Raw genomic sequence first — 57,671 nt, 5'->3', positions numbered from 1 at the left:
ACCTGACTTTCTGCTCATTGTAATCGCCCTTTCCGGTTCGAAACTGGCCCAACCGCGCAAATAAAACTGGCACAAATTTTCTGAAAATCCCGATTCATGCACATGAATAAAATAACCACAGTGGCCTGTCCACAATGTAAAAAAGAAACAATATGGAATCATTCGAACTGCTATCGCCCATTTTGCAGCGAACGCTGCAAAATGATCGATTTGGGACAATGGTTCTCGGAAGATTATTGCATCTCCCATACCGACAGCAATCCGGAAGAAGATCCGGCTCACCAGGCATGACGCAGCATTGCAATACCATGTGCCCCATGCTGCCAAGCTATTTTCATATCCTCAGAATATAATCCGCCAAGCGCATATACCGGGATGGCGGAACTTTCTGCCATCTGCGCAAATCTATTCCATCCCAAATGAGCTGCGCCTGGATGGCTTCGAGTAGGCAATACAGGACTCAGCACCACAAAATCCAGCCCCAGCCTGCTGGCCCGCCGTATATCTTCAATACTATGACAAGATACAGCACACAAGGGAAAATCCGGGCGCGATTGACATGCATCAAGCTGCGAACCAGTCATATGTACACCGTCAGCCTGCACTTCCTTAGCCAATTCTGAATCAGAATTTATCAGCACTTGTGCACCATATCTGTGTGCCATTTTCACCACATCCATGGACAACTGCCGCATTGCCTCCCGGGAATAGCCTGGTTCCCGTACCTGAACCAGCTTCAAGCCATTTCCCAGTGCATCTTGCAAACGCTCCAGGAATAATTCGCTTCCCAGTTCGGCAGCATTACTGATCGCGTACAAAGAAGGCAATTGTAACGCGCGAAAAATAAATTCATTGGCTGGAAGCACAGGGGACACCGTCAAACCATAGGTAGTCTGCCAACTCAACGATTGATTTTCTTTTCCGTGCAGCCAACCCTGCCATGAAGTAACGCGAAAGAAATTCAGCCGCACTTTACCATGCGCATAATTATAACTACGCGCCAGCCACGGATAAGCAGTCACAATTTCAATGCCTAACTCTTCGCAGAGCTCTCGTTGTAAAGCTTGCAGCAGGGTTTCCCCCTGTTCAACCTTCCCTCCCGGAAATTCCCAGTAACCTGCATACGACTTCCCATCCGGCCGCTGCGCCAGTAGAAAACTTCCGCCCCCATTTCCACTATGAAGCACAGGCAGACCATTTTCCTGGTTACCTCCTTGCAGCAATATACCAACGACAACATCAATCACATTCAGACCCATAACTATAGATGCATCCGGCAATTTACCGCATTTCGTCTAATCAGCAATCTCCCGGCCATTCTATTCCCTGTCCAATGTCAAATTCAGCATCGGACGATTCCGTTCGCCAGGAGCTACCGACCCCTAACCCATTCTGCACAGACGAGCAAACTCATTTCCATATGATTTCGATCCGAATTTCATGCACCCCAAACAAAATATTCACTGTTCCGAAACATGCTTTTTTTGTAATATCCTGTATGCTGTGCATTCTAGGTACCCTGTCCTCTTATCATACACAGGCTGAACGAAAATATTATGATGGTAGCGCATCGCATTCTAATTTTTTTGCAGTAACAACAGCAAACCATGCCTCTTCTCCCCGATCTGCCCGGCAGCCATCCGCCAATCCGAATATTTAGGTAACGTATGACGACCGATGCCGAAATACTCCTGCAGGAGGTTTCCGCTTACTTAAAACCCAAGGATGTGGAGCACATCCGGCAGGCACTTGAATTCAGTGACCATGCACACAAAGGCCAGCTGCGCAAATCAGGTGAACCTTATATTTCCCACCCTATCGCTGTCGCCCGGATTCTTACCCCGCTGCATCTGGATGCACAGGCCATCATGGCAGCACTACTGCATGATGTAGTGGAAGACACGGACATCCGCAATGAAGAATTGGCCAGCACATTCGGAAACCCTGTAGCTGGACTGGTAGAAGGTCTGAGCAAGCTGGATAAAATTGAATTTCAGACCAAGGAAGATGCACAGGCAGAAAACTTCCGGAAAATGCTGCTGGCAATGGCACAAGATGTACGCGTCATTTTAATCAAGCTGGCTGACCGCCTTCACAACATGCGCACGTTAAAATCAATGGCGCGTGAAAAATGTGAACGTATTGCGCGCGAAACCATGGAAATATACGCCCCAATCGCCAACCGTCTAGGCCTCAACAGCATCTACCAGGAGTTAGAAGACCTCAGCTTCAAGCACCTCTATCCCAAACGCTATGAAGTCCTGGTCAAGGCTCTGAAAGTAGCCCGCGGCAACCGCCGTGAGGTGGTGAAAAAAATCCAGGAAGCCATACAGGAACGCCTGGAAGAACATCATATAACTGCCCAGGTGCAAGGGCGGGAAAAACATCTATATGGCATTTACAAAAAAATGCAAGCCAAATCACTGGCCTTCTCCCAAGTACAGGACATTTATGGATTCCGTGTGCTGGTGGAAGATGTCGCTTCCTGTTACCTGGCACTGGGGTTGCTTCATGGCTTGTACAAACCCATTCCTGGAAAATTCAAGGATTACATCGCCATCCCCAAGGCAAACGCTTATCAATCACTACACACTACGCTGTTCGGCCCATACGGCACCCCCATTGAAATACAGATCCGCACTCAAGAAATGCACAAGATTGCTGAAACCGGCGTTGCCTCTCACTGGCTATACAAGACCGGACATTCATCCTTTACTGCCCTCCACAAAAAAACTCACCAATGGCTCCAAAGCCTGCTGGAAAGCTTAAGCCAGAGTGGCGATTCCATAGAATTTCTAGAACACCTGAAAGTGGATCTATTCCCGGATGAAGTATACGTTTTTACCCCCAAGGGCAAAATACTTGCTCTTCCACGAGGCGCAACTGCTGTGGATTTCGCCTATAGCGTGCACACCGATATCGGCAACCGGTGCGTAGCTGCCAAGGTAAATTTTGAACTGGCTCCATTACGCGTGGAAATGAAAAATGGCGATTGTGTGGAAATCATTACCGCACCGCATGCCCATCCCAATCCTGCATGGCTTAGCTATGTCGTAACCAGCAAAGCGCGCAGCCAGATTCGCCATGCGCTCAAAACCATGCATTTCGAGGAATCAGCCGCGCTCGGTGAACGCCTGCTCAGCCAGTCGCTTGCCTCACTTGGGCTCAAGATTCAAGACATTGACATGTTGAATTGGGAAAAACTACTCAAGGAAACGGGCGTCAAATCTCGCCAGGAAATTTTTGCCGACATCGCACTGGGGCGCCGTCTGAACATGGTTATTGCCCGCCAGCTTATACGAATCGCAGAAACCGGGGGTATGCAGGAACATCCTGCGACAAGCAGCGTAGTCACCATTCTGGGCACCGAAGGCATGGCAGTGCAATTTGCAAAATGCTGCCGCCCCATTCCAGGGGACCCGATCGTCGGCATCATCAAAAAAGGGCAGGGCTTGATCGTGCATACACATGACTGCCCTGCACTCCGCAAAGGCCGCGGCGGGATGGACAAATGGCTGGACGTAGTATGGGACAAGCACATCAACCGGCCTTTTGAAGTAAGCATCAAGTTAATCGTAGCCAATCAACGCGGAGTTCTCGCCAAGGTTGCTGCGGCCATTGCCGATGCCGAATCCAATATTGAGAACGTTCATTTCACCAACGAGGGCAATTACACCACCCTGTATTTCACCTTACAGGTGGGCAATCGCATACACTTGGCCAGGGTGATACGCGGGCTGCGCGGAATTACCGAGGTAGTACGCATTACCCGCATCAAAAGCATGCCTACCTGATGAACAAATATTACCGGGCTGGCTTGAAATGTTTTTCTGCAAAATTCCTTAGCATCTCCAATCTTGAAACATGAAGTCATTGCATCCGTCACCCCTCACACCATGCTGCACAGCAAGCCGTATTTCCTGCACTGCAGGAATCCTAAAACAAAACCAGAATCAACCCATACTCCAACGGGCTAACCGTTTACCGAGGCTTCAGTGAAAGTGCATGCTGATATAGCATATTGCGCCCTACGCCAGTAATACGTGCTGCAAGCTGGACTGCCTGCTTAAGTGGCAAGTCATGCAATAGCTCCGCCAATACACGTTCCGATTCTGCATCCAACCCCTGTTTCTGTTCCACTGCTCCAGAAACCAGCACTACAAACTCCCCCCGTTGCCGGTTGGAATCCTCATTCAGCCAGTCCAGCGCCTCTGCAAGGGAACATCGCTGGATACTTTCGAAAAACTTGGTGATTTCCCGCGCAAATACAATTTCCCTGTCATGGCCGAAGACAGCCTGAAGATCAGCCACACATTCCAGTATACGGTGTGGCGCTTCATAAAAAACCAGGGTACAGCGCAAGGCGGCCAGATTTTCCAACTCCCTGCGACGGGCAGACGCTCTGTTCGGCAGAAACCCATAAAAAAGAAAATGTGGCGAGACCAGTCCGGAAACAGATAAAGCTGCCAGTGCCGCATTGGCTCCTGGAACAGGGATCACCTTGTGGCCGGCAGCACGTACCCCGGCCACAAGGAGCGAACCGGGATCACTAATCGTCGGAGTACCTGCATCCGATACCAGCGCAACTGACTCCCCCCTTGCCAGCAAAGCAATCACCTTTTCTGCGGCTCCACGCTCATTATGCTGATGTAGCGACACCAGATTTTTTGCCGAAATGGAATAGTGCATCAACAGATTTGCTGTATTTCTCGTATCTTCAGCGGCAATGGTATCTGACAACGCCAGGATATCGAGTGCGCGCAAACTGATATCCCGTAAATTCCCAATTGGAGTGGCAACCACATATAATGCACATTCTAATTTTTGACTTTGCGTGCCATGCATCACCATTCCTTTCATTTATTTCGGTCAGCTGCCACACTATACTTGAGCAACGGAGCCGGTGCCACTGCGAGGAATTCCCGCTGCAGCACCCGAAACCTGCGTCACACCGGTAAGGTGATCTATCCTCCCTATATTCAGGCTGAAAAGGACGGACTCTCTGCACGCACCTGCCTAAATCCCCTGTTCATGCTTCAATCCGCAGCAGAGCAGACATGAGCACACGCGGCGAAACCGCGGAACTTTTGGCGGCCCAGTATTTGTCCAACCAGGGCCTTAAACTCTTGAAGCGGAATTACCGTTGCAGGCACGGCGAAATTGACCTGATTCTGCAAGACGGAGACACACTGGTTTTTGCAGAAGTGCGTTTGCGTAGCCACAACCATTATGGTGGAGCAGCTGCCAGTATCAATGCAGCCAAACAAAAGCGTCTGATCCGCACCGCCCAGCATTATCTCGCTACGCTCGGCTACACCCCGCCCTGTCGTTTTGATGCATTATTATTTCACAATCTCGATAACGGTTGGCCAGAATGGATCAGAAATGCCTTTACCACCTGAATTCGGGTAAAATCGGCAATCCACACCTGAAGGTGTGGGCAACATGAATGGAATCAGATTTCACTCGTTCCATGAATACACAATTTAAATCGAGGAAACAATGCATTATTTCAATTTCCTATTTCTGACCATCGTGCTGGTTGTAACACAAGGATGCGTTCCGGTAGTGGGTGCAGGCGTCGCCGCAGGGGCTCTGCTCTCTTCCGACCGTCGTACTGCCGGTATCATTCTCGAAGATGAAAATATTGAAAACAAGGCACTGAAACAAATCAGCGCCCAATACCGGGACACGGTACATGTGAACGTGACCAGCTTCAATCGTCGCGTGCTCGTTACCGGACAGGTACCGAATGAAAAAATAAAAGCAGACATTGAACAAATTGTTTCCAGCCTCACCAATGTAAAGGCTATCAATAATGAGCTGCAGGTATCCTCATCTCTCGCTGACCTGTCATGGCGCAGCAACGACAGCATGATTACCGGCAATATCAAAATGCGGTTCATCAGCAGCGGCAAGGGTTTTGAGCCTGAGCATGTAAAAATCATTACCGAAAATAGCACCGTGTACCTGATGGGTCTGGTTTATCACAAGGAAGCAGAATCCGCTACCGAGATCGCCAGCAGCTCCCGTGGCGTGGAGCGAGTTGTAAAGGTTTTTGAATATCTGGACTAACGGATTGAATTTCTTTTTTTTCAGAACACACAGGAACCAGAAAATATTGCAGCTTCATCACGGAACAATACCATGGTCTGAGCGCCAGAAATGCTGAACCCTACTGAAATTACGCTGCATCAACAATCAAAATTTCTCGAAATTGCTTTTGATGACGGCTCGCGTTACCACCTGTCCTATGAGTTCCTGCGGGTACACTCACCTTCTGCTGCAGTCCGTGGTCACAGCCCCAGCGAGCAAGTTCTCCAGACTGGCAAACAGCATGTAAATGTGCTCGACCTGCAACCAGTAGGGAGCTATGCCATCAAACTGATTTTTGATGACGGCCACGATTCTGGCCTGTATTCGTGGAACTACCTGTATGATCTTGGCAAGCATCAGGATGAATTATGGCGCGAATATCTGCACAGGCTGTCAGAAACCGGCAAGAGTCGTGCCCCACATAACTCTTTGGAACAAACCAACCATCCAGAGGGAAAAAATGGATAAAACAACCTCTTTTGGCTTTGCAACGATACCGGAAACAGAAAAAGCTCATCGTGTAGCCGAAGTTTTCACTTCTGTCGCCAATAAATATGATGTGATGAACGACCTCATGTCTGCGGGTCTCCACCGGTTATGGAAACGTTTTGCTGTCCAGATCAGCGGGGTGCGCGCCGGAGAACGGGTGCTGGATGTGGCAGGAGGATCGGGTGACCTCTCGCGCCAGTTCGCCAGATGCGTTGGACCAAGCGGAGAAATCTGGCTGACGGACATTAACAATGCAATGCTGCGTGTCGGTCGGGACCGCCTGATTGATGAAGGAATCACGGTCCCCGCAGTACAGTGCGACGCAGAAAATTTGCCATTTCCATCCAATTATTTCAACTGTATCAGCATTGCTTTCGGACTGCGCAATGTCACTCACAAGGATACTGCATTACTTGAAATGCGACGTGTGCTTAAACCTGGCGGCCGCTTGCTGGTACTGGAATTTTCCAGGATCTGGAAGCCGATGCAACCTGCATACGATGCATACTCCTTTCATCTGCTTCCACGGATGGGCAAACTGATCGCCGGAGATGCGGACAGTTATCGCTATCTCGCAGAATCCATCCGCATGCACCCATCGCAGGAGGAACTGAAGCGCATGATGGAAGAAGCTGGTCTGCACCATGTTGAATACTTCAACCTGAATGCTGGCATTGTGGCTCTTCACAGAGGATACAAAATTTAACCCGGTCACTCGCTGTTTCCTGCTGAATCCAGGAACGCGCGAAAATATTCAGCCTTCTTTGCCTGGCTGGTTTTTTTGAAATTCATATATAATTTAACCGTTCCAGGCACCCGGGCATTTTCCCGATCCTCAAACCGCTTTTTGTTGTTAACTATTATTAAGAGGTAGTCCATGAAACGTTTTCTGATGTTGTTTGCTCTCGCATTGATCAGTCTTCCCATGTTAACGGTTAGCGCCGAAGCCAAGCGCATGGGAGGGGGCGGAAACATTGGCCACCAGCGTGCAGTAAGCCCGCAACAGACACCAAAATCGCCCTCCGCAGCACCCGCTCCCTCCAATCCGGCCGCACCTGCGGCAGGCAATAAATGGCTTGGCCCTTTGGCCGGTCTGGCAATCGGTGCCGGCCTGGGCGCAATGTTTGCCGGCGGTCTGGGCAGCCTGGGCGGCGCAATAGGCGGTATTCTGCTAGCGCTTCTTGCAGCAGGCCTGATCATGTTTCTGGTTTCCCGCTTCCGTAAAGCACAGCAGCCTGCAGTGCAATATGCCGGCAGCAGTGCTTCCAGCTTCCAGCGGGAATCGGCACAGCCCTCATTTTCAGGACAGGCCGCTGCACCGCAATATCATCAGACACGTACTAGCGGCAATATCCCTGCAGATTTCCCGGTAGAAGCGTTCCTGCGCAGCGCCAAAACTTCATTCATACGACTGCAGGCCGCAAATGACCGCAAGGATCTGAACGATATTCGTGAATATACCACTCCGGAAATGTTCGCAGAAATTTCCCTGCAATTACAGGAACGTGGCGATGCTCCGCAAAAAACGGATGTGCTCTCGATTGATACCCAGATTATCGAGGTCGCCAATGAAAATGGCTATGCCATCGCCAGTGTGCGCATGACCGGCCAATTGCGTGAAAACAACGGGCCATCTGAGAATTTTGATGAAATCTGGCATGTGCAGAAAAATCTGCGTGATGAAAAAGCCGTCTGGTTACTCTCCGGTATCCAGCAAGTCGCATAAACATGCTTGGCCAGCCCACCGCTTCCGTTCTCAGCCACTTGCTCGCACAAAGCGGCTGGGCAGCAAAGCGGTTGGCACCCCATGCAGGAAAAACGGTTTGCTTTCAAATCGCTCCATTTTCTTTTTCTTATACTATTCAGGATGATGGAAGCATTTCTGCTGCAGCGGAAGCAACGAACGCTGACGCAGTCTGTACCATACCTCCATCATTGCTTCCGCGCCTGGCAGTCCAGGATGAATCTGCTTACTTGCAAATTGAAAACGCTGGGGATGCCGCGCTGCTAGCTGAAATTTTTTATCTCAGCCGACATTTGCGCTGGGATGTGGCCGAAGACCTAAGCCACCTGACTGGAGATATCGCAGCAGAACACATGGTTCAATATGCGAATGCCGGCCGGCGATATATACAGCATACTGCAACCGTCCTGTCACAGGCACTGGCAGAATTCTGGACAGAAGAAGACCCGCTGCTTGCCAAATCGACCCATATCTCAAGCTTTGTGCATCAGACCGACAAGCTGCGGGACGATGTGGCACGGCTGGAACAACGCATCCACCGCTTGAACGGTTCCTGAGCAGGAACCATCGATATTTATTGCCATGACAAAATGAATGAACGCTCGCTTGCAGAGCTGCCGCAGAATTTACCATGCGCCTGATACGCCTGCTGAAAATAATTTTTGTCGTGCTGCGCTTCGGCCTGGATGAATTTCTGCTTCCCCACGCACGAACGCGCTGGCTGCCAGCCACCATCAATCTGCTGCTCTTTACGCGAAAAAATTCCTCCCCACTCGCCGAAAGACTGCGCCTTGCGCTGGAAAGCCTGGGACCTATCTTCGTCAAGTTCGGACAAATGCTTTCCACTCGTCGAGACCTGATGCCAACCGACATCGCAGACGAACTCGCAAAACTGCAAGACCAGGTTCCGCCATTTTCTTCCGCCCAGGCTATATTTCTGCTGGAATCCGCCTACAAAAAAAAACTTGGCGAAGTTTTCCGCACTTTTGAAGAAACTCCTGTTGCCAGCGCCTCCGTAGCGCAAGTGCATTTTGCCGTGCTGCATGACGGACGGGAAGTGGCGGTTAAAATCCTGCGCCCTGGAATTGCGGACATTATTTCGCATGACATCGCGCTACTGGACACCTGCGCCTATCTGCTTGAACATAGCTGGAAAGATGCAAAACGACTCAAACCGCGCCAGGTAATCGAAGAATTCAAGAAACATCTGCACAACGAACTCGACCTGATGCGTGAAGCCTCCAGTGCAAGCCAGTTGAAGCGTAATTTCAGCAACTCCAGCCTGCTGATCGTTCCGGAAATTTATTGGGACTGGTGCACAGAACAAATAATGGTCATGGAGCGCATGCATGGCCTTCCGGTCAACCGGGGGGATGTCCTGCGCACAGCCGGTATCGATCTTCCGAAACTGGCTGCCAATGGGGTTGAAATTTTCTACACCCAGGTTTTTCGCGATGGTTTTTTTCACGCGGATATGCACCCCGGCAATATCCAGATTGCAGCAGATGGACGTTACATCGCTCTGGATTTTGGAATCATGGGCACACTCACCGATCCCGACAAGCAATATCTTGCGCAAAATTTTATTGCTTTTTTTCGCCGTGATTACAAGCGTGTGGCTGAAGTCCACATAGAATCGGGATGGGCTCCTGCCAATACCCGCGTGGACGAATTGGAAGCGGCAATCCGCTCGGTATGCGAACCTATCTTCGACCGCCCCCTGCGTGAAGTTTCTTTTGGACGCGTATTGCTGCGTCTTTTCCAGACATCGCGCCAATTTGGCATTGAAGTACAGCCGCAACTTGTTCTGTTGCAAAAAACCCTGCTCAACATTGAAGGCCTGGGCCTACAACTGGATCCGGAGCTGGATCTCTGGAAAACAGCCAAACCTTGGCTGGAATGCTGGATGAGCGAGCAGGTCGGCTGGCGCGGTTTTCTGAATGCGCTGAGAACAGAAGCGCCAAACTACGCCACCCTGCTTCCGCAGTTACCGCGTTTACTGCACCAGAGCCTGAATGAAAAACCGGAATTGCAACTGACAAAAGCAATTCACGAATTGATCAACCGTCAGAACAGAATCCAGCTGCAAATCAACCTGATTGCATTCGTCGTCCTGTGCGGACTGATTGTGCTGTATTTTATTCGCGGATAACCGGATATCCGCCTGCGTCACACTGGCTGCTGGATAAAAAAAGGGCGCACCGGCATAGGCGCGCCCTACACTACAATGAAAAAAGCATCCGGTCACGCTTCTTTGTGATATCCCACCACCCGTTCTACCTCATTCCTGGAACCAAGTATCACCGGCACGCGCTGATGCAGACCTGTCGGCTTGAGCTCCATGATGCTTCCGCGACCGGTAGAACTCATCCCTCCAGCCTGTTCCACAATAAACGACATGGGATTGGCCTCATACAGCAAACGCAGCTTGCCTGCCTTACCCGCTTCCTTAGTATCGAACGGATACATGAATATGCCCCCGCGGCTGAGAATCCGGTGAACCTCTGCAACCATGGAAGCCACCCATCGCATATTGAAATTTTTTTCCCGCCCCCCCGGCGATTTCCCTTTCACACATTCATCCACGTAACGCTGCACAGGGGCTTCCCAGAAGCGCTGATTGGACATGTTAATGGCAAATTCCTGAGTATCGACAGGAATCGTCATGTTCGGATGGGTCAGAATGAATTCCCCAATGTCATTATTCAGCGTAAAGCCATTCACCCCATGCCCGGTAGTCAGCACCAGCATGGTAGATGGGCCATACAATGCATAACCGGCACACACCTGCTCAGTTCCGGGTTGCAGAAAATCCTCGGCTGTCGGATGAATACTTCCTGCCGGGCAACGCAGGATCGAAAAAATCGTGCCCACGGAAATATTCACATCGATGTTGGAAGAACCGTCCAACGGATCGAAAGTCAGCAAATACCTACCTTTCGGATACTGGGCAGGGATCGGGTAAATATCATCCATTTCTTCCGAGGCCATGGCCGCCAGATGACCTCCCCATTCATTCGCCTTAATAAACAGCTCATTCGTGATTACATCCAGCTTCTTCTGGGTTTCACCCTGCACATTTTCGCTACCTGCGCTCCCCAGAACGCCAATCAGGGCTCCCTTGTTCACACTATGGGCAATCTGTTTGCAAGCCGTAACGATATCACCGATCAACCCGGTGAGATCATCGCTTGCACCCGGTATTTGCCGTTGTTCCTCAATCATGAATTGCACCAGATTCTTGCTCATGCTGTTTCCCTTGCCTTGGTGGATAAAAATTTTTGCATTTCACCATTTTACAGGTTTTTGTATACTCCCTCCAAGTCTCCGAGGAACCAGAACCCGGATTTATTCACCACAGCCCAGACCAGAACCGATCTGCAACACAGGCCGAACGGGCGACGCTGAGTTCCCTGTTCTGCTGCCTGGCTCGCGCACTCCCAGACTGGTCACAGGAATATGGAATCCCTCCGCGGGTAGTCTCCATAGAATCATGACAACGTACTGTTTGCATGATCTGATAAAATGATAAAAACCAGAGTCTGCAAAGAAGCCTTTGCGGGACAACCCAGGCAGGCGCCACTTCGACTTTACAGGCAAGATCCGGCATGCACCTGTCCGGCGATAGAACTTTTGCTCCCGCTGCAGCACAAACAAGAAGACTACCCGTCGTGCAGATATGTGAATCCGGTCGTAAAAATAAGGGCCATGAGCATCATATAAGGGCATCATCCATGCGTTTTCCAGCATTATTGGTTTTGATCACAATGTTGAACCCTGCCCTGGCGGCAACCAACCAGGATGCAGACTTTATCGCTGCACGCGATGCATTCCGCGCGGGGGATTCGGCAAAGCTGGATCGCATGGCTAAAAAACTCAAGCATTCTCCACTGGAGCCCTACGTAGCTTATTACCAGCTGCGCATACAACTGGAAACCGTCCCCGCACACGCTATCCAGGAATTTCTGGCACGCCCGGACGACACGCCTCTGATCAACCGCTTACGCGCAGAGTGGTTACGCCTGCTCGGGAAAAGGCAGCAATGGGATGAGTTTTCAGCCCAGTTTCCGCGGCTGGTGGGCGAAGAAACCGATCTGACCTGTTATGCGCTACGTTCACGCCAGTCCCTGCAAGCAGAACAGGTACTGCATGAAGCGCGCAAACTGTGGACATCGAATAATGCCGATCTGCCGGAAAACTGTGCGCCATTGCTTGATGCAGCGATCGCCAGCGGCATTATCAGTGAAACAGACATCTGGCTGCGATTGCGTCATGCACTGGAGGAAGGCAACCTGACGCTGGCCAAGCAGCTATCGGGAAAACTGCCCGCCAACCGCGCCCTCTCCTCATCCGATCTGGATAGCGCCGCTACCGATCCGATCGCCTATCTGGGCGCGGCCCCACTGGACAACGCCCCTGAAGCGCAACGTTTCGTGGCCTTGTTCGCACTGCAACGGCTTGCCAAGCAATCACCCCAGCTTGCCTACCTGCAATGGGAAAGTAAGGCGGCCTATTTCACCAAAGAAGAACAGGGCTATTTTTATGGCTGGCTGGCCTATGAAGCTGCGCGCAAGCGGGATGCCCGCGCACTGGAGTGGTACCAGGCGGCAGGTTCAACCCCCCTGAACCCGCAGCAGCTGGCATGGCGAACCCGCACCTCCCTGCTTGCACAGAACTGGAGAGAAGTGCAGCTCAGCATTGATGCCATGACACCGCAACAGCAACGTGAAGGCGTCTGGCGCTATTGGAAAGCTCGCGCTTTGAAAGCACAGGGAAACCTTGCAACTGCAAATGAACTGTTTTCCCAGCTGAGCAGTGAGCATAACTTTTACGGCCAGCTTGCCTCAGAGGAAATCGGAACGGATACCCGTGCAGCCATACCTACCGGATACCAGCCTGGAAAGACGGAAATCAATGAAATGTTGGCCCGCCCGGCCATCCAGCGCACCCTGGCGCTCTACCGCATGAATCTGCGCACCGATGCTTTTCGGGAATGGGCCTGGGCCTCCCGCAAGCTGGACGACAAGCAACTACTGGTGGCAGCCGAAATCGCACGCCGAAACGGGATGTATGACTATGCAATCAACACTGCCGACCGCACCACCCAGGTACACGACTTCAACCTGCGCTATCTTGCTCCCTACCGGGAAACACTGCAAGACCATATCCGCCACAATGAGCTGGACGAAGCCTGGGTCTATGGGTTGATCCGGCAGGAAAGCCGCTTCGCCTACCAGGCGAAATCCCCCGTCGGAGCAACCGGCCTCATGCAGATCATGCCCGCCACGGCCAAGTGGATCGCACAGAAAATTGGCATCAAGTCATTCCGACAGTCACTGGCCAACCAGCTGGATACGCATTTCAGGCTGGGCACGTACTACATGAAAACGGTACTTTCGTCTTTCGATAACAACCCGCTGCTGGCCTCTGCCGCTTACAATGCCGGCCCATCGCGTGCCAGCAAATGGCGCGGGGACACCTTGCTGGAAGGAGCGGTTTACGCCGAAAATATCCCTTTCGATGAAACGCGCAATTATGTAAAGAAAGTCATGAGCAATACCATGTACTACTCACAGCTTTTCGGTCACCCGCCCAGCACGCTCAAGCAGCGTCTGGGCGTGATCGCAGCCAAAACCACCGTGGTGAATGCGCAAACACTCTCCGATGAAAGATAACGGCCTGAAAGTGTACAGCGTAGGCGGCGCAGTGCGTGACGAACTGCTCGGCTTACCGGTGCGGGATCATGACTGGGTGGTAATAGGCAGCACGCCGGAAGACATGCTGGCACGGGGTTTTCTAACCATTGGCAAAGATTTTCCGGTATTCCTGCACCCGGGAAGGCACGAAGAATATGCGCTGGCGCGTACTGAGCGCAAAACTGCGCCGGGCTACCGGGGATTCGCCATCCATGCCGCGCCGGACGTGACACTGGAGCAGGACCTGCTGCGCCGTGACTTTACCATTAACGCCATAGCCCGCGGCCCGGACGGCAGGCTGATTGACCCGTACCATGGCATAGCCGACTTGCGCGCAGGAATCCTGCGCCATGTCAGCCCCGCGTTCAGCGAAGACCCGGTGCGCATTCTCCGCGCGGCCCGGTTTGTGGCTCGTTTCGGTTTCAGAATCGCACCTGAAACCATGGAACTGATGCGCGAAATGGTTGCAAACGGCGAAGCGGATACCCTGGTACCGGAACGCGTATGGCAAGAAATCGCGCGCGCCCTGATGGAAGCCACCCCATCCCGCTTCTTTATCACCTTGCGCGAATGCAACGCACTGATCAAAATTCTGCCGGAAATTCACGCCCTGTTCGGCGTGCCGCAGCCCCCCAGATATCACCCGGAAATCGATTGCGGCATACACACCATGCTGGTGCTGGATGATGCCGCACAACACGGCTACCCGCTTGAAGTCCGTTTTGCCGCACTCACCCACGATCTTGGCAAGGGCAACACACCGGAAGACATCCTGCCCCGCCATATTGGACATGAAGCACACGGCGTGGAATTGCTGCACGCGCTTTGCGTCCGTCTGCGTGTACCCAACGAATGCCGCGACCTCGGGCTGCTGGTCGCACGCCATCACGGCAATGTACATCGTGCCCGCGAACTGCGTCCGGAAACCATCGTCGACCTGTTACACAACTGCGATGCATGGCGCAGGCCAGCGCGGTTCGAGAACCTGTTGCAGGCATGCGCCTCCGATGCCCGGGGGCGCACCGGGCATGAACAGGACGACTATCCGCAGGCCGGATACCTGCTGCGCATGCTTCAGGCAGCGCAGACCGTGAATGCTGGCGACATCGCACAACAGTGCAAAAACGGGCAGGCCATTGCAGAGAAAATACGGGAGGCCAGGATCATCGCCGTGGAACAGGCAACCAGGGAGATCGCCCAACCCCCTGGATAGCTGTGCTGGATTTTTTAGCCGGGTCGTGTTTCTTTATTATTTGTTGGCGAAATTCTGCAGGATAGGCCGGATTGTTTTACCCGGGCATGATCAAACTCCTGTAAATGAAACAGACAGTATCCACTAAATGGTGGGCAACCCAAGACGAAATGGCCGCTCACGAACTATAGATTAATAAAAGACACAGGCACGCTCACTTTTACAAGTGCATTGTCAGATTAGATTGAGATCTGCTTCAACTCACACCATTTTCAAGGAATGTAAATTTGTGAATTTAATAATTTCTGGATGGTGCCAAGAATTCTTAATATATTTCTGTCTGCGGCATCAAGTCCCCTTCGACCTACCGGCCTATCAATGGCTTAAACATGTCATCCAAGCCATTCTTTTGTTGAACCGATTTTGATTTCGTATCAATTCAAAGTTTCCATTATACTGATTCAGTCCCAATCGTAGTCACCCCTCCCATGGCCTCTATGGTGATGATGGTGGCCGCCCCTGTCATAACCTCTGCCATCATAGTAACCCCTATAGCCTCCCCAACCACCTCTGTAGTCGTAGTAGCCAGGAACATAAACATTGTTATACCAATTATCCTGAACAAAATAGACTGGTTGGCCACATGCACCATATCTATGGCAATGTCTACCCCAGTTACTCCGGTGGGTTGGAGGTACACGCAGATAAATCGGTTGCGGTACCATCCCCATTGGCACTGATTGAATAATAACTGGTGCAGGGTAGATTACCGCTGGTCGTGGAAAATTGCCAATATCAATTTGCCCATAAAAACCGGGCTGGCCGATATTCACTGACATTCCAACATGATCAGCAAATACCGGGACAGCAATAGTGACCAGTACAGTTGCTAATAAAAAACGCTTCATGGCGAGACCCCTTTGTTTGCTATCCGTGTTGATATAACGTATCAGCGCATTGGATAGATGACAATGATTATCAATTTCCTGCTAGATATTCAAAGTCAACCAGGAATAATTAGGGTCTGAGAATAGTGAAGTCCAATGTATTCTTAGAGTGCCCATTACAACCCACAGCGGCTGTGTTGGTTCGTCGCAACACCGCCAATTTTAAAGTTCAACGGTTATCCGTTGGCCTTTTTTCATATGCATTTCCGCGTGTTCGTGGAACTTTCCTGCTAATTCTTGCGAACTTCTTGTCAGGCTATTCAGTCAAGATTTGGGCGCTATTTTCTTCCTGTGCATTATCTCTGCGTCCCTACCTAAGCATTTATAGCTGAAATTTGTGAGACAGATATTTTATATCCCATAATTTCAATAAATTATAAGAAGGTCCGGGTGAACAACTTGATGAAAAAGCTGGCAGGCAAAGGGGCTAGGTAATTTATTGCGCCACACATGATTAATACTTTGCTCACTAATTTCTAAAATTATATCCAAGCACAGCCCCTGTCTGATCCCATGGGTTCCGCGTAGCACCATGCATTATCGAGAAATGCCACAAATCAATAAGGCACCATTGCGGAATAATATACATACATATATATTATAGTATTTGTGTATAATTTGGACGATGTTCAAGGGAATATCAGGGTTAATTCGTAAGCCATTTTAGGGTCGCCATGTCCTGATTTATCCAATTTGAACGTACAGATAGAAATGATTGACCAAACGATATTAATTTCTATTGTCATTTGATAGCATATATCATATCCGCATTGAAGTAGCGCATTCAAATGCCAGCGTATGCTTCATTCAACCTGCCAATTCTTTAGGAGAAATCACCGATGGCTTCATATACATTTAAAGTCAATAACGTTTCCAAGACGGTTACAGTCCCCGATGGAAATATGCCTTTGTTGTGGGTTCTGCGAGATATTCTTGGCCTGACGGGAACAAAATATGGCTGCGGTATAGAGAAATGCTTTGCATGCACCATTCTGATCAATGGTCAGCCTGAACATGCCTGCGTTTACAACGTTTCTTCTGCGGCAGGTAAAAATATTCTTACCATTGAAGCCCTGGAAATGGGGCTGAATGACCCCGATCTGGAGAAAGTCAAGAAAGTCTGGATTGAGCATCAGGTTCCGCAATGTGGATATTGCCAGTGCGGCATGATCATGGCTGTGACAGGAGCGATAAAAGCGGGCCATCACGGTAAGGAAATTCTTCCCGAGATTCAAAATATTTGCGTATGCGGCACGTATCAACGTATTCGTGAAGCCATCACCGACTCTACAGCCGAGCTTTAAACCCATTCACTGGAGCGCATAATGAATAACGAAACGCAAATATCGGCTGTTGAGGATAACAACTCACTTCAGCCATCACGCAGAAAATTCATAGTCAGCATGGCAGGTGGGCTGGGAGGGCTGTTTATCGGTTTTTTACTTCCAACCAACGGATTCAGGTCGGGGCTGCCAGAAGCAGAGGCTGCAACACTGGATGAACCACCAGCAGGGTCGAATAATCTAAATGCCTGGATCAAAGTCGGCCCCACTGGCTCGATTGAACTGCTGTTTGGCAGTTGCGAAATGGGACAAGGCACAATGACCGGATTAGCGCAGCTACTGGCCGAAGAATTCAAGGTTGGCTGGGATCAGATTAATATCCGGCGTCCGGATACCAGCGAGCTGCCCACAACTTCAACTTTGGCATCTTTCAATTACATCTTACCTATATCCAAGACGCCGGCTTCCACTAGTTTCTGGTATGGAACTGGAGGCAGCAGCGGGATCTCCAGGCGCTGGTACCCTCTCAGAATAGCAGCTGCCCAGGCACGTGAAGTGCTGGTAAAGCAGGCAATGAATCTGCAGGGTGACGACGTGCGAAGCCATTACAGTGTCGCGAACGGCGTGGTTAGTTACCTGGATGGAGGGGTAACCAACCAGTGGACTTATGGGCAGTTAGCACAGACCTCTCTTCCTGTTGTTGATTTTTCAAAAATCGACCCTGCTACCTATCTTACGCCAACCGATTCGTTCCATGTTATCGGGCAACCTCTTCCAAGACCAGATATTCCCCTGAAAGTGAACGGAAGCGCCAAATTTGGGATTGATATTGTACTTCCCGGCATGGTTTTTGCTGCAATCAAACATGGTCCCATTGGTGGCACGCTGGGCACTACCCCTGTAAAACCTTCAGGCGCCCTTGCCCTTGTGCCATGCAAGGCATTGGCTAATCGTGGGGCGATTGTAAAAGACACTATCAATGCAGTGGCTATCGTTGCAGGGGATACCTGGACTGCCATGAAACTGGCAAAAGGGCTGAGTGTCAGCTGGAAACTGCCCGCATCCACGATGCTAGCAACGGTTGATAGCGCGAGCATCCTTTCAAATGCGACAACATTAATGGATACTGCTACCCCCAATGGTGCGACACCACTTTGGCTCGCTGAATCAGGCGATGCCAGCGGCAATGTTGCGGGCCCGATCAGCAACTCGAATACCGCTAATATCAGTGTTATCACGAGTACTGAAACTTCAGTCAATGAAGCTATCAATGCTTCCGCAAAGTCTATACAGGCTACCTTCAGTCTGCCCTACCTGGCGCATGCCACCATGGAAGTGATGAACTGCACGGCTAGCATTATTTTTACCGGATCAACGCCCACAAAATGTGAAATCTGGGCGCCAACCCAAAATCCGGGTTCGGTTCAGACTACGGCCTTTAATTATTTCACTGCCCTGGGATTTCCTCTGACAAAAGACCAGATTGTCGTGCACACAACGTTCCTTGGGGGAGGACTTGGAAGAAAGATTGAGCAAGATTATATTTATCAGGCACTGCAGGTTGCATTTGCAGTGAAAAAACCCGTCAAATTAACCTGGTCACGGGAAGAAGACTCTGCTCATGATTTATATCGCCCGATGGCATTAATCAATGTCAAGGCGGGGCTGACGGATAGCAACCAAATTTCCGGCTGCGCTTACCGGGTGGTTACTCCCTCGATTAGTTGGCAAAGAAGCGGTATTAGAACCAGCCTGGATATGCAGGCAGTTGAAGGTGCCATAGAGCCGCTTTACCAAATGGGCGCCTACTATACGGAGTGGGTGCCGAATAACGATTCAGCACAAATCCCCATCGGTTTCTGGCGTTCAGTGGGAGCCTCTCTGAATGTGTTTGCCTATGAAAGCATGATAGACATGCTTGCTCAAACAGCAGGAATTGATCCGCTGACTTTCCGTTTAAACATTGTCACGGATGACCGGGCAAGGAAGATTCTGGAAACGGTTGACACACATGGCTGGTGGGATGGTTTCAATCCTTCCCATGCCTGGGGGATGGCGATTGCCAAATCATTTGGCACAATTGTAGCGGAGGTATTCGAGGTATCGCTGAATTCCACGGGATCATTAAAAATACATCGCGTTTTATGCGTAGTGGATTGCGGAATTGCGGTCAATCCAGATTCGGTTGAAATGCAAATGCAGGGAGGGATCATTCATGGTATGAATGCTGCATTGTATGGTCAAACCACCTTCACGAAGGGAGTAGCCAAACAACTTAATTTTGGTAGTACTTCTGCCAGCTTGCGTATGTTAAAACTGAATCAGACTCCGGACATCAGGGTTGAAATCATGAAAAATGATTACGCACCTTCAGGCACCGGTGAACCTGGAGTACCGCCCGTTGCACCTGCAATTGCCAATGCCTATGCCAGAGTTTTGGCAACGGCCACCACTCCAGCCGGCAAACGGGTTACTTCGCTACCCATAACGCCATAGCCTGGTCAGAAAACCCGGGATTCAAGCCAATTCTGGAAGTGAGGAATGGCTTGAATGGCCAAAGGCTAATAAATCTGTCGCTATAGGATTCAGGTTGCCTGTTGTGCTTTACGCCAAAATTCAAACCGGTTTTAAAGAATACATAAATCTGGCATGGTCAATCGTTACAGGAGATCATAGGACAGGTGGTTCAAAGTGATCGGTATTCTGCTAGCGGCAGGATTTTCTCGAAGATTTGGTAAAACCAATAAGCTTCTTCATCTTCTGCCCAACGGTGCTTCAATCGGTGCTACGTCAGCAATAAACCTGATTGACGTTCTCCCGGTTTCTATCGCGGTGGTTCAGCCTGACAGCCAGAAACTGGCTAAGCAATTGGAACTTGCTGGACTCCAGGTAGTGACGTGCATGAATGAACAAGGCATGGCATATAGCTTGGCCGCTGCAACGAAATACGCTGCAAAGCTTCCTGAATCCAGCGGTGGTTTTATAATTGCTTTGGCTGACATGCCATTTATCCGGCCGGATTCTATTGAAATGGTGGCCAAAAAGCTTAGTCAAGAGAATCATTCCATCGTGTTGCCAACCTATCAAGGCTCCCGGGGGCACCCTGTAGGCTTCGCGGCAAAGTTTCGAAGTGAACTTGAAAAACTACAGGGGGATGAAGGTGCACGATCGGTAATCAAAAGCCACCAGGATGAGGTACATACTTTCGAATGTGAAGATCCCGGAATATTGATGGACATTGATACCCAAGCGGATCTGGCAGGAATTTAAGGGGCAGAATCCCCAAGGATACTTTCATCCCAGGTACTATTACATGTAGTAGTCCAGACTTCAACTGCCAGACATTGTCCGTTGTTCGGCCATAGCGGCCAATTCATTTTTTTGCATTTCGTTCGCTTTTGTATCTACTGCAGAAGTTCGAATCTCTTCGGGCGCGCCCGAAGAGATGAATCTGGGCACTGAAAAACAAAACTATCAATCCATTGATTAATTTCGTTTGTTAATTAAAACCTGCTAGTCAATCGACATAATGCTTGCAAAAAGCTCTTTGGTAGACATTCGTTCTTCATCATGAAGTTTACTCGAAACCTGCTTGCTTATTTCTAAAGCCCCGCCTCTTCCACTGTAGCCCTTAAAATCACCGCTCTTAGACCAATCCCATTCCTTACCTGAAGATAAAATCTTTAACATAGACTCTTCATCAAATTTTCCTTGAATTAATGCCCTATCAATCACATGAGCACCAATGAAACAAACGGCCCAAAATCCTGCACCACGAAGCGTTATGTATTCTTTTGGATTAGACCATGATTTTGGCTGCCATGATTTAAATGCAGCAAAATAGTTTCGAATAACACGGTACTTTGCCTCCGCATCCTCCAAGCGAGGAAGCTGCGTAGACCTTGATAGCATATATTCGATACCTGTTTTTACAGATCTTAAAGGCAAATCTACGGCGCTCCCCTTTTTTCCTCCTTTGAAGACTCTGTTGTGAAAGACACTCTTATCATCATCTCCAAGTTTCTGAGCAATATATAGCTCCGGATCTCTTCTTTTTAGATACTCTTCTGGAGTTAATCGCACCTCGATACCATCAAGGTGACTAGTATTCATGGGTTTCTGATTTTTGTTGATGTCTTTAAATAATTGAATTTCATCTTCACGCGAAAGCTCATATGCAAGGCAAAACGATGCTATTTTTTCAATTTTTGAATAGCCCTTTTCTCTTCCATTGGCAAAATGCAATCTGTGATTACCATCAATCCTTGAAATCGCAATTTCAGGTGAAGTAAATATCTCCCTCACATCCAATTCTAGAATTCCAATTTCTGGATTTTCATCTGAAATTGGTGTGAACGTAATGACATTCCGTTTCCGAGCGCATAAGAATACCTCAGGCCAAAATCCAAGCTCTTTGGATTTGACATACTCATACGCATCTTTAGCATGAGAAACACTTAAATCTCTCTGTGTACCTAATGGATTTGAATTTTGGTCGTATATGTCAGCTTTTGAAATGTCAGCTAGATCGCATAACTTAGCGAAGCCTCTATAAGCATTAACCCCTAATACACGGCCCCGAATAACGGGAACGCTGAGCTTTATTAATTGTTGAGTTTCTTTTTCCATGAGCCTCAGTCAAAAACGATAGGTTTATTGTTTCGCAATGACAATTTGTCAGCCACACTTTCTATACTGGCAACTATCACACAAATTGTTAGTAATACAGATTGTAGCGATTCTACATTGGACAAATCCTCGTTCAGAAAATACTTATTTGTAGTAAGTTTGAAGGACTTTCGGCCAGCTACTCTCGAACGTAGTTCTTTGACATTTTCCCGCAATGGCGAGTCCGAAACACCAAAAACAATCCAATGGGCAGCAATATTCCGGATTTCCCTCAGCTTATTTAATAAGTCATACAGTTCATTATCAATAATGCCAACTCTTTTTGCTAGTTTGATTCGTGAACTGAACGTTCCCAAAGGGCGATCTCCATCGAGTAACTCATCCTCTTCTTTGAGTTTTGCTGACTTGGGCCATAAGTATTGCTCAAGAATACTCCTTAGTAGATAATCTATTTGAGATGAAGCCAAAATAATCAATGCTCTCGGCTGAGTCTCTACAAGTAGCTCATCTGCAAACTCATCAAAAGATAATTTCTTGGTTTCTTTTGCCATCTTAATGTTCTCTACAAATATTATTTCCCCGTTCAGGTAACACGGGGGGCTATAAAAACATCTCAATGAAATATATCACCAGATCATACAATTAACCATATGTCAAAATATATAGGCCACTTCAAATAAAGAACGGCTCGCGTGTGTATGCGTGGTAAACCAAGAGGTTGGTAGCGCCTATCGAATTAGCTTTTAAGTGACATTCGGCGACCAAGTTGTGCCCGTTATTACACTTACATGGTGTGACCGAAGAGATTCGAACTTCCGCAGTAGATACAAAAGCGGACGAAATGCAAAAAAGTGAATTGACCGCTATGGCCGAACATCAGACAGAATCTGTCAGATGAGGTCTGGATTACTACATATTACAATTAGCAGACAGACTCACAGTCTTTCTTTGCTCTGAACGGACTTGTATAAGTTCAGCCAGGATCGCTATTGCAATTTCGGGTGGAGTACGACTGGAGATATTCAATCCAACCGGACCATGCAACCTGCCAATTTCTTCTTCTGTAAGATCAAATAATGCAAGTCGCTGACGGCGTTTATCGTTATTTGATTTCGAACCAATGGCACCAACATAAAATGCTGATGATTTTAATGCCTCTAGTAGTGCCATATCGTCCAACTTAAGGTCGTGCGTGAGCGCAATGACCGCAGTGCGGCTATTAACCGGAAGCGCCAATACCGCATCATCCGGCATTTCCTTGCTCAGCATCGTGTCCGCGACATCCCATGTTTCCCTCATTTCCTCGCGCGGATCACAAACGATTACATTATAGTCCAGTGCTTGTGCCATTCTTGCCAGATAGCTGGAAACCTGGCCTGCACCAATGATGAGCATTTGCCAACGAGGACCAAAGACTGTTGCAAGTATCCCATTGTTATAGGTAACCGTATCCTCGGGGAGCCCTTCATTTAGCGTAACCTGTAACGTTTTTAAATCCAGATCCCTTCGCACCAGTTGATGCCGGGATATGCGCTCCAGGACTTTCCGAACCCAATCTGCCTGCCCAGCGGGCTCAACAACCAGACGCATTACCCCGCCGCATGGCAGCCTAAAGCGCAAAGTCTCTTCCTGGGTTAAGCCATAGGTCAGGATCTCTGCATGATCGGTTGGTAATTCGAAGCGTTGTGCACGCTTGATCAGATCATCTTCAATGCAGCCGCCAGATACAGAACCTACAGCAAGACCATCCAATCTCAAGGCGAGCATGGCACCAAGGGGGCGCGGACTGGAGCCAAAAGTTTCGACGACTGTGAACAACCATACAGGAGTATCGGTGGACTGCCAGTCATTAAGAGTTTTTAATACCGAAAGATTTACGCTATCCAATTTGCTACCCTCCAACATTTGTATAGTAAAAAGCTAAAAAACGCTATCCGTTGCTCAAAAATTTTCCAAAAACCATGCATCCGCTCTAAAACGATAACGCAACCTGCGCAATTCTTACGTCAAAAAGCGCCTTGATTGGAGGACAATTACCGTTAAATTGCCATATGTAAACCAGCGTCAACTGCTCAGAGCACTCTATTTTAGAAGATACCCATAAAATCCCCCTTACCCACATTCAGGCCATTGTGCCGCAGAATCGCGTAGGCTGAAGTCACATGGAAAAAAATTGCGGTAAGCCATAGCTGGTCAAATACGCATGTCCAAACATTTTTTAGGCGTGCCCGGACGCAATACGGTTTCTCGTGTCTCGCTGCCTTAAAATTGCGTGGGTGTCAGGCTTTCGATAAATAACAGCGTCTTTCCAATTCGTTCCTTCAGTTCGGTGAAATTTCCTTCATGGTCGCCAAACACCGGTACTTCCACACCCGCCAATCGCGGACAGAGGCACTCTTGGCAAAATCGGTGGCAATTTGCACCTGGCGAATTACGGGAAACATGTCCGGATATAACCTGGCCTCCAGGAGTACGGCTGAATCAATTTTTTCTCCGCAGCATGGTCTTCCGTCTTGATTAAAATATTGCGTGGCTGTTTAATAACTGTTTGAAAATATGGACAGATGTAAGGTACATATAGGTGATCATAAAATTTTCCGGTTCAATAATTTCATTATGATTATTTCGTTACATTCATACAGAGGATTTTTCTCACTGGAACTTTTGCCGTCCAAGCTTATTCCGCCCTTTCAAATCACAGCAAATTGAAACTGGATAGTTGGAACAATCCCATTCATCCAGTCGAGAAACCTACAACCTTTCTTGCTGCTCTATTACCCGCACCTTTGGCTAACCGCTACAGTGATGACAAATTCCAGAGAGTGAATCACACCCGGATTTGCAGAGGCTGTCTTGTAGCAACATTTCCTCCCTGATTTTCCAGTCTTTCATCGCCTCACATGGCAGACGACTTTCTTTCGAAGCCACAAGAACAGTGCGGTGAGAGTACCGCTGTAAACAATCAGCACCAAACCGTGCTTGCCAGCGTCATCGGGGGTGTAGATGAACAGAAAGTCGCCACCAACGGACACCCCCAATGGTCATCCCAGCTGCCTGTCAACGGGTGATCCAGTCATTCAGGTGAGGGCCAGCAATCAGGGAGATCGCCCAACCCCCTGGATAGCTGTGCCGGGTTTTTTACCCGGGTTGCGTCTTTCCACCTTCCGCTGGCGAAATTCTGCAGGATAGGCCGGATTGGTTTATCCGGGCATGATCAAACTCCTGTAAATGGAGCAATCAGTATCCACCAAATGGCACGCAACTCCACTCCGGTTTACATACCGGACATATTTTTCTCCCCTTCTCATGAATATCCCGCTTTTCTATTCAGCTCCAGCATGCTCAACTTCATTCTTCTATTTATTGTCAATCCCTGCATACGAGTAGAATTTTCTCTTCGCTGCTTCGACCACAAAAACATAAGCCAGGGTCAGGCCGATCATGCTCAGCAGCAACGGAGTAGGTAATGGAACGAAACCAAAAATCGGGCTGAATGGGAGATATGGCAAGATCAGGGCAATAATCACTATTATCACAGTACTGATTAACAACAGATTTCCCGGCCGGCTACGATAAAACGGACGCCGGGTACGGACAACCAGTGCAATCACCAGTTCCGTCAGCAGGGATTCGATGAACCAGCCCGTGCGGAATTCTTCCGGTGCGGCCTGGAACACCCACAGTAGCACACCAAACGTCAGGATATCGAATACCGAGCTCAGCAACCCGAACCACACCATGTAATTGCGGATAAAGACCGTGTCCCACCGGCGCGGAACCGATACCCATTCCTGGTCTACCCGGTCACCGGCAATCGCAGTGGCCGGAATATCGGACAGGAAATTGTTGAGCAGGATTTGCGAAGCAAGCAACGGCAAAAATGGCAGAAAAACCGACGCCACGGCCATACTGAACATGTTGCCGAAATTAGCACTGATCGTGGTGAGAATGTACTTTAGGGTGTTGGCGAATGTCCTGCGACCTTCGTCGATTCCCAGGCGCAAAATATCCAGATCCTTGTGTAGCAATACGAAATCCGCCGCATCCTTGGCCACATCCACCGCCGTATCCACCGAGATCCCTACATCCGCTGCATGCAGGGCTAGCGCGTCGTTGATGCCATCCCCCATATAACCGACCACATGACCCGTTTTCTGCAGTGCGAGGATAATGCGCTCCTTCTGGTTCGGGTCGACCTCCGCAAACACTGTGGTACGCCCAGCCACATGCATGAGAGCCTCGTCCCCCATGTCATTCAACTCCCTGCCGGTCAGGATCTGCGCAACCGGAAGACGGACTGCTTCAGCGACATGCCGCGCCACCTTGCGGTTATCGCCTGTGATGATCTTGACCTGCACTCCACGCTGAACCAGATCGGCAAGGGTCTGGTGTACATCCGCTTTGGGCGGATCCAGAAAGAGCAGAAAACCGGCAAAATTCAGCCCTTGTTCATCTGCGCGCGTATACGGTTCGCTGCGAAATTCAATCGCCCGCGATGCTACCCCGAGCACACGATAACCCTGGCTGCTCCATTTTTCCAGGCGTGCTTCTATGCCAGCGAGCATGGCAGCGTCAAGCGGCGCGGCATCGTCCCCTGCACTGACGCATAGCGCCAGTATCTTGTCGAGTGCGCCTTTGGTGATCAACGTACGCGCCCCGGAGGCATCCGCTGCCACTACAGACAGGCACTTGCGGACAAAGTCGTAGGGAATCTCGTCCACTTTGTGCAAGGATGAAAGATCAATCCCGGTTTTTCTTATCGCGTCCAGCAACGCTTCATCCAGCGGATTAACCAGTCCCGACTGGAATTTTGCATTGATACCGGCCAGCCGCAGCACTTCCGTACACGCTTGCCCAGCAGGATCGACCGCACCATTGAGTTCGACCACACCTGCTGTCAACGTGCCAGTCTTGTCCGTGCATAACACATCCATACTGCCGAGGTTTTCGATGGAATTCAACCGGCGCACGATGACCCCGTGCCTGGCCATGCGCTTGGCGCCATGCGAAAGCGTGATACTAACGATTGCCGGCAATAGCTCCGGGGCGAGACCCACGGCCAGCGCAAGGGCAAACAGCAGTGAGTCAATGGGTGGCTTGGCCATGAAAATGTTGATAGCGAGAACTGCCACTACCATCACCAGCATGATGCGCGTAAGCAGGTAACCAAAGCGCTGTATACCGCGCTCGAATTCGGTCATCTGGGGGCGCAGTGCAAGTTTGGCCGCGATCTGTCCGAAAACGGTCGCCTTACCAGTCTGGACGATCAGGACGCGAGCCGTACCGCTGCTCACGCTGGTGCCCATGAATACACAGTTGTTGCGTTCGGCCAGCGCCGCATCCGCAGGGACGGCTCCTGGCCTTTTTTCGACCGGAAAAGTTTCGCCCGTAAGTACTGCCTGATTGACAAAAAAATCCTTCGACTCCAGCACGACTCCATCCGCCGGGATCAGACTGCCAGCTGAAAGCTGCACTATGTCGCCCTGTACCACCCGGCTGGATGGCAGGGTATGAAGTTGCCCGTCTCGCAGGATTTTCGAATGAATGGTAATTTTTGATCGCAGTTTTTCGATTGCATTGCCGGCAATGTATTCCTGCGCAAAACCCAGAACGGTGCTACCAAAGACGATCGCGAGAATTACGCCAGCATCCATCCAGTCTGCAGCGACCATCGAGATGATCGAGGCGACGATCAGTATCAGTACCAGCGGGCTTTTGAACTGGTTCAGGAACAGCCCCAGCGCGTTTCCTCTGTTCAGCGTCCCCAGGGCATTTCGCCCGAATCGCTTCAGCCGGGCACCGGCCTGACGCGGAGACAATCCGTTGATTACATCGGATTCCAGCTCTGCAACCAGATTTTCGGTCGGCAGGCACCAGTAACCGTCCGGTGCAGCCTGTGTATCCGGGATTGGGCCAGATTTGGGCCGCAACAAGCTGGAAAAGAGAAGCACACGTTCCCCCGAAAAAGCAATCACGAGATGACTTCAAGATGACAGAAAGTCAGCGATTGCACAACCTTTCAAGCAATGAATGCGGCCATTCCATTTTCCCAATGACCGGCCTGCCTGCTATTACTGGTTACCGGGAAACCTGCCTCCCCCGGCGATTTCACGAAACCGCCCTTTGCCGCTAAGATACTGGTGTTTCTGTCCCCCTGACGGAAAAACGTACGAGGGTACTGCAACCATCTATTGCATTCGCACGATCCATTCTTTAAAAAATGGAATCACTACAATCAAAGACCAGACTACCATTCCATTCAGCAATGCGAACAATACCGCCGCGCTTCCCATATCCTTCACCATTTTTGAAAGCGGATGCTTATGTGTGGATATCCGGTCTATGGTTTTTTCGAGACCGGCATTTAACAGCTCGGTAATCAAAACCAGCAGCACGCTGCCCATCAGCAGCGCTTTTTCAATATTCATCACGGGCAGAAACATCGCGAAGATCAGTAATGGAAGGGCCAGGATACTCTCGATACGAAACGCTTCTTCCATCTTCCATGCAGCTTTAATGCCGTCAACCGAATAAAGAAAAGTATTCACAATCCTTCGTTTCAGGAAACGGATCATGTCCCACTCTTTAAACAAGGCCGCTTTCCAGCGATGCGAATTCTAACCATGTATACCAGGCTAATTGAAAGAAACCATGCCAGTATAACAGTCCAGATTGTATGCGATAAGAAATGGGCTCCCTGGACCATGCGCCCGACCCCCATCAAACCGCCCAGTACCACTGCCATTGCTAACGCTGTTTTAGCCAGCATCGGCCGCGTATGCCAGAATGCCATCGCCCACGATATCCACATAAAACCGCCTGAGGCATGACCCGCCGGGAAGCATTGTCCGCCGGGGTAGTCTTCGCTCACAAAAGCCAGCAGAGATGTATACGGTATGCTGCCGCCAAAAATATCCAATGACCAGGGACAGTGCCTGCTTGTAACGTGTTTGATGACTGTAATGGTTAACGGAATCAGAATGATGCCCATGATCGCCACCAGGCAAGATTGCCGCAAGGGCTGGCTTTGTGTTTTCCGGTAGCAATATACCGCCCAACCAATCCCAGTCAATCCTGCCGCATACATCAGGTTTTTTAAGCCGTGATGCAGATATTTCGTGAAAAAAATCTCCTCCCGGTAAGGGAAGATTTTTTCCGCTTCGTCAAAAGCCAGCCGGGCAATCTGAATGTCCAGCGTGGTCCATTCAAATACGCATATTGTCAGCACTGCAGCAAAAAATACGCACCCTGCCTGAATGGAAAGATTGATCTCCCTATCCCGCATGGCATTCCGCCAGCAAATCGTATGATCTTACATAGGTCCGGGAAGTGACATCAAACAGCCCAAGCAGGGAATGATACAGATTGTCGTGATGGGCGGGTTTTTTTGCCTTATTGGACAAACAGGCATGATTTACAGGGAAATGATCTGAATGCCAGAAAAACATCGGGGCCCTGGTCTGAAACAATGGAGCAATTACATAAGGGATGCCATGCAGGTAAAGATTGTTTTCACCTAACGATTCCCCGTGATCCGAAAGATAGATAAAAAACGTATCCCTGTCCTTCACTCCCTCCAGTTCATGGATCATTCTGGACAATACATGGTCGGTATATCCGATCGAATTGTCATAGGCATTCACAATTTCACTGTTCTTGCAGTTCCCCAGATCTGAGGACCGGCAGGCAGGTTTGAATTTCTCAAACTCTTTTGGATATCTTTCATAATATGCCGGTCCGTGGCTACCCAACTGGTGCAGGACTATAAGCTGATCTTTCTCACCCTTGCCAAAGGTTTTCATAAGCCCCTGAACGAGCACTTCATCCAGGCAATTCGCAGTATCCTTGCAAAACGACTGATCGCCCAGTGCCTTGGCTTCAATTGTTTTCAAATCCGCGCACACACCCTTGCACCCTGACTGGTTGTCAATCCAGGTTACATCCACATTCAGCCTGTGCAGCAAATGAAGAACGGACTCTGTAGACCGGATTTTATCTTCATCATATTGATTCCTGCCGTATGGCGAGAACATGCAGGGCACCGATGTTTCTGTATTGGTCCCGCAGGTGGTTACATAGGGAAAATTGATCACCGGCAACCCGGATAATTCCGGTGTGGTTTGCCGGGCGTAGCCGGATAAACCCCAGTTCGCAGCCCTCACGGTTTCGCCAACCACCACGACAACGGTTTTAGGTTTGCGGCCTGACGCAGGTTTTCTGCTGGCCCCAGGATCGATTTCCTTTCTTTCCATGATTTGGTTTTTCGTATTCCCGGCCAGCGCGGTAACTGACGATACCAGAACACTGATCGGAAGAATCTGATAGCGTATATCCTTGTGATTTCTCATGGTGGATGAGAAATTCTTGAACTGGCTGAATATCAACATCACCGCTAGCGCCAGACAAATTAATGCAATGCCCGCTTTAAAATAGAATTCCTTCCGTAAGCTGGTTTCCTGGATTTCAAAGAATAGAAGCCCAATGATCGGCAACAGACCCAGTTTTAAAGCATGCCAGCCTGCAGATACGGTCAGCAGCTCATTGGCCTCCGGTACGTTGGTTGCAAAAACATTTTGCATCATGCTTGCATCAAACTGAACCCCATAATGCCGGGAAAAATAGCTGGCGAACACGGTGCAACCGACCAGAAACACAGCGACATATCGGGATGATTTCCCCCACATCAGCAATGTGATGGTTGCGATCTGAAGGAATACCACAATCCCGCAAACCGTCCAGAAAAACAGCCCCATGTTGCCTGCCTGGCTTTTTAGCAGGCGGCTCCATAACTCATCGTTGCAAAAAAATGTAAAATACAAACTCAGGACCACGGCCAGCAATTCCGGCCTTACCTTGATTTTGGGAAGATTTGCTGATTTAGATACCCATTGTCGAATAGACATCACGCTGGAAATGACTGGATTCATCTGGAAATTCACCGGGAAATGAAAGGTTGCAAGAACGGCAAGGCAAGAGCAGCGAAGCAAGCATACGATGGCAAGCTATCCCTGCTTTTTGAACGTTCAGCCTGCTGCACCCTGAAAAGAAAAGGAAGATTCATGAAAAAACCTGCCACGACCATAGCCGGGGGCGGATCACTGATTTTTTTCAATATGCCCGGGTGGTGCGGCAAAGCGATCGGTTCAAATACCAATGGAACGAATATTGTGTGCAACATGGCTTGCCCTGCTTTAAAGTCATATCGCTAAGTAAAGCAAGAACCATGCCAAGATCTATACTGGCAAAAAATTTACTGATAATTACTTAATAATCAGCATGTTGAATATTGTTTAAATAATTTTCCATGGTGGAAACATCCCCACTGGATTTTCTGTAATTCATTTTTTGCAGGAGCATGCAGAATTGGTTGCATGGTTGATTGGAAAATCAAACGCAATACTCATCAATTCCGGCTGAATGATCAGAATACAGCCCCCTGTGCTATCCATCTGAATTCAATGAGGACTAGAAGAGAAAGCAGACCAGGCGATTGTTGGCGGAAGCAGGAACATCGGTGCAAAGATTTTCCCGTTTTTTTGTTAGATGACTGCTGTCCGATACCCCGATACCGCGAGTGTGAGCGATACCAGACCTCAATCCATGCAAAGACCACATGGCTCGCTTCCGGTTTTGGGCTTGGCAATGATTGATCACTGACCCGGAATAAACCCAAGTCAAAGAATGTCTGATTGAACTGAGTGGGGTTGAGCCGAGTGCCTGGCAGATTTTGTTTATCGGTGCAGGGGCGGCAACCCGCAACCGCCCCTCTCTGTGTAACACACACTAACCACTGATAACAGGTGAGTACGGTGGAATAATTTCCCTGCTGAATGCAGCAAACCTGGCCTGCATACCATGCATAGGGTTACATTTTGCCGCATCACCATTCCACCTGCGCGCGCGCCGTGAAGATGCCGGGATGCTGGCCTGCAGTGGCCAGGGCTGGCATTACTTTGGTAAAACCGTTATCGCTATGCTGGTTGGTAAACACATGGGCATAATCCGCCATCAGCCGGAAATAGGGATTGAGATACCAGTTCAACGCCAGCGTCCCGGTCTGCATGAAACCACCGGATACGTGCGCAGTATTCATGTCCAGGGAATCAAAGCGTATGGCCAATTCCCAGGCTCCCGGACCGCCATTTTTCAGATCAAAATTCCGGCCTGGGTTCAGGCGGCCAAATGCCCCTCTTTTCTTGTCATAACTACGCGATTCGCCTGTCAGGAAATAGCTGGCATAGGCATAGTAGCCGTCCAGATGATCCCTGGAATCATAATTCTGCCCGCCGAGCCCGGTACGCATGTATTCAGCCTGTAGCGAAAATGGCCCGTATACCCCCGCCACTTCGACCCCCAGACGGGAGAAACTCTCCAGAACCCTGCGATTGCCCGCCATGCTGGCCGGATCGGTGAGGCCACCTGTATTTGCCCAGTTGGTGCGGTCCACATTCCCTGCCCAGTTGGCAAATGACATGGCCGCAACTCCATTGCTGGTATTGTTCACATTGCGGTAAGAACCCGATGCCCCTATGTGCAGCAATCCGGTATTGCCCTCGTAAAGCGGCAGAAAGGTGGCACGCCCGGTAAAACCATAGCTTGAATTTCCACTCTGGCCATTACGGTTGGCATTGCCGTTGCTGGTCAAAGATGTATTGTTGGCAAAATTTCCGTTGCCAATGGGTTCTGCCTGAAAGGCGCCGCGAACGGTATAATTCTCTCCGGAAGTTTGCGCACTGATCCCCATTAAAAACGGATTGGCAAACTCCACAAAGGCATTATTGGGAGCAGAGCGCTCGATAAAAGTCAGGTATTTATAATTGGTCAGGGATTCCAGGCTGAACGGTTCCCGGAACTGCCCAAACGTAATGCTGGCGGGCTGCCAGCCGGAATATTCGACCCATGCGTCCGTGATTCCTGCTGCGCCGGTGCCGCTGCCACGCACAAAATCATATTCGAACCGGTAATTGAAATCCCTGCTCAGCTTCCCCTGCGTGTGAACCCGCGTCCGGCGTGCGCCCATGCCGTCATTCAGTTGCGCGCTTTGCGGAATGCCCTCACCATTGTCATTCAGCTGCGCATCCAGCTGCACATCACCGCCAATGTTCATTTTAAAATCGCCATTGCTGGATTCTATTTCCAGCCCCTGCTCTCCCAGCCTAGTCTGAACCGATTTTCCCGCCTCTACCGGACGCGCTTTCTGCGCCGCCTCAGCCGCTTGCAATGCCGGTGAATCAGACCTGCCCCCTGCTACCGGATGGGGCTGATGTTTCGATGCAGCCATTGCCTGATCAGGAGCCTCCTCAATCTTCTCGAAAGCCCCGATGAACTGCCGGCCGGGGCCGGGTTTTGCATAAATCTGGGCGGTTTTATTATCCATATACAGATTCAGGGCAAAAATTTTGCCAGGCACACCGGCGTATAAAACCACGGGAACAGCCAGTGCAAGCTTGGCGAATCGCATATATCTATTTTTTGCAGCTATTCCCTCATCCATTTTTTCTCCCCGGGTAAATGAATATCACTGAGCACCAAAACAAAACACAATCAACGCAAACTATCCACTTGTTTTTCCCAAGACTATTAATTTATGGATGCGAATATAAATTGTTACCGTTATAAAACACAAACGATTTAAATTGGACATTACTATCGAAATATCCGATAGTAATTTCAGGATGATCCAATGCGTCACCCGCTTGCACACGATCTGTTGACACAACCGAAGAGGCGGAGAAATTCGCTCCCCGATGACTATAGCGCTTCCGTGAACGCATTCCTTGCGGCGTAACGCAGGACGCACAAAACCGCATTGGGGAAAAGCATGACCATCATTGCGGAGGGCATAAAAACCAAAGGCAGCTCTCTGACAGGAATACACTGTCCACGTTGCTGAGCCGGTTTCACGGCATCCTTAATGTTAGAAGCTGTAGGTAGCGTGCGACCCTGATGATGTGTTGCCTTGACGCGAAGCTGTTGAGCGGCGGCGTGCTTTACAGAAAAGCCAGAAACCCGGCCAATACGGGCTTCTCAGGCAAAAAATCCCGACTGATCCAGGGTAAAATTCAGGCTGTTAATGGTGGATGGTTGGCTATGTACCGACTGGCCTGCCGGGCTTATGGGCGCTGGCGCGGGTTGCTATGGGTTGGTGCAAGCTCTCCGGAACTTCCGGGCAGTTGAAATGGCGTAAACAACGAGCTCCCGAAAAATTCCGTCCGTTCCCTCGCCGAAAAAATCAGTTGCTCCGCAGTCCAGCCGCCACATCCCGAAATGAGGCCAATGCCGCTTCGAGATGCTCAATGATTTCCTGTTGCAACACCTCGGGCGGCGGCAGATCGTCGAGGTTATCCAGGCTTTCGTCCTTCAGCCAGAAAATGTCGAGGCTGGCCTTGTCCCGCGCCATCAGCTCCTCGTAGCTGAAGAACCTGAAGCGGTCGGTGGCAACGCGCTCGTAGCGATTTTCCGGGTTGTAGCAGCTAATGAAGTCCTGCAGGTCGTCCAGCTTCAGTGTCCGGGTCTTCAGCGTGAAATGCCTGTTGGTACGCAGGTCATAAAACCAGATGCCCTTCGTGTGTACACGGCCATCCCCTCACGCTCCCACCATCAGTGGGCAGCATTCTTCACTCCCCCAGATGTTGGGCAACATGCCCGGCAGCGGCCCTTGTTTGGCATTCATGACAATAACGTCAATAACGCTTATCCTTTGATTTAAAATTAGTTTTAACTATTAATAGTTTAACAGAGAGCTCCCCCAACAACCAGCGCGAACAAAAACCATTGCATGAGCAACAATATGACAAAAGCCTTTTTGATGCATTATGATAGGCTATGCCAACCATGCTCAACACTACCCGCTGGAACGTTTCCAGCACGTCATTACCGTCCGTCTGAAGTGAGTCCATCCTCATGAACCATCCATTTACACCTCTGAGTGAGGACGAAATTGATGAACTCGAATGGTTCCTGTTGCATGAAGTCGAATCCGACGAAGCCATGCTGCTCGACATGCTGGATGGTTACCTGCATGCCATCGCCATTGGCCCGGTAACTCTTCAGCCCAGGCAGTGGTTACCCAAGGTCTGGGGTCTGGATAGCTTCATGCCTCGCATGAAATCCATGGATCAGTTGAACCATACCCTGGGGCTGATCCTGCGCCAGTTCAATGGCATCATCAGCGGCCTGCAAGCCGACCCTCGCGAAATCTCCCCGATCTGGTGTACCCGTACCTATCGTGGCAAGGAGTACGATGATGCAGAAGGCTGGGCATATGGCTTCGTCGAAGGCATGAAGCTATGCTGGAATGACTGGAAACCGATGCTGGACACCCCGGAAGGGCAGGCCTGGTATCGCCCGATTGGTCTTTTGGGAGAGGACGATTTTGGGCCGGACCAGGATGAGTTGACAAAAACCCCGTTGCGTCGCGACAAGCTTGCACAGCAGATCCCCGAGGCGGTTGTGGCAATTTATGAATATTGGCTCCCGTTCCGGCAGGCGGTATATGAGCGTGAAACCGCCAAATCCATGCAACCCAAGGTGGGACGCAACGACCCATGCCCGTGCGGAAGCGGCAAGAAATTCAAGAAGTGCTGCGGGCTGGCCTCCAATCTTCATTGATGGGGGCTTGAGCTGGTCAAACCGCAGCTAAGTGACCAGAATCAAAATGATTTTTGACCCCCGCCTAATTCATGCGCACAATTCAAATTACTAAAAAACAATTGGTTAGAATTTACCCCGCTGTGCCGCAGAAATATCCTGTTCATTTCATGGAACAATTTCAGCTTGTGGGTAATTTCAGGTTATGGGTAATCTGGAAAATCTTGCTGGGTGCCAGTCCGGCCGTGTTGGCAAAAAATCCCCTGATCCTTTCGAATTCATGCAATTAGTTCCATGACCCGGAGAAAAATATTCATCAGGATGCTCCTAACCATTAACCCAGCGTCCTTTGGCCAAATTTCATATAGAATGTCACAGAGGTTTTGCTCCATGGAAGCCGCATGATTCCACGGCATGCAAAATCTGGATCGGGTTCCCTTTCCGTCCCTGAAACCTGCATTGGTTCAGTTCGGCATGGATCCAGGCAAGATTCCTTCTGCTTCCTGATCACGCGAATAGACGGACGCAAGGCTGACTTGCATCTGTGTGTTTACCCAGCCAGCAGAATCCCGGTTGCCTGGGTATTCCGGGCAGGGTTGATATTGCAGCAAAATCCCCCTGCCGGGTCATCGGCATCCTCGGTTCTGGAGATAGTCGAGACGGCAGGCCTGAACCCGAATGAAGCCATACGCCACACTGCCACCATCCACCTGGTTCAAGCTGGCGTCGACCTCATCAAAGTAACCAGAATTTCTGGCCACAAGACCTTGAGCATGGCCGAACACTACTACCCCACCAGAACGGTGAACCTATCAAGTTGGCAATAAGCAAACTGGACAATAGTATTACGAAAAAAATAGCGTAAATCTTTGACGCAATTACACAGGAATTACATAAATCAAAAAGGCTTACAAGATTCCAACCTTGTAAACCTTTGTTTATTTAGTGGTGTAGAGGAGTAATCAATCGAACCATTCTTTCACTGATCAGAGCATTGTAGCAAAAGTCGTAACTGTCATGGTTGTGGCAGCAGTTGCGAACCATTACGAACTGAATCCAAAAACCAGCCGGATTGTAGACCTGCAAGCAGGTTTACTGGTTATACTGGTCGCCGAAAAGTGGCATCAAACTCACCTTCTTTCCGGGAGCAGTTCAATTCGAATCCGAGATTGAACCCGCGTCCGTCTGACGGTTCAGACAGAAGATCCTGCGTACGCGTTATTTTCGGAGGCGGGGTCGGTGAGCCGCCGAATCGTCAGGGCGCATCTCTGTTCAATCAAGACATTAATTTGCTCAACCACGGCATTGTCAACAAAAGCATATCCGGGGTCAGATTGGAGCTTGCGCGCATTAGCTGGCAATGACTTTGCCAACTCCAGAATGCGCCGTTTGGCCTGTGCCTTGGCAAGACCAACGCCTTCTGCAAACTGATCCCAGTGCCGCGCCTGGACTTCGCTGAACTTATACTTTGTACCGATCTTCATCGCCATCTTCGGCGTTAATGTCGGATACACCGCTGTCGAGAGCGTGTCATAAAGCGGCGCCAGAACGAGAGCTTTCCCTGAGTACAACAGTGAGAAATTCTTTGCGTGTGCATCATGATTGCCGATCAGCGCATTAAAGATCACGCAGTCGAACAAACGCAAGACCTGCGGAGCGCTAGGGCGCGTAGCCCGACGCACCAGATCGAAGCATTGGGTCAGATCAGGCCCGCCTTCATTTTGGTATTTCATTTCAGGCACCACACCCAGTGCCTGGCAGAAATCTTCTTGATGAAGGCGCTGCCGGTGTCCTTGAGCATCGATCAGTCTGTCATAGCGTTCAACCAGCAAAAAGGAACGGCCCGAAACCACGTGCACCTTTGTCTTTGCTGGTTTCAATTGCATGATATCAGCCAGTGCCATGCAAAATCCTTCGTTCATCACACTGTCCTGAACGGCATGGATAGCGGGCTTAAGGATGTGGGAGCTGGGCGTACCATTGAAGGGCAGCCCTATGCGGTCACCATCAAAAACCACCGGTAGTTTCTCCTGAGCGCCAGCCAGTGAAAGCCGCAAGCCGTCTTTGCCCGCCAACATGGGGCGCCGTGGCAGTTCATCCAGGATGGCAACGACTTCCTCGTCGCTCAGCCATTGAACATCATCGTTGCGGGTAGGCACGGGCAAAACCTGCCCGGGTTTAAGAAACGTCACAGCGCCGGCGCATTCGCCGCCGATGTGATCCAGCAGGGCAAAGTCGTTCTGGCCAGAAACCTGGAATTGCAGCGCAATCAGCCGACGCATCTGTCCCTCTGGCAGCAGACCGGCAAAGAAGGGCCGTGCTTTGCGATCATCGAACGGCTCCGCTTGTAGGGGCAGCGAAGTGGACAAAGCAACAGCGCCTGGTTGCGACAGCCAATCAGGCGCATAGCAAAAATTCAGTCGTCCATCGACCAACGCCAAGGTACCGACACGATCGGCAAAAAGCCAGACTTCCAGCTCATGCGCCATGAACGGAGTCCTCACTTCGATCGTCGGTTGCAATAGATGGCAATCCTCTCAACTGGATCTCCCCACCTAATGCATCAATGACCCGCAGCACGTTTTCCAGTCGTAAAGTGGGTTTGCCTGCCTCAAGGTCAACGATGAAACGCACACCAACTCCTGCCGCCAGAGCCAACTGGGGCTGTGTCAGGCCAAGCTGCTTCCGGGCGGCACGCAGAGCATCGCCAAGTTGCTGAGATGATCGTATTGATATCATGGTTTACTTCATTTCCCGTTCGGGAAATTATCAACCACAACTGACCAATATGCAAGTGATATTTCCCGATCGGGAATTTTACGTGCTCTTAGGCTGTGGAGTGACTATGTTTTTCCTGATCTGGAAATTAAAGATGAGGCTCGGAGCGTGGTTGTTCAGGCAATTGAAGGACTCCCCGCTAAGATTTATGCCAAGTGGACGGATTCCAAGTCTTGAGGGCGAACTCTACCAAATGCTTATGCCTTGCCTGGATTGATTTGAGATTCCAGACCAGAGTGTCTCGATTTTCCAAGAACCTGGTCAGTTCTTTCTGACTCAAATAAATAAAACTGGAAAGACTATCAAGCTTGTCGGAGAAATCCTTATTCCCTTTGGCTGCATTGGGGGAAATGCTATCGATCACCAAGTTACCCAATCGGTTCAAAGCAACCTCGTGGAATGGTTTTACCTGATCCCCATCATTCCATTGTACCTGAATTTCAGATACCAGAAACTAAGTGGCCATACCTGGCGAGATCGCGATCTTGCAAAGATAGACGTGTCAAAACTGTCGTCCACGTCTTCAGCCTACTCGGCGCGATTCAACCAGCTCAAGGCCCGGTGGATTCGAAGCGTCAGACTGGTCGGATGGTGGATCTGTTCGATGCGCATAGCGTCACCTTTGTATCGGTCACCCAGCAATTCAATACGACCACCAGCATGGGGAGGCTGACGCTCAACATTCTGCTGTCGTTTGCGCAGTTTGAACGTGAGGTCACCGGCGAGCGGATTCGTGACAAAATCGCCGCCAGCAAGGCCAAGGGAATGTGGATGGGCGGCACCCCACCGTTGGGGTATGACGTCCAGGATCGCAAACTGGTGATCAATCAAACCGAAGCCAATCTGGTACGCGACATTTTTGTGAGATACGCCGAGCATGGGTCAGCGGCCCTGCTGGTCCGGCAATTACAGATCGAGGGGCATACTACCAAATCCTGGGTAACCCAGGCCGGGAAGCTTCATGCCGGGCGCATCATGGATCAGCAATACCTGTTCACCCTGTTGCGCAACCGGCTATACCTGGGCGAAATGGTACACAAGGGAAATGTCTATCCAGGGCAGCACGACCCCATTATCTGCCAGTCACTTTGGGATGATGTGCATGCGATTATCGAAAAACGGAAACAGGGGCCGCGGGTGCGCCATACCGACAATCCCGCGCTGTTGTCAGGCTTGCTCTATACCGCCGATGGCGAACGCATGTTGCCAACCTTCACGCAAAAAAAGAGCGGAAAACGTTATCGATATTATGTCCCCTACCTCGACAAACGCAGAGGAGCCGGAACATCTGCAAGTACGATGGGGACAATGCCTGCCGCCGAAATCGAGGCAGCCGTGCTGGCACGAGTGCACCAAACCTTGCAATCACCCGAGATGATCATTGCCACATGGCAAGCTACATCCTCCATGCGAGACGGGGCTAACCTGGATGAACCCGTTGTTGTGCTGGCCATGAATCAGATCAGCCAAGTATGGGAACACTTGTTTCCAGTCGAGCAACATCGGATTTTACGTCTGTTGGTTGAGCGTATCCAGCTTCATTCCGATGGGTTGGAAATTTTATGGAGATACGATGGCTGGCACAGTTTCAGCCAGGAACTGGCAGAGCATCCCTTCGTAGCGGAACAACGCAATACCGAAGCAGCACTGGAATCATGAGGAGCAGCCAATGAAAAACGACAAAAGGCGTGAGCGCGTCATTCCCGGCGGCATCGAGATCAAGGAGTCTGGTACATCCCGCCAATATGAAGTCAATGGCCAGGCGGCCACCTTTGTGCCTTTGAGCATCAAGCGGCGTCATGTCAGCAAGATGCTCGTACCGCCCGTCGGAAGTGAGGTAACTACGTTCAAGCCATCACTGGATTTGCCGCTGATCCGGACGCTCGGCAAGGCATTTTACTGGCAGGCGCTACTCGATTCGGGCGAGGTGACCAATGCCAGCGATCTGGCAAAGCAGCTTAAACTTGAACCGGGCTGGGTATCCGAGGTGCTACGCATGACGCTGCTTGCCCCGGATATCGTGCAGGCAGTGCTGGAGGGCAGGCAACCTCGGAATCTCAACCTGCAAACGATGCGTGGGCGAGACAGTGACATACCACTGGTATGGGAAGATCAACGCAGGATGTTTGGGTTTTCCCTCCACCATCGGTTCGGCAAATGATCTGCTGCACCAGCCTATCCGTCAAACCATGCTGCGCAACACACGCACAACCTATTGATAATATTATAATTCCGCTTGTGCCAAATCTGAACAGTTCTCCACATTTATTCAAGAACAGAGAGCAGAAAGGAATCGAACAGGGAAGAAAAATGGCAAAACTAACCGCAAAATAGTACCAAGAGAGCACAGGCAGAATTGCGTTAAACCGCACGGTTTATAAAGAAATCGCAGAAATGAAAAAGCCAACCGAGAACGGTTGGCTTTCAAATACTGGTGGCTCGGGACGGAATCGAACCATCGACACGAGGATCTTCAATCCACTGCTCTACCAACTGAGCTACCGAGCCTGTGCTAAGTTGCCATTATAACGGCAAACAGAAAATTAAGAAACATGGAAATGATCACCACCCGGGTGATTGCCATGTTCCCGCTGTAAAACAGCCCCGCTGCATTTTTATGCCGCCCAAAAACAAACCCTGCGCATGGCAGGGTTTGTCCGATCCAGGAAAAATCCAGATGGATTACATCATGCCGCCCATGCCACCCATACCGCCCATGCCTCCCATACCGCCGCCAGCACCGCCCATTTCAGGGGCAGGCTTGTCTTCCGGATGTTCGGCAACCATGCAACCGGTTGTCAGCATCAAACCGGCAATAGAAGCCGCATTTTGCATGGCAACACGGGTAACCTTGGTCGGGTCAACCACGCCCATTGCCAGCATGTCGCCGTATTGGCCACTGGCTGCGTTATAGCCATAGTTGCCTTTCCCTTCCAGCACTTTGTTGACCACGACTGAAGGCTCGTCACCGGCGTTATCAACAATGGTACGCAGTGGCGATTCCATCGCACGCAACACAATGGTAATACCCGCGTTCTGGTCGTCATTGTCACCCTTCAGCCCGGACACAACTGCCTTGGCGCGCAGCAGCGCAACGCCACCACCAGGGACAATCCCTTCTTCCACTGCGGCACGGGTAGCATGCAAGGCATCTTCCACACGTGCTTTTTTCTCTTTCATTTCGACTTCGGTTGCAGCACCGACCTTGATGACCGCAACGCCGCCTGCCAGCTTGGCCTTGCGCTCCACCAGTTTTTCCTTGTCGTAATCACTGGTTGCTTCTTCGAATTGCTTGGAAATCTGATTGATACGACCCTGAATCGCATCTTCATTTCCTGCGCCATCAATAATAATGGTGTTTTCCTTGTTGACTTCAATGCGCTTGGCTTGTCCCAGATCTGCCAGGGTAGCCTTTTCAAGTGTCAGACCCACTTCTTCGGCAATCACCGTTCCACCGGTCAGGATGGCGATATCTTCCAGCATCGCCTGACGTCTGGTGCCAAAGCCAGGAGCCTTGACCGCGACTGTTTTCAGGATTCCGCGAATGTTGTTTACCACCAGGGTGGCCAGCGCTTCGCCATCTACATCTTCTGCAATCACTACCAGCGGACGGCCAGCCTTGGCAACTTGTTCCAGCAGTGGCAGTAACTCGCGAATGTTGGAGATTTTTTTGTCATGCAGCAGGATGAAGGGGTTCTCCATGGCTACAACCTGCTTATCCTGATCATTGATGAAGTACGGCGACAGGTAACCGCGGTCGAACTGCATCCCTTCGACCAGATCCAGTTCGTTTTCAAGGGATTTTCCATCTTCAACGGTAATTACGCCCTCTTTTCCTACCTTGTCCATCGCATCTGCAATGATTTTTCCGATGCTGGTATCGGAATTGGCTGAGATTGAACCAACCTGAGCAATTTCAGTTGAGGTAGCGCATGGTTTCGACAGCTTCTTCAGTTCATCGGCAACCGCATGAACTGCCTTGTCAATGCCGCGCTTCAGGTCCATCGGGTTCATGCCGGCAGCAACAAACTTCATGCCTTCCTGAACGATGGATTGTGCCAGAACAGTTGCAGTAGTGGTTCCATCACCGGCCACATCGGATGTCTTGGAAGCCACTTCCTTGACCATTTGCGCACCCATGTTTTCGAACTTGTCTTTCAGTTCGATTTCCTTGGCTACGGACACGCCGTCCTTGGTAATGGTGGGAGCACCATAGGAACGGTCCAGAACTACATTGCGGCCTTTAGGACCGAGGGTCACCTTGACTGCATTCGCCAGAATATTCACGCCTGCAACCATTTTGCTGCGCGCACTATCATGAAATTTCACGTCTTTTGCTGCCATATCTTTTCTCCTGAAATGTAACTATTCGGTTTCTTCACCTTGGTATTAACCAAAGCTTTTCTCTTCCTGCCCTGTGGCAGGGTCAACCAGATATATAAAATTAATTTTCGATGACGCCAATGATCTGTTCTTCGTGCATCGTAATATATTCCTGTCCATCAATCTTGAAAGACTGGGAAGCATGCTTGCCGAACAAAACCTTGTCTCCGACTTTTACAGTCATTGGAATCAGTTTCCCATCATCACTGTATTTGCCGGGGCCTACCGCAACCACTGCGCCTTGATCCGGTTTTTCGGTCGCGGCATCAGGAATGACGATACCGGACGGAGTCTTGCGCTCCTCTTCGCTGCGCTTGATAACAACACGATCATGCAAAGGACGGACCAACATGTTTTATTCTCCTTGAACAAATAATTGATAAAATAACGACATCCTAATTATTAGCACTCATATCAGCTATTAGCACTCGATGCCCTTGAGTGCTAATAATAAGGGCGCGGGAATTAAATTTCAAGAGCCCATTAAAAATATATTTTTCAATTGAAGACGGGTACGGAGAACGGAGTAGCCTGCCCTTTACCTTCACAATACATCCCGGATACGGGAGAGCACCATCCGAATGGATCCGACGCAGCCAGATTCAGAGCAGAATTTTTTACGCCGGTACAACTGGCGCGGTACAACAGGAACACCCCTGCGGGGACGTCTGGCTTGAAAATATATTCCGGGGAATCATTCATCTACCCCCAGTCATCCCGGGGCAATCCTATTCCCAAGTTAACTTTCCCTGAACGATAAAAAATGGCACTGCATCCAGAGACTGCAGTGCCATATTGAAGGGTATCGCCGGGAATTATGATGCACGGATAAACAGCTGGTATTTTCCCTAAATCGTTCTTTAAGAAAACCCGTGCATTTTTATTTTTTACGCCCCCGATGGCGTTCTGGTTTTTAAACTGTCAATAGCGTGAACCGGGGCCATATCTCCCGCCATCAGGTGGGAAATGGCACCGTACACCATCCGCTGGCTCTCCAGCATATTCTTTCCCGCAAATGCGGGGGAAGTCACATCAATGCTGAAATGCCCTCCACCACCGCTCACCTCGGCCTGCGAATCCGGGATTTTTGCTTCGACTGCCTGTTTCAGTGCATCAATAATGGATCCTTTAAAATCGGTTGGATGACAAGACATGGTTTTCTCCTTAATAAAATTTGCTGCCGAATGTTGTAATACCTGAATTACAGGATTTTTCAGATTTTTCCTGAATCGCGATAATCCGGGCTATTTTGAATGAACATGGGTTAGATGACTACTGCACTCGTCAGATCAACTCCTGGGAAAGGTGATCTACCTGAGCAGGCAACTTCTGCTTTCGCAAGCACATCCCACGATCCAACCCCGGAAAATCCGCTTGCTTCCTGACCTATTGTTATGCGCGCCGCCAGGTGGTTGTGGTCGCACCGTCTTCCAGAATAATGCCCGCCTTTGACAAATCATTGCGAATACGGTCGGACTCGGCAAAATTCCTGGCTTTTTTAGCCGCAGCTCGTTCTGCAATTAAATCCTGGACACTCTTGGTCATTCCCGGAGGAATGAATGGATGCTCGCCTGCGAAACTGCCCTGGTCTGAAGAACCTGCAGCTTCGTGCATGGAAAGATCACGATGCCTGCCCTGCAGATAGGCTTCAGGGTCTCTCTGGAGCAGACCGAGCGTCATGCCCAGTGATTTCAATATACTGGCAGCTTCTGTCGAATGACTGCGATTCACCTCGTTTGCCAGATCAAACAGGACCGCCATCGCTTCCGGGGTATTGAAATCGTCATCCATTGCATCCTTGAAGCGCCGGGAATAAGGCTCGCTCCAGTCAGGTGACCTGATTTCGACAGGCACGGTCATTTTCGCCAATGCAGTATACAGGCGATTCAATGCCTGCCGTGCATCGTTCAAATGTGCATCAGAATAATTCAACTGACTGCGATACTGTGCCCGCAAGATAAAAAAACGCACCACTTCGGCGTCATATTTGTCCAGCACCTCACGAATCGTAAAAAAATTGCCAAGACTTTTGGACATTTTTTCATTATCTACGCGCACAAACCCGTTATGCATCCAGACATTTACACTTTTGCACCGGTTCGCACCCTCGCTTTGCGCAATCTCGTTTTCATGATGCGGAAACTGCAGATCGGCTCCGCCGCCATGAATGTCGAAATGCTTGCCCAGGGTATCCATGCTCATCGCAGAACATTCAATATGCCACCCGGGCCGTCCCTTCCCCCATGGCGAATCCCATTTCACTTCTTCCGGCTCCTCCTCCCTGGCATGTTTCCAAAGTACGAAATCCAGAGGGTCCATCTTGCCATCATTCACTTCCACGCGCTCGCCTGCGCGCAGATCCTCCAGTGACTTGCCCGATAGTTTCCCGTATCCGATGAATTTCCGGACTGCATAGTTCATATCCCCATCCGCAGCCTGATAGGCTAATCCATTCTCCTCCAGCCTGGTGATCATATTCTGCATTTGTGGGATGTATTGAGTAGCCCGAGGCTCCCGATCCGGCGCCAGAACACCCAGCGCACGCTCATCCTCATGCATTGCATCTATGAAGCGCTGTGTGAGGGAATAAACAGACTCGCCATTCTCTGCCGCCCTTTTGATGATTTTGTCATCAATGTCGGTTATGTTACGCACATAGGTCACGTCCAACCCGGTCGCCTTCAGCCAGCGGTATACCATGTCGAACACCACCATCACCCGTGCATGGCCAAGATGGCAATAATCATAAACCGTCATGCCGCATACATACATTCGAACCTTCCCCGGTTCGATGGGAACAAAATCCTGCTTGTCGCGAGTCAGCGTATTGTAAATTTTAAGCATCAGAAACCTCTAGAGTATTTCTCCAACGATCTACCTGCGCACCAGTAAGACTGGTATGGTCGCCGTACGGATTACCCCTTCCGCCACGCTTCCTATCAGCAAATGCATGACCCCTTTACGGCCATGCGTACCCACGACCAGCAAATCGGCACGCCATTTCTCCGCCTCTTCCGAGATCACGCTACCGATGCGGCCACCATAGGACTCGACAAGTTTCGTTTCCACAGCTGCTCCCCGCTCTGCAAGCTGTTTCCGGTGTCTTTCCAGTAAATCTTTCCCTGCATCTGCCACGGCTTTCATGCTGTCCTGCATCAGAAGCAGGCCTGCCGGTTCCCACATTACCGGCATTTCTTCGCACACATGCAGCAGCAACACCACGGAATCCATTTCCTGGGCGAGTGTGCCTGCCTCAGACAAAGCATGATCCGAAGTCTCGCTTCCATCCACTGCCACTGCAATTCTTTTATACACCGCGATTTTCCGCCTGGCTTCGGTCTCTTGTCCACGAATCCTTAAGGGTCACTGTACGGTTGAACCTGAGCTTTCCCCCGGGCTGGTGATCATGCCGGTCAGCGCAGAAATAGCCGAGACGTTCGAACTGGTAATGAGTTTCTGGCGCAGCATCCTTCACGGCAGCCTCTACCCAGCCATGCATCACGGCCAGAGAGGCCGGGTTGATGAATTCACAAAAATCGTGCGCCTTATCGGCATCCGGCTCCGGCACGGTGAAGAGACGATCATATAAACGGATCTCCGCAGGAAGTGCATGATCCGCAGCCAGCCAATGAATCACGCCCTTTACCTTTCGGCCCGCCGGATTTTTTCCCAGCGTATCCGAATCAATCGTACAACGAAGTTCAATGATATTGCCTGCATCATCTTTTATTACCTCGTTACAGCGCATTACATAACTGTAACGCAGGCGGACTTCACCTCCGGGGGTCAGGCGCTGCCAGCCTGCAGGCGGATTTTCGGAAAAATCATCCGCCTCAACCCAGATTTCTTTGCCGAACGGCACCAGGCGGCTTCCCAATTCCGGATGTTCCGGGTGAAACCCGGCCTCGCGCGACTGGCTCCCGCCTTCCACATAATTGGTGATGACAGCCTTCAGCGGTTTGATCACAGCCATCACGCGTGGCGCACACGCTTCCAGATCCTCACGGATGCAGGCTTCCAGCACCGCCATGTCCACCATATTTTCGCTCTTCGAAATCCCGATTCTGCGGGTAAATTCACGAATACCTGACGGTGTATAACCACGCCTGCGCATGCCAATAATGGTTGGCATGCGCGGATCATCCCAGCCTGAAACATGCTTTTCATTCACCAGCTGCAGCAACTTGCGCTTGCTGGTCACGGTATAGCTCAATTCCAGACGCGAAAACTCGATCTGGCGGGGATGGGCGGACATATCCAGCCGGTCGAGAAACCAGTCATACAGGGGGCGGTGATCCTCAAATTCCAATGTGCACAGCGAGTGCGTAATCCCTTCAAGAGCATCGGAAATACAGTGTGTATAATCATACATCGGGTAAATGCACCAGGCATCGCCCGTGCGGATGTGGTGAGCGCGCCGAATACGATAAATCGTCGGATCACGCAGGTTGATATTGCCTGAGGCCATATCGATCTTGGCACGCAACACCCTTGCACCGTCAGGAAACTCACCTGCGCGCATACGCCGGAACCAATCGAGGTTTTCTTCTACGGAACGATCCCGGTACGGACTGGGTTTCCCGGGTTGAGTAAGTGTGCCGCGGTATTCACGTATTTCCTCGGCAGTCAGATCGTCCACATAGGCCTTTCCCTGCCGGATCAATTCAACCGCAAAATCATATAGCTTCTCAAAATAGTCCGAAGCCCAGCGCACCTTTCCCTGCCATTGGAAGCCCAGCCATTGCACGTCTTCCTGGATAGCACGTGCATATTCCTCACTTTCCTTTTCCGGGTTGGTATCATCAAAACGCAGATTGCAGCACCCCTGATAATCCAGGGCCAACCCGAAATTCAGACAAATCGATTTGGCATGCCCAATATGCAGATATCCATTCGGTTCTGGTGGGAAACGTGTGATAATTTCAGTATGCTTTTTATTGGCCAGGTCATCCTCGATAATATTACGGATGAAATGGGAGACCGGTACGGGTTTGTTGCTGCTCATGATTCAGAAGTTCTTCCAAGGCGAGATGGACAATTTTACCTGAAAATCCACTGACTCGAACAATCAGCTCAGAATTCCCTTGCCAGCTTGCACGTTAAGCTGTAAAAATGGTCAGGATTGATAAAATAAAACAGGTCATCTGTTTGTAACATTTTGTAACATGTGGAATAACGGATTGCATCACAGGGGTTTCAAGTCGATGGTCATTCGGATTGACGAGTAGATACGCCTTGCCAAGGCATTGGTTTAATTATTTTCAATGCGCTTTAGATCTTTTAGATTTAGATATAGTCAGCTTGAACAGCACGCCCCCATCCTGCCACCAAATATTTCAACCAACACTAATTAAATGAACAAGTTCAACCGTCTTTTACTATGCGGAGCCATGCTATCCCTATGCTTCAGCAACAGCATAGGCGCAAATGAAATCCAGGATATCAATAAGTTATTCAAGCAAAACCAGCACACACAGGCTCTAAAGAGGGTGGATGCCTATCTCGCCAGCAAACCCAAGGATGCGCAGGCACGATTCCTGAAGGGGTTGATTCTTACTGCACAGCACAAAAACAATGAGGCCACAGGGATATTCCTGTCACTAACCGAAGATTACCCGGAACTGCCCGAGCCGTATAACAACCTCGCCGTTCTATATGCAGGGCAGGGACAATATGAGAAAGCCAGGGCCGCCCTGGAAGTGGCGATCCGCAACCACCCAAATTATGCCACTGCCCAGGAAAATCTGGGGGACATTTACGCCAAAATGGCAAGTCATTCTTATGAACGTGCGGCACAACTGGACCGGAACAATACATCTGCCCAGACCAAGCTTGCACTAGTCAACGACCTGTTCCCAAAGAACAAGCCGGTTCCCCCGGTAATCAGCGCGTCCAAACCACAGGCTACTGCTCCCATAGCGTCGTCTGTTCCCGCCAAGACCCCCCTTACGGTTTCCGAACCTTCATCCCCGGCCAGAGTGCAGCCTTCAACAACAGGGGCCGTTCCTTCTCTGCCGGCTAAGGTTGCTGAGGTTACACCCAAACCTCCCTCCCCCGCCAAGCCGCAGGTTAACGCTTCAGCCACCCTTCCTGTACACTCGAAAGTAGTCTCTTTCGTTCCTGAGCCCGGCGAACCCGCCAGGAATGCAAACAACAGGGAACCCGTTGCCAACCGTGCAGACGCGAATGTGCTAAAAATCTTGCACGACTGGGTAGATGTGTGGTCATCACAGGACGTTGAAAAGTACCTGGCTTTCTATTCTGCAGATTTCAAGACTCCGAATGGCGAGAATCGCAATGACTGGGAAAACTCAAGCAGGGTACGCATCAGCATGCCTAAATATATCGAGATTCATATCGACAACGAAAAAGTCACCTTCCCGGATGAAAATCATGCTGCCGTAACCTTTCACCAGTCTTATCGGTCCGACTATATAAATTCTTCTTTCGACAAATTCATGCTTCTGGTAAAACAAAATGGTAAATGGCTCATCCAGGAAGAGCGTGCCGCCAAGTAATCTGGCTTGCTCTCCATCAACCACAACTGCAGTCACGTATCCATTCTGGCTTTGGGCTGACAGCCTGACTGCAGGCAGGCAAATGGCACTCAATCAGGGGCAGAATACAAAATAACAGCATGGAACCCTCGTCGTCCCATCACTGCTTTGATAACCTTACTATATGCAATGCTGTGCAACGCCAGCTGAAGCTTTTCTCAACCCTGAAAAACCATGGAGTATTGAATGGACAATTTTCCCATAGTTAAACTGCACACCAATTATGGAATTATCACTCTTGAACTGAATGCTGAAAAAGCTCCAATTACCGTTAAAAATTTTCTCGAGTACGTAAACAGTGGCTTTTACTACAAGACCATTTTCCATCGCGTAATTGAAGGTTTTGTCATCCAGGGAGGCGGTTATAATTATTCCCAGGGCATCGTTTCATTTAACACTCTCACCAAAATGATCCCGAAATCCACCAACCCGCCAATCAAAAATGAGGCAGCAAACGGGCTGAAAAACGATAAATATACTATTGCCATGGCACGGAAATCTGCCCCTCATTCCGCCACCTCCCAATTTTTCATCAACCTGAAGGATAATCACACCCTGAATTTCACATCACCAGATAAAGAGAATTTTGGCTACTGCGTCTTTGGAAAGGTAGTGGCAGGCACTGAAGTGGTGGATGCAATCAGCAAGGTGCAGACCAAAAGCCGCTATGGACTGGATAACGTACCCACTGAAGAAGTCGTGCTCAAGAAGGCAGAACAGGTGCTCAACTGAATTGGAACAAAATCGCTTACTTAAATTTCATTTATGAGGATTCGACAAAATGAAGGAAATATTTTCCACCCTGCTGCTTGGCTGCCTGTTATTGTGCTCAGCTCAGGCTGCCCAGATTTCTCAACAACATTCCACACAAAAAGGAAAAACTAACATGGTCAAACTGCAAACCAACCACGGCAATATCACCCTTGAACTGGATGAGGAAAGAGCCCCTGCCACTGTCAAGAATTTTCTCGACTATGTGAACAATGGTTTTTATAACAACACGGTATTCCATCGTGTTATCGACAACTTTATGATCCAGGGCGGAGGCTTCGAGCCAGGCATGCGAGAAAAACCCACCAAGGCGCCAATTCGAAATGAAGCCGCGAATGGTTTAACGAATGACAAATATACGGTCGCAATGGCGCGCACATCTGATCCGCATTCAGCCACGGCGCAGTTCTTCATTAACGTAAAGGACAATAGTTTCCTCAACTATAGCGCTCCCAACAGACACGATTATGGTTATTGTGTTTTCGGGAAAGTGGTTTCAGGTACTGAAGTAGTGGATGCCATACGCAAAGTCAAAACTGGTAATAAGACTGGTCATCAGGATGTCCCTCTGGAAGATGTCATTATTATGAAGGCCGAAGTCGTACAATAAATATGGCACGACGTTTCAGCAAGTGTATTCAATTTTCCTAGTAAAGCTGTCATAGTCAGGACAGCGCGATTTCTTTGCGCCTCTGCTGGGTAATCAGGGGCGCAGGAAAACATGCACGGCATCGAGCCGCCTGACCCTCCGATTTTCTTGTTTCATCCAAAATCAGTATATTATATGGCTCATAGTCTATTTATTTCCGATCTCCATCTATGCGTGGAGCAAACACAAAGCACAAAAGAATTTCTGCAGTTTATTCAACAGACAGCACCCAAGGCCGAGACACTCTACATCCTCGGCGATCTGTTCGAGTACTGGGCCGGGGATGATGATATCAACAACCCCTTGCATTGCCAGATTGCCGATGCCTTACATGGGCTTTCCAGCAACGGCACTGACATACATATCATGCATGGCAACCGCGATCTGCTTATCGGCCAGAAATTCGCCCAGGCCTGTGGTGCAAAACTATTGAACGACCCTGTGCTGATTAACCTGTACCATACGCCAACACTGCTCACCCACGGCGACATCCTGTGCACAGACGACATCGATTACCAGAATATGCGCAAAAAAATCCATGATCCCGTGTTTCAGCAGCATTTTCTTTCTCAGCCGCTGGCTCAGCGTAAGGAACACATTGCACAACTGCGTGAGCGCAGCAAGAATGCGCAAAAGCACAAAAGCGAAGAAATCATGGATACGAATTTAGAAGCGGTGATGGACTTGCTCCGTAGCCATCACTATCCGCGCCTGATCCATGGGCACACTCATCGGCCCAAGCGTCACCTGCATACGGTGGACGGACACGAGTGTGAACGTTGGGTGCTGGGAGACTGGCAAACTGCAGGCAATTTCTTGCGCTGCGATGAAGCGGGGTGCAGCTGGCAAACGATCACCTTTTAACAGGAAACCCGGTTATCAGGCTGTTAGATCAACCCTTTCCGTTTTCCGGAAAACATGCCGCGCAGACTTCCTGCCATAAGACGAATATTCCTTGGTTAACACTGGTGCCTTTCACGACAGAACATACCTCACCAGCGCCAGACTCAGCAAGGTATAGCCCGCAGCCAAAATATCGTCGAACATGACACCAAAGCCACCATGCCATGTCCGGTCAAAATAGCGGATCGGCGGAGGCTTGGTTATATCAAAAAAACGGAACAGAAAAAAAGCCAGCAGGTACCAGAAAAATCCTTCAGGGGTAAATAACAGCACCAGCAGAAAGGCTACAATTTCATCCCAGACCATCCCTCCATGATCTGCCACACCCAGGGCTTTCCCGGTTTTCCCGCATGCCCAAACCCCCAATATGAACGAACCTATCAAAACGAATATAAACGCCCCATCCGTCAATCGCTCGGAAAAATACAAATAAAATGGAAACGCCACTAATGTTCCTGCCGTTCCTGGCGCAACCGGAAACAGGCCACTGCCGAAACCAAAGGAAAAAAAATGTGCGGGATGGCTGAGAACAAAACGCCACGTGGGTTTTTTGCAGGAATCAACGGAAATGGTCATAGCCTGATACTCCAACATCAACTGTGCTGCCATCCTTGGCGTGTACCTCGCATCTATTTCCCTGCGTAATAGTACCTATGCACGTGATCCGCAAACCAAGAGTGACCGCAACTTTCTCGACTGCGGAGCGGAAAATTGCAGGAGCAGTAAAACAAAGTTCATAATCGTCCCCTCCGGCCAGAACGCAACGCCTGCCTAATGGTTGATCAAGAAAAGGCTGAAGCACACTGGAGACTGGAAGTGCGGAAAATGCAATCTCTGCTCCCACACCTGAGCTTTTCAATATATGGCCAATATCCGCCAGCAGGCCATCTGAAATATCTATGGCACTGTTTGCAATGCCGCGCAGTGCCAATCCAAGAGCGACCCGGGGAGCGGGCTGATGCAATGCAAGCGAGCAAGTCTCAAAATTCTGCCTAGGCAGATTGATATGCCCTTGCATATGTGCCAACGCAATCGCAGCATCCCCCAATACGCCAGAAACCCAGATATCATCGCCAACTTGTGCGCCTGAACGGCGCAGCGCCTGTCCTTCCGGCACTTCTCCCATGATCGTGATACACAAATTGAGCGGCCCGCGAGTAGTGTCACCACCAATCAGATTAATCTGATGCTCATCAGCCAGATGAAACAGACCCGCGCTGAATTTTTCCAGCCAGTCATCATCCACTGCGGGCAATGACAATGCCAGAGTAGCCCAGCGCGGCTGCGCGCCCATTGCAGCCATATCGGACAGATTGACTGCCAAGGCCTTGTGGCCAAGAAAAAAAGAGGGCGTATCTGGAAAGAAATGGGTTCCACTTACCAGCATGTCAGTCGACACAGCCAACTCCATGCCATCATTTACCCGCAAAAGTGCAGCATCGTCCCCCACACCCAGCACCGTGTCAGGAACCGGGCGGGTGAAAAAACGTTCGATCAGCTTGAACTCGGAGGCCATTGAGTAATTCTAACGTAAATCGGCTCCCGGACTCTCTGGTGATATTGCTGCACACTTTTACCAGAACCTAACCTGCAGAAACACCTTCAGGGCAAGGCATCGATAAATTTCTTCATGGATGTTTTAAGCTGCGGAAAATTCGGGTTCGCCATCAAGCGACGCAAGTTGCCTGCCTTGAGGTTGGCATCGGTTAGCTCACCCCAATATGCCTGTTCCGGGTTGCTGATACAATCGTTGTATTTTTGGGGTTGATCTGATAAATAATGCAGGCAGTTTACATATTCCCCCATGATTCCGTAATGCGGATCCTCCAAGGGAAGGGTAATCGCCGTATGGGCTGCACTGAGTATTCTCCATTCCGGAAAAACGCTGTTTACCCGCTCCAGTTTTTCTGCTGATCTACCCGGCGCAACCTGATTAACGTTGGTAGTGTAAAGTACCAGTCTGTTGGCCGGATTAGGCGCTTTTTCCATGAAATTGAGCGTAGCCGAGGTAGAAACAGTAATATCCTGCTCGCTTGCCGCAGCAAATACTGGAATTTTCATCGGGTGACCATCCAGTTTATCCTGCAGCTCCTGGGTCAGCGCATATATCTGTGCTGCCGCATTCATAGGAAAAGATTCATATTTATAAATGTCCTTATCCGGCTTGATATCAATCCATTTTTCTCTGGGAATCAGCCAGCTATATATTTTGTGGAGATTGGCCAGGGCAGCCTTGGGACTGACATTCAACGCCGGGGAAAAAAGGAACAGGCCACGTACCCGACTGTCTATCAATGACTGATAAATACTCAGCGCACCACCTGTAGAGTACCCTCCCAGAAAAATTTCTTCTACTTCCGCTGAAAGTTTATTGGTGCCATAAGCTTCCATCTCAGCCCAGTCCTGCCATGTGACATCCAGCAGATCCCCCGGTTGTGTGCCATGCCCCGGCAAAAGAATCGCCATCACTCGGAAACAGTTTTCTTGAAAAAACGATGCCAGGGAATGCATCGAATAAGGGGAATCGGTCAATCCATGGGTGAGCAGTATTCCTCGCCGATAAGGCTTATTCTGTCCTTTTGGACAGCTTTCTGCTGGCTTCAATTCAAACGGGGAATTGCCATTGATTGCCCGTTCCATGTCAACCGCACCATTCCCAGAACGCACTTTTGCAAGCGTTGCGCGGGTTTGTGCAATATATTCGGGAAACGCCAGGTTGCCATTGCTCATCTTTGTGCTGAAGCCGGAATCCTGATGCCTGGCCTCTAGTGGAGAGGCTGTCACGCATGTCTGCACGAATAACAACAATATAGACAGAACGATATTTTTATATTGACTCATCCCCCCCGTTAATATATCCATACTTTTTATTTAGTTTATTTTAAACCATTCTGATCTGGCCTGATCCACCCCGCTACAGCCGCACGGCTTACTCTGATCCTCAACGGACTTTATCTACTGGTCTTGCAGTATAATGAATCGAACGGAAATTGAAATGGATATCCACTCCACTTCCCGCATATTCCTCTTTCACTGAACCTCATCGGTACGAATTTCTGCAGCAGCCTTATCCAGTACTCCGTTAACAAATTTATACCCATCAGTACCGCCAAAAGTTTTGGCAAGTTCTACAGCTTCATTGATCACCACCCGATAGGGAATCTCTAAATGATGAAGCAGTTCATATACTCCTATCATCAGCACGGAAAATTCAATGGGACTGAGTTCGTCCAGAGAGCGATCAAGGTGCTTAGCAACTATCGCTTCCAGTACGGAATGCTGAATCAGCACCCCTTGAAGCAGCTTGCTGAAAAATGCCTTGTCGTAACGACCGGTATTTTTTTCGGCACATATCTGCTTTTCAATCTGATCTCTTTCATTGCCAGTCAGCTTCCACTGATAGATCCCCTGCAAAGTCAGTTCACGCGAACGATGGCGCGGGCTTTTGGATAGCGCCTTCGGCTTAACTGCTACGTCATTCATGCCAGTTCCCTCAGCAGATTCACCATCTCAATCGCCACAAGCGCAGCTTCCACGCCTTTTGTATTCATGCGTTCCTCTGCCTGCACTTCTGTATCTGTTGTAAGAATGGCATTAGCAATGGGCAAGCCATTTCGCAACTGCACTTCTCCAACCCCGCGCGCAGATTCATTCGCTACAATTTCAAAGTGGTATGTATCACCACGAATCACCGCACCCATAGCGATCAATGCATCAAATTTTCCGCTGCTTGCCATGAGTTGCAGCCCTAACGGGATTTCCAGTGCACCCGGGACACATGCCAGCGTAATGTCTGCATCATTTACACCTTGCTGAACAAGCTGCGTGCGGCAGGCAGCAAGCAAGCCCTCACAAACGACCAAATTAAAGCGACTTTGCACAATGCCAATGCGCATTCCTGTTCCATTCAAATTTTTTTCAATTTCTTTCATCATTTATCCTGATTGTATGCACAAACTCTATTTGCAATGAATTGCTTGACAATCTCCTGGTGCAGGACAATAGATGCCGTCCAGAATTTATTCATGTTGAACATATCCTACAATTTCCAGGCCAAATCCCGTCATGCTTGGTAATTTGCGTGGAGTGGCATATAACCGCATTTTCCCAACATTTAGATCCCGCAATATCTGCGCACCAATACCGTAGCTGCGCATATCCCACTTTGGCATCTGGTGCTCCTCATGCATGACTGAAGCGCGCTTCAAAAGGTCGCGCGAGGTTTCGTTACGATGCAGCAATACCAACACACCTGAAGATGAAAGACTGATTTTCAGCATTGCATCATGCACGCTGATGGAATTGCCGGAGCTCGCCTGCTCCAGGAAATCCAGAACTGACAATGGCTCATGAACACGCACCAATGCCTCTGTATCTGACCGGATTTCACCTCTAACCAGTGCCAGATGGGTTTGTTGCGTGGTTTTATCCACATAGCTAACCAGATCGAAAACACCATAAGCAGTTTGTACTGGGCGTCTTGCCACACGCTCAACCAGTTTTTCATGCTGGCTGCGATGCTCTATTAGTTCAGCGATGGTCCCTATTTTCAAGCCATGCTGCTTCGCAAATGGAATAAGGTCGGGCAAGCGAGCCATCTCGCCATCATCTTTCAGTATTTCACAGATAACCGCGGCAGGAGTAAGCCCGGCGAGCTGCGCCAGATCGCAGCCAGCTTCTGTATGACCAGCGCGTACCAAAACCCCGCCTTTCTGTGCCATCAGCGGGAAAATATGCCCAGGCTGAACGATATCTTCAGGCTTAGCGTGTTGGTCCACGCAAACCTGCACCGTTCTTGCCCGATCCGTGGCAGAAATCCCTGTCGTCACACCACTTGCCGCTTCAATGGAAAGCGTGAAATTGGTACCCAGAGGAGAACCGTTATCTCGCACCATTAAAGGCAAGTTCAACTGCTTACAATGCGCCTCTGTTAATGTCAGGCAAATTAATCCACGGCCATGCTTGGCCATAAAATTGATTTTCTCTGGGGTAACAAATTCAGCTGCAAATAACAGGTCCCCCTCATTTTCACGGTCTTCCTCATCCACGAGGATCACCATGCGTCCGGCACGTATTTCGGCAATTATTTCTTCTATCGGAGCGATATCTGTCATTGTTATCAACTCCGTGCCTGCAAAAGGCGCTCAACATAACGCGCAATCAGATCAGTTTCTATATTGACTCGAGCCCCGACATGCAATTCCTTCAGAGTAGTCGCCTCTAGCGTATGCGGGATCAAATTCATGCTGCACACGTTTCCTTCAACATTATTTACCGTCAGACTCACGCCATTGATTGCAATGGAACCCTTTACAACCATATATTTTGCCAATGACCGCGGAACAGCAATTCTTAATTTCCAGCTTTCCTCAAGATTTGTGAATTCAGCCACATCACCCACTCCATCAACATGACCGCTCACCAGATGCCCCCCCAACCGGTCATTGACGCAGAGAGCCTTTTCCAGATTAACACAACTCCCTTCTGCATCCAGTCCAACTGTGCAGTTTAATGTTTCGCGCGACACATGGGCGCAGAAATACCTGTCTTCCACGCATACGGCTGTCAGGCACACACCATTTACCGCAATACTATCACCGGCCTTCACATCCTCCATGCAGAGCCCTTGAGTGGATATGCGAAGGTCCAGTCCTCCATCACGATTCTCCACATGTTCAATGATACCCACGCCTGCAACAATGCCACTAAACATGTCGTACCCCAACCATCTTGTATTTATGCATTTCAGTGTTTGACAACTATTTGCTCCATTTTTTTCCTAACCAATGAATTGGATTAAAAATCCAGGGCCATCCATCTCCCATGTTCATTATTGCTTCGGCCTCATGAAGTCTCAACCGGCGGCATATTTGACCCTGGGATCCTGAAAGAAGCTCATCACCCGCTCGGGTGATTTCTCTAACATGGCCATGTGCTCGTTGGCCGCATCGCGCAGCTTGGCCT

The 57,671-nt window shown here is 49.8% G+C and carries 58 protein-coding genes and 1 tRNA gene (1 of these 59 running past the window's edge); 26 read left to right on the top strand and 33 right to left on the bottom strand.

The window, feature by feature from the left end; all coding sequences use genetic code 11:
• Both zapD and KJA68_RS07435 read left to right on the top strand, forming a co-directional pair.
• Positions 1–23 carry the 3' portion of a cell division protein ZapD gene (gene zapD / locus KJA68_RS07440; RefSeq protein WP_213036309.1) on the top strand. The gene continues 733 nt to the left of window position 1, outside the view, so only the last 23 of its 756 coding nucleotides appear in the window; its start codon lies off the left edge, out of view; the stop codon is at positions 21–23.
• A 73-nt stretch (positions 24–96) separates the two neighbouring features.
• Positions 97–291 carry a DNA gyrase inhibitor YacG gene (locus KJA68_RS07435; RefSeq protein ID WP_320412116.1) on the top strand — a complete coding sequence of 65 codons (195 nt, stop codon included), beginning with the start codon at positions 97–99 and terminating at the stop codon, positions 289–291.
• On the opposite strand, the gene KJA68_RS07430 is transcribed toward KJA68_RS07435, so the two are convergent.
• Positions 279–1,259, bottom strand: a complete 981-nt coding sequence (locus KJA68_RS07430; protein ID WP_213036307.1) for a Nudix family hydrolase — start codon at positions 1,257–1,259, stop codon at positions 279–281. The genes KJA68_RS07435 and KJA68_RS07430 overlap by 13 nt on opposite strands.
• 408 nt (positions 1,260–1,667) lie before the next feature.
• Between KJA68_RS07430 and KJA68_RS07425 the strand changes: the two genes are divergently transcribed.
• Positions 1,668–3,794, top strand: a complete 2,127-nt coding sequence (locus KJA68_RS07425) for a RelA/SpoT family protein (protein ID WP_213036306.1) — start codon at positions 1,668–1,670, stop codon at positions 3,792–3,794.
• A 187-nt stretch (positions 3,795–3,981) separates the two neighbouring features.
• On the opposite strand, the gene rsmI is transcribed toward KJA68_RS07425, so the two are convergent.
• Positions 3,982–4,845 carry a 16S rRNA (cytidine(1402)-2'-O)-methyltransferase gene (gene rsmI, locus KJA68_RS07420; protein ID WP_213036346.1) on the bottom strand — a complete coding sequence of 288 codons (864 nt, stop codon included), beginning with the start codon at positions 4,843–4,845 and terminating at the stop codon, positions 3,982–3,984.
• Positions 4,846–5,057: 212 nt separating this feature from the next.
• Here rsmI and KJA68_RS07415 point away from each other — a divergent pair, with 212 nt between their 5' ends.
• The 7 genes from KJA68_RS07415 to ubiB all read left to right on the top strand — a co-directional run bounded on the left by KJA68_RS07415 (position 5,058) and on the right by ubiB (position 10,481).
• Positions 5,058–5,402: a YraN family protein gene (locus KJA68_RS07415; protein WP_213036305.1), complete on the top strand. Its 345-nt coding sequence runs from the start codon at positions 5,058–5,060 to the stop codon at positions 5,400–5,402.
• A 100-nt stretch (positions 5,403–5,502) separates the two neighbouring features.
• Positions 5,503–6,075 carry a BON domain-containing protein gene (locus KJA68_RS07410; protein ID WP_213036304.1) on the top strand — a complete coding sequence of 191 codons (573 nt, stop codon included), beginning with the start codon at positions 5,503–5,505 and terminating at the stop codon, positions 6,073–6,075.
• Between the two features lie 90 nt (positions 6,076–6,165).
• Positions 6,166–6,564 carry a gamma-butyrobetaine hydroxylase family protein gene (locus KJA68_RS07405; RefSeq protein ID WP_213036303.1) on the top strand — a complete coding sequence of 133 codons (399 nt, stop codon included), beginning with the start codon at positions 6,166–6,168 and terminating at the stop codon, positions 6,562–6,564.
• Positions 6,557–7,291: a bifunctional demethylmenaquinone methyltransferase/2-methoxy-6-polyprenyl-1,4-benzoquinol methylase UbiE gene (gene ubiE / locus KJA68_RS07400; RefSeq protein ID WP_213036302.1), complete on the top strand. Its 735-nt coding sequence runs from the start codon at positions 6,557–6,559 to the stop codon at positions 7,289–7,291. Before KJA68_RS07405 ends, ubiE begins: the two co-directional genes overlap by 8 nt.
• 171 nt (positions 7,292–7,462) lie before the next feature.
• The gene (locus KJA68_RS07395; protein WP_213036301.1) at positions 7,463–8,311 is read left to right on the top strand and encodes a Tim44 domain-containing protein; all 849 of its coding nucleotides are present in this window, start codon (positions 7,463–7,465) and stop codon (positions 8,309–8,311) included.
• 2 nt (positions 8,312–8,313) lie between these two features.
• Positions 8,314–8,886, top strand: a complete 573-nt coding sequence (locus KJA68_RS07390) for a ubiquinone biosynthesis accessory factor UbiJ (protein WP_213036300.1) — start codon at positions 8,314–8,316, stop codon at positions 8,884–8,886.
• Between the two features lie 74 nt (positions 8,887–8,960).
• Positions 8,961–10,481 carry a ubiquinone biosynthesis regulatory protein kinase UbiB gene (gene ubiB / locus KJA68_RS07385; RefSeq protein ID WP_213036299.1) on the top strand — a complete coding sequence of 507 codons (1,521 nt, stop codon included), beginning with the start codon at positions 8,961–8,963 and terminating at the stop codon, positions 10,479–10,481.
• A gap of 92 nt (positions 10,482–10,573) precedes the next feature.
• Here ubiB and KJA68_RS07380 read toward each other — a convergent pair whose 3' ends face one another.
• Entirely contained in the window at positions 10,574–11,578 is a 1,005-nt protein-coding gene (locus KJA68_RS07380; protein WP_213036298.1) for a class 1 fructose-bisphosphatase, read from the bottom strand.
• Between the two features lie 518 nt (positions 11,579–12,096).
• Between KJA68_RS07380 and KJA68_RS07375 the strand changes: the two genes are divergently transcribed.
• Positions 12,097–14,004, top strand: coding sequence for a transglycosylase SLT domain-containing protein (locus KJA68_RS07375; protein WP_246487102.1), 1,908 nt, complete (start codon positions 12,097–12,099; stop codon positions 14,002–14,004).
• Positions 14,005–14,008: 4 nt separating this feature from the next.
• Positions 14,009–15,238 (top strand): multifunctional CCA addition/repair protein, encoded by a 1,230-nt coding sequence (locus KJA68_RS07370; RefSeq protein WP_213036345.1) that lies wholly within the window; start codon positions 14,009–14,011, stop codon positions 15,236–15,238.
• Between the two features lie 430 nt (positions 15,239–15,668).
• Here the strand turns inward: KJA68_RS07370 and KJA68_RS07365 are convergent, their stop codons facing one another.
• The gene (locus KJA68_RS07365; protein WP_213036296.1) at positions 15,669–15,818 is read right to left on the bottom strand and encodes a hypothetical protein; all 150 of its coding nucleotides are present in this window, start codon (positions 15,816–15,818) and stop codon (positions 15,669–15,671) included.
• A gap of 1,185 nt (positions 15,819–17,003) precedes the next feature.
• Here KJA68_RS07365 and KJA68_RS07360 point away from each other — a divergent pair.
• The 3 genes from KJA68_RS07360 (at position 17,004) to KJA68_RS07350 (ending at position 20,717) form a co-directional block, all read left to right on the top strand.
• On the top strand, positions 17,004–17,468 hold the full coding sequence (locus tag KJA68_RS07360) for a (2Fe-2S)-binding protein (protein ID WP_213036295.1): 465 nt from the start codon (positions 17,004–17,006) through the stop codon (positions 17,466–17,468).
• A gap of 21 nt (positions 17,469–17,489) precedes the next feature.
• Positions 17,490–19,943: a xanthine dehydrogenase family protein molybdopterin-binding subunit gene (locus tag KJA68_RS07355; protein WP_213036294.1), complete on the top strand. Its 2,454-nt coding sequence runs from the start codon at positions 17,490–17,492 to the stop codon at positions 19,941–19,943.
• A gap of 195 nt (positions 19,944–20,138) precedes the next feature.
• Positions 20,139–20,717 carry a nucleotidyltransferase family protein gene (locus KJA68_RS07350; protein ID WP_213036293.1) on the top strand — a complete coding sequence of 193 codons (579 nt, stop codon included), beginning with the start codon at positions 20,139–20,141 and terminating at the stop codon, positions 20,715–20,717.
• Between the two features lie 243 nt (positions 20,718–20,960).
• Here KJA68_RS07350 and KJA68_RS07345 read toward each other — a convergent pair whose 3' ends face one another.
• From KJA68_RS07345 to KJA68_RS11125, 5 genes are all read right to left on the bottom strand, one after another.
• A complete protein-coding gene (locus KJA68_RS07345) occupies positions 20,961–22,076 on the bottom strand; it encodes a DGQHR domain-containing protein (RefSeq protein WP_213036292.1) in 1,116 nt (371 codons plus the stop codon).
• 5 nt (positions 22,077–22,081) lie between these two features.
• Complete coding sequence (locus KJA68_RS07340) at positions 22,082–22,627, bottom strand: DUF4145 domain-containing protein (RefSeq protein ID WP_213036291.1); 546 nt, start codon at positions 22,625–22,627, stop codon at positions 22,082–22,084.
• Positions 22,628–22,985: 358 nt separating this feature from the next.
• Positions 22,986–23,963 (bottom strand): XdhC family protein, encoded by a 978-nt coding sequence (locus KJA68_RS07335; protein WP_246487101.1) that lies wholly within the window; start codon positions 23,961–23,963, stop codon positions 22,986–22,988.
• Positions 23,964–24,163: 200 nt separating this feature from the next.
• On the bottom strand, positions 24,164–24,238 hold the full coding sequence (locus KJA68_RS11130) for a DUF1993 family protein (RefSeq protein WP_420887637.1): 75 nt from the start codon (positions 24,236–24,238) through the stop codon (positions 24,164–24,166).
• A 159-nt stretch (positions 24,239–24,397) separates the two neighbouring features.
• On the bottom strand, positions 24,398–24,520 hold the full coding sequence (locus KJA68_RS11125; protein WP_420887634.1) for a hypothetical protein: 123 nt from the start codon (positions 24,518–24,520) through the stop codon (positions 24,398–24,400).
• A gap of 559 nt (positions 24,521–25,079) precedes the next feature.
• Here KJA68_RS11125 and KJA68_RS07320 point away from each other — a divergent pair.
• On the top strand, positions 25,080–25,265 hold the full coding sequence (locus KJA68_RS07320; protein WP_213036289.1) for a hypothetical protein: 186 nt from the start codon (positions 25,080–25,082) through the stop codon (positions 25,263–25,265).
• A 167-nt stretch (positions 25,266–25,432) separates the two neighbouring features.
• Here the strand turns inward: KJA68_RS07320 and mgtA are convergent, their stop codons facing one another.
• The 4 genes from mgtA to KJA68_RS07300 form a co-directional block, all read right to left on the bottom strand.
• A complete protein-coding gene (gene mgtA / locus KJA68_RS07315; protein WP_213036288.1) occupies positions 25,433–28,051 on the bottom strand; it encodes a magnesium-translocating P-type ATPase in 2,619 nt (872 codons plus the stop codon).
• Positions 28,052–28,264: 213 nt separating this feature from the next.
• Positions 28,265–28,669, bottom strand: coding sequence for a diacylglycerol kinase (locus KJA68_RS07310; protein ID WP_246487100.1), 405 nt, complete (start codon positions 28,667–28,669; stop codon positions 28,265–28,267).
• Positions 28,648–29,361: a phosphatase PAP2 family protein gene (locus tag KJA68_RS07305; protein WP_213036287.1), complete on the bottom strand. Its 714-nt coding sequence runs from the start codon at positions 29,359–29,361 to the stop codon at positions 28,648–28,650. Before KJA68_RS07305 ends, KJA68_RS07310 begins: the two co-directional genes overlap by 22 nt.
• Positions 29,351–31,003, bottom strand: a complete 1,653-nt coding sequence (locus KJA68_RS07300; protein WP_213036286.1) for a phosphoethanolamine transferase — start codon at positions 31,001–31,003, stop codon at positions 29,351–29,353. Before KJA68_RS07300 ends, KJA68_RS07305 begins: the two co-directional genes overlap by 11 nt.
• Positions 31,004–31,021: 18 nt before the next feature.
• On the opposite strand from KJA68_RS07300, the gene KJA68_RS07295 reads away from it, so the two are divergent.
• Positions 31,022–31,285: a hypothetical protein gene (locus KJA68_RS07295; protein WP_213036285.1), complete on the top strand. Its 264-nt coding sequence runs from the start codon at positions 31,022–31,024 to the stop codon at positions 31,283–31,285.
• A 671-nt stretch (positions 31,286–31,956) separates the two neighbouring features.
• On the opposite strand, the gene KJA68_RS07290 is transcribed toward KJA68_RS07295, so the two are convergent.
• On the bottom strand, positions 31,957–33,570 hold the full coding sequence (locus tag KJA68_RS07290; protein WP_213036284.1) for an OprO/OprP family phosphate-selective porin: 1,614 nt from the start codon (positions 33,568–33,570) through the stop codon (positions 31,957–31,959).
• A 452-nt stretch (positions 33,571–34,022) separates the two neighbouring features.
• Here KJA68_RS07290 and KJA68_RS07285 point away from each other — a divergent pair, with 452 nt between their 5' ends.
• On the top strand, positions 34,023–34,253 hold the full coding sequence (locus tag KJA68_RS07285; protein WP_213036283.1) for a hypothetical protein: 231 nt from the start codon (positions 34,023–34,025) through the stop codon (positions 34,251–34,253).
• A 55-nt stretch (positions 34,254–34,308) separates the two neighbouring features.
• Here the strand turns inward: KJA68_RS07285 and KJA68_RS07280 are convergent, their stop codons facing one another.
• Positions 34,309–34,476 carry a hypothetical protein gene (locus KJA68_RS07280; protein ID WP_213036282.1) on the bottom strand — a complete coding sequence of 56 codons (168 nt, stop codon included), beginning with the start codon at positions 34,474–34,476 and terminating at the stop codon, positions 34,309–34,311.
• Between the two features lie 503 nt (positions 34,477–34,979).
• On the opposite strand from KJA68_RS07280, the gene KJA68_RS07275 reads away from it, so the two are divergent.
• Both KJA68_RS07275 and KJA68_RS07270 read left to right on the top strand, forming a co-directional pair.
• A complete protein-coding gene (locus KJA68_RS07275) occupies positions 34,980–35,687 on the top strand; it encodes a UPF0149 family protein (protein ID WP_213036281.1) in 708 nt (235 codons plus the stop codon).
• 380 nt (positions 35,688–36,067) lie between these two features.
• Complete coding sequence (locus KJA68_RS07270; RefSeq protein ID WP_213036280.1) at positions 36,068–36,493, top strand: tyrosine-type recombinase/integrase; 426 nt, start codon at positions 36,068–36,070, stop codon at positions 36,491–36,493.
• Between the two features lie 366 nt (positions 36,494–36,859).
• Here the strand turns inward: KJA68_RS07270 and KJA68_RS07265 are convergent, their stop codons facing one another.
• From KJA68_RS07265 to KJA68_RS11120, 3 genes are all read right to left on the bottom strand, one after another.
• Entirely contained in the window at positions 36,860–38,155 is a 1,296-nt protein-coding gene (locus tag KJA68_RS07265; protein ID WP_213036279.1) for a type II toxin-antitoxin system HipA family toxin, read from the bottom strand.
• Positions 38,145–38,405, bottom strand: coding sequence for a helix-turn-helix transcriptional regulator (locus KJA68_RS07260; RefSeq protein ID WP_213036278.1), 261 nt, complete (start codon positions 38,403–38,405; stop codon positions 38,145–38,147). Before KJA68_RS07260 ends, KJA68_RS07265 begins: the two co-directional genes overlap by 11 nt.
• Positions 38,406–38,583: 178 nt before the next feature.
• Entirely contained in the window at positions 38,584–38,883 is a 300-nt protein-coding gene (locus tag KJA68_RS11120; protein ID WP_420887636.1) for an HNH endonuclease family protein, read from the bottom strand.
• 122 nt (positions 38,884–39,005) lie between these two features.
• Between KJA68_RS11120 and KJA68_RS07250 the strand changes: the two genes are divergently transcribed.
• Together KJA68_RS07250 and KJA68_RS07245 are read left to right on the top strand one after the other, a co-directional pair.
• Positions 39,006–40,103, top strand: a complete 1,098-nt coding sequence (locus KJA68_RS07250; RefSeq protein ID WP_213036277.1) for a recombinase family protein — start codon at positions 39,006–39,008, stop codon at positions 40,101–40,103.
• Between the two features lie 10 nt (positions 40,104–40,113).
• On the top strand, positions 40,114–40,605 hold the full coding sequence (locus tag KJA68_RS07245) for a hypothetical protein (protein ID WP_213036276.1): 492 nt from the start codon (positions 40,114–40,116) through the stop codon (positions 40,603–40,605).
• Between the two features lie 271 nt (positions 40,606–40,876).
• Here the strand turns inward: KJA68_RS07245 and KJA68_RS07240 are convergent.
• The 8 genes from KJA68_RS07240 to KJA68_RS07205 all read right to left on the bottom strand — a co-directional run bounded on the left by KJA68_RS07240 (position 40,877) and on the right by KJA68_RS07205 (position 47,832).
• Positions 40,877–40,952: transfer RNA gene (locus tag KJA68_RS07240), tRNA-Phe, on the bottom strand.
• A 174-nt stretch (positions 40,953–41,126) separates the two neighbouring features.
• Entirely contained in the window at positions 41,127–42,788 is a 1,662-nt protein-coding gene (groL, locus tag KJA68_RS07235; protein ID WP_213036275.1) for a chaperonin GroEL, read from the bottom strand.
• Between the two features lie 100 nt (positions 42,789–42,888).
• Complete coding sequence (locus KJA68_RS07230; RefSeq protein ID WP_213036274.1) at positions 42,889–43,179, bottom strand: co-chaperone GroES; 291 nt, start codon at positions 43,177–43,179, stop codon at positions 42,889–42,891.
• A 146-nt stretch (positions 43,180–43,325) separates the two neighbouring features.
• Entirely contained in the window at positions 43,326–43,529 is a 204-nt protein-coding gene (locus KJA68_RS07225; RefSeq protein WP_213036273.1) for a hypothetical protein, read from the bottom strand.
• 185 nt (positions 43,530–43,714) lie between these two features.
• The gene (locus KJA68_RS07220) at positions 43,715–43,981 is read right to left on the bottom strand and encodes a BolA/IbaG family iron-sulfur metabolism protein (protein ID WP_213036272.1); all 267 of its coding nucleotides are present in this window, start codon (positions 43,979–43,981) and stop codon (positions 43,715–43,717) included.
• 238 nt (positions 43,982–44,219) lie between these two features.
• The gene (gene cysS, locus KJA68_RS07215) at positions 44,220–45,671 is read right to left on the bottom strand and encodes a cysteine--tRNA ligase (RefSeq protein ID WP_213036271.1); all 1,452 of its coding nucleotides are present in this window, start codon (positions 45,669–45,671) and stop codon (positions 44,220–44,222) included.
• Positions 45,672–45,701: 30 nt separating this feature from the next.
• Complete coding sequence (locus KJA68_RS07210) at positions 45,702–46,142, bottom strand: universal stress protein (protein ID WP_213036270.1); 441 nt, start codon at positions 46,140–46,142, stop codon at positions 45,702–45,704.
• The gene (locus KJA68_RS07205; protein WP_213036269.1) at positions 46,135–47,832 is read right to left on the bottom strand and encodes a glutamine--tRNA ligase/YqeY domain fusion protein; all 1,698 of its coding nucleotides are present in this window, start codon (positions 47,830–47,832) and stop codon (positions 46,135–46,137) included. The genes KJA68_RS07210 and KJA68_RS07205 overlap by 8 nt, the downstream gene beginning before the upstream one ends.
• A 349-nt stretch (positions 47,833–48,181) precedes the next feature.
• Here KJA68_RS07205 and KJA68_RS07200 point away from each other — a divergent pair, with 349 nt between their 5' ends.
• From KJA68_RS07200 to KJA68_RS07185, 4 genes are all read left to right on the top strand, one after another.
• Positions 48,182–49,345 (top strand): nuclear transport factor 2 family protein, encoded by a 1,164-nt coding sequence (locus KJA68_RS07200; RefSeq protein WP_213036268.1) that lies wholly within the window; start codon positions 48,182–48,184, stop codon positions 49,343–49,345.
• Between the two features lie 240 nt (positions 49,346–49,585).
• The gene (locus KJA68_RS07195) at positions 49,586–50,116 is read left to right on the top strand and encodes a peptidylprolyl isomerase (protein WP_213036340.1); all 531 of its coding nucleotides are present in this window, start codon (positions 49,586–49,588) and stop codon (positions 50,114–50,116) included.
• 154 nt (positions 50,117–50,270) lie between these two features.
• The gene (locus tag KJA68_RS07190; RefSeq protein ID WP_213036339.1) at positions 50,271–50,765 is read left to right on the top strand and encodes a peptidylprolyl isomerase; all 495 of its coding nucleotides are present in this window, start codon (positions 50,271–50,273) and stop codon (positions 50,763–50,765) included.
• A gap of 174 nt (positions 50,766–50,939) precedes the next feature.
• A complete protein-coding gene (locus KJA68_RS07185) occupies positions 50,940–51,668 on the top strand; it encodes a UDP-2,3-diacylglucosamine diphosphatase (protein ID WP_213036267.1) in 729 nt (242 codons plus the stop codon).
• 111 nt (positions 51,669–51,779) lie between these two features.
• Here KJA68_RS07185 and KJA68_RS07180 read toward each other — a convergent pair whose 3' ends face one another.
• The 7 genes from KJA68_RS07180 to KJA68_RS07150 all read right to left on the bottom strand — a co-directional run bounded on the left by KJA68_RS07180 (position 51,780) and on the right by KJA68_RS07150 (position 57,420).
• The gene (locus KJA68_RS07180) at positions 51,780–52,283 is read right to left on the bottom strand and encodes a phosphatidylglycerophosphatase A family protein (protein ID WP_213036266.1); all 504 of its coding nucleotides are present in this window, start codon (positions 52,281–52,283) and stop codon (positions 51,780–51,782) included.
• Positions 52,267–53,223 (bottom strand): thiamine-phosphate kinase, encoded by a 957-nt coding sequence (gene thiL, locus KJA68_RS07175; RefSeq protein WP_213036265.1) that lies wholly within the window; start codon positions 53,221–53,223, stop codon positions 52,267–52,269. The genes KJA68_RS07180 and thiL overlap by 17 nt, the downstream gene beginning before the upstream one ends.
• 86 nt (positions 53,224–53,309) lie before the next feature.
• Positions 53,310–54,548, bottom strand: coding sequence for an alpha/beta hydrolase (locus tag KJA68_RS07170; protein WP_213036264.1), 1,239 nt, complete (start codon positions 54,546–54,548; stop codon positions 53,310–53,312).
• Positions 54,549–54,737: 189 nt separating this feature from the next.
• Complete coding sequence (gene nusB, locus KJA68_RS07165; protein WP_213036263.1) at positions 54,738–55,190, bottom strand: transcription antitermination factor NusB; 453 nt, start codon at positions 55,188–55,190, stop codon at positions 54,738–54,740.
• Complete coding sequence (gene ribH, locus KJA68_RS07160) at positions 55,187–55,639, bottom strand: 6,7-dimethyl-8-ribityllumazine synthase (protein WP_213036338.1); 453 nt, start codon at positions 55,637–55,639, stop codon at positions 55,187–55,189. Before ribH ends, nusB begins: the two co-directional genes overlap by 4 nt.
• A gap of 87 nt (positions 55,640–55,726) precedes the next feature.
• Positions 55,727–56,821 carry a bifunctional 3,4-dihydroxy-2-butanone-4-phosphate synthase/GTP cyclohydrolase II gene (ribBA, locus tag KJA68_RS07155; protein ID WP_213036262.1) on the bottom strand — a complete coding sequence of 365 codons (1,095 nt, stop codon included), beginning with the start codon at positions 56,819–56,821 and terminating at the stop codon, positions 55,727–55,729.
• Between the two features lie 5 nt (positions 56,822–56,826).
• Entirely contained in the window at positions 56,827–57,420 is a 594-nt protein-coding gene (locus tag KJA68_RS07150) for a riboflavin synthase (RefSeq protein WP_213036261.1), read from the bottom strand.
• Positions 57,421–57,671: the final 251 nt, after the last annotated feature.

The organism is Candidatus Nitrotoga fabula, from assembly GCF_905221025.1.
GTDB classification, from domain to species: domain Bacteria; phylum Pseudomonadota; class Gammaproteobacteria; order Burkholderiales; family Gallionellaceae; genus Nitrotoga; species Nitrotoga fabula.
The sequence above is the reverse complement of the archived record's forward strand: the minus strand, read 5'-3'. Positions and strand labels throughout refer to the sequence as shown.

Bases quoted from the DNA above. Each gene is read 5' to 3' on its own strand.
- groL (WP_213036275.1), bottom strand. From the start codon at position 42,788: ATGGCAGCAAAAGACGTGAAATTTCATGATAGTGCGCGCAGCAAAATG.
- KJA68_RS07390 (WP_213036300.1), top strand. From the start codon at position 8,314: ATGCTTGGCCAGCCCACCGCTTCCGTTCTCAGCCACTTGCTCGCACAA.
- KJA68_RS07265 (WP_213036279.1), bottom strand. From the start codon at position 38,155: ATGGCGCATGAGCTGGAAGTCTGGCTTTTTGCCGATCGTGTCGGTACC.
- ubiB (WP_213036299.1), top strand. From the start codon at position 8,961: ATGCGCCTGATACGCCTGCTGAAAATAATTTTTGTCGTGCTGCGCTTC.
- KJA68_RS07260 (WP_213036278.1), bottom strand. From the start codon at position 38,405: ATGATATCAATACGATCATCTCAGCAACTTGGCGATGCTCTGCGTGCC.
- KJA68_RS07365 (WP_213036296.1), bottom strand. From the start codon at position 15,818: ATGTTTATGTTCCTGGCTACTACGACTACAGAGGTGGTTGGGGAGGCT.
- KJA68_RS07270 (WP_213036280.1), top strand. From the start codon at position 36,068: ATGATTCCACGGCATGCAAAATCTGGATCGGGTTCCCTTTCCGTCCCT.
- nusB (WP_213036263.1), bottom strand. From the start codon at position 55,190: ATGAATGACGTAGCAGTTAAGCCGAAGGCGCTATCCAAAAGCCCGCGC.
- KJA68_RS07300 (WP_213036286.1), bottom strand. From the start codon at position 31,003: ATGAATCCAGTCATTTCCAGCGTGATGTCTATTCGACAATGGGTATCT.
- thiL (WP_213036265.1), bottom strand. From the start codon at position 53,223: ATGGCCTCCGAGTTCAAGCTGATCGAACGTTTTTTCACCCGCCCGGTT.
- KJA68_RS07415 (WP_213036305.1), top strand. From the start codon at position 5,058: ATGAGCACACGCGGCGAAACCGCGGAACTTTTGGCGGCCCAGTATTTG.
- KJA68_RS07285 (WP_213036283.1), top strand. From the start codon at position 34,023: ATGATGTGTTGCCTTGACGCGAAGCTGTTGAGCGGCGGCGTGCTTTAC.
- ribH (WP_213036338.1), bottom strand. From the start codon at position 55,639: ATGAAAGAAATTGAAAAAAATTTGAATGGAACAGGAATGCGCATTGGC.
- KJA68_RS07230 (WP_213036274.1), bottom strand. From the start codon at position 43,179: ATGTTGGTCCGTCCTTTGCATGATCGTGTTGTTATCAAGCGCAGCGAA.
- KJA68_RS07425 (WP_213036306.1), top strand. From the start codon at position 1,668: ATGACGACCGATGCCGAAATACTCCTGCAGGAGGTTTCCGCTTACTTA.
- KJA68_RS07150 (WP_213036261.1), bottom strand. From the start codon at position 57,420: ATGTTTAGTGGCATTGTTGCAGGCGTGGGTATCATTGAACATGTGGAG.
- KJA68_RS07355 (WP_213036294.1), top strand. From the start codon at position 17,490: ATGAATAACGAAACGCAAATATCGGCTGTTGAGGATAACAACTCACTT.
- KJA68_RS07320 (WP_213036289.1), top strand. From the start codon at position 25,080: ATGAACAGAAAGTCGCCACCAACGGACACCCCCAATGGTCATCCCAGC.
- ribBA (WP_213036262.1), bottom strand. From the start codon at position 56,821: ATGACAGATATCGCTCCGATAGAAGAAATAATTGCCGAAATACGTGCC.
- KJA68_RS07225 (WP_213036273.1), bottom strand. From the start codon at position 43,529: ATGAATGATTCCCCGGAATATATTTTCAAGCCAGACGTCCCCGCAGGG.
- KJA68_RS07410 (WP_213036304.1), top strand. From the start codon at position 5,503: ATGCATTATTTCAATTTCCTATTTCTGACCATCGTGCTGGTTGTAACA.
- KJA68_RS07220 (WP_213036272.1), bottom strand. From the start codon at position 43,981: ATGTCTTGTCATCCAACCGATTTTAAAGGATCCATTATTGATGCACTG.
- rsmI (WP_213036346.1), bottom strand. From the start codon at position 4,845: ATGCATGGCACGCAAAGTCAAAAATTAGAATGTGCATTATATGTGGTT.
- KJA68_RS07305 (WP_213036287.1), bottom strand. From the start codon at position 29,361: ATGCGGGATAGGGAGATCAATCTTTCCATTCAGGCAGGGTGCGTATTT.
- KJA68_RS07200 (WP_213036268.1), top strand. From the start codon at position 48,182: ATGAACAAGTTCAACCGTCTTTTACTATGCGGAGCCATGCTATCCCTA.
- KJA68_RS07380 (WP_213036298.1), bottom strand. From the start codon at position 11,578: ATGAGCAAGAATCTGGTGCAATTCATGATTGAGGAACAACGGCAAATA.
- KJA68_RS07405 (WP_213036303.1), top strand. From the start codon at position 6,166: ATGCTGAACCCTACTGAAATTACGCTGCATCAACAATCAAAATTTCTC.
- KJA68_RS07170 (WP_213036264.1), bottom strand. From the start codon at position 54,548: ATGAGTCAATATAAAAATATCGTTCTGTCTATATTGTTGTTATTCGTG.
- ubiE (WP_213036302.1), top strand. From the start codon at position 6,557: ATGGATAAAACAACCTCTTTTGGCTTTGCAACGATACCGGAAACAGAA.
- KJA68_RS07430 (WP_213036307.1), bottom strand. From the start codon at position 1,259: ATGGGTCTGAATGTGATTGATGTTGTCGTTGGTATATTGCTGCAAGGA.
- KJA68_RS07340 (WP_213036291.1), bottom strand. From the start codon at position 22,627: ATGGCAAAAGAAACCAAGAAATTATCTTTTGATGAGTTTGCAGATGAG.
- KJA68_RS07360 (WP_213036295.1), top strand. From the start codon at position 17,004: ATGGCTTCATATACATTTAAAGTCAATAACGTTTCCAAGACGGTTACA.
- KJA68_RS07180 (WP_213036266.1), bottom strand. From the start codon at position 52,283: ATGACCATTTCCGTTGATTCCTGCAAAAAACCCACGTGGCGTTTTGTT.
- KJA68_RS11125 (WP_420887634.1), bottom strand. From the start codon at position 24,520: ATGTTTCCCGTAATTCGCCAGGTGCAAATTGCCACCGATTTTGCCAAG.
- KJA68_RS07345 (WP_213036292.1), bottom strand. From the start codon at position 22,076: ATGGAAAAAGAAACTCAACAATTAATAAAGCTCAGCGTTCCCGTTATT.
- KJA68_RS07295 (WP_213036285.1), top strand. From the start codon at position 31,022: ATGAAAGGTTGCAAGAACGGCAAGGCAAGAGCAGCGAAGCAAGCATAC.
- cysS (WP_213036271.1), bottom strand. From the start codon at position 45,671: ATGCTTAAAATTTACAATACGCTGACTCGCGACAAGCAGGATTTTGTT.
- KJA68_RS07205 (WP_213036269.1), bottom strand. From the start codon at position 47,832: ATGAGCAGCAACAAACCCGTACCGGTCTCCCATTTCATCCGTAATATT.
- KJA68_RS07245 (WP_213036276.1), top strand. From the start codon at position 40,114: ATGAAAAACGACAAAAGGCGTGAGCGCGTCATTCCCGGCGGCATCGAG.
- KJA68_RS07435 (WP_320412116.1), top strand. From the start codon at position 97: ATGCACATGAATAAAATAACCACAGTGGCCTGTCCACAATGTAAAAAA.
- KJA68_RS07275 (WP_213036281.1), top strand. From the start codon at position 34,980: ATGAACCATCCATTTACACCTCTGAGTGAGGACGAAATTGATGAACTC.
- KJA68_RS07375 (WP_246487102.1), top strand. From the start codon at position 12,097: ATGTTGAACCCTGCCCTGGCGGCAACCAACCAGGATGCAGACTTTATC.
- KJA68_RS07190 (WP_213036339.1), top strand. From the start codon at position 50,271: ATGGTCAAACTGCAAACCAACCACGGCAATATCACCCTTGAACTGGAT.
- KJA68_RS07290 (WP_213036284.1), bottom strand. From the start codon at position 33,570: ATGGATGAGGGAATAGCTGCAAAAAATAGATATATGCGATTCGCCAAG.
- KJA68_RS07185 (WP_213036267.1), top strand. From the start codon at position 50,940: ATGGCTCATAGTCTATTTATTTCCGATCTCCATCTATGCGTGGAGCAA.
- KJA68_RS07280 (WP_213036282.1), bottom strand. From the start codon at position 34,476: ATGGCGCGGGACAAGGCCAGCCTCGACATTTTCTGGCTGAAGGACGAA.
- KJA68_RS07395 (WP_213036301.1), top strand. From the start codon at position 7,463: ATGAAACGTTTTCTGATGTTGTTTGCTCTCGCATTGATCAGTCTTCCC.